Raw genomic sequence first — 57671 nt, forward strand, 5'->3', positions numbered from 1 at the left:
TGGTCAGTAAATCTTCAATACCAAATACTTTGGAGATCTGAGTCACGAGGTGATTGATTTTCTTCGCTGGAATTTTAGCAATCGCCAGAGGAAGCAATATGTTCTCCTTTACAGTTAAGGAATCGAGTAAATTGTAATCTTGGAAGATGAAACCGAGATTTTCACGTCGGAAGTCTGACAAAGCTGCTTCCTTCATATCATGAATACTCTTGTTCTTCATATAAATTTTCCCTTCAGTTGGAGAATCAATGGTTGCTAACAAATTTAGCAAGGTTGATTTTCCAGCGCCGGAAGGTCCCATAATCCCTACAAACTCACCTGCTTGAATGTCAAAAGACACGTTTTCTAACGCTGTGTAAGCAGCGCTTAACTTCCCGTACACTTTTTTTATGTTTTCTACTTTTAATAATGCTTCCATACATTTCACCTCATAATTTGCTGATACTTTTACTATAGGCTGCGAACCTTACAGCAAATTCATGCCAACCTTACAACAAGCTTAAATCTACCAAGAAGAAACGAGTTGTCTTCCTTTAAAGAAGACAATGTTTCTCGAAGAAATATAAGGATAATTTATAACATGGAACATATAAATTCTTATATTTAAAAAAGGGATACCCTGTAGCCATTTAAGACTACGGAGTATCCCTTTGCTATTGAAAAGAACTCATTTTCTTCTGGTTGTATACAAATCAGAAGCTTCATCAAAGTAAAAGCGGCGTTTTTGTTCGCCAAACACGACTAAGATCACATGGATGAACAACACGATCGTTAAAATGATAGAGGTCAATCCAGCACCTAGTGTTAAGAATATAGATGCCTTATAAAATGGTGAGTCCATTGATAGCTCCACGTTATTCAAGGTTTTCGCAATGACCGTTATGAAGTACATCGCGTAAATCGCACCAAAACGTTTAAATAATCGCTTGTTAGTTTCCCCTCGACTTATATTACTGTCATAGCGATAACGCATTATTTTCGTACCGATTGTCGATCCGTTCCAAATCCATGGAATAATAAAGAAGGTTACAAAAAGCGTAATTGTACTCGCAATAAATTCACTAACCATATTAACGTTGGTCATACTCAACACAATTTTAACTACCATGTTGCTGATCAATAGATCAATAATAACTGCCAACAACACAGACATCCCTCTTACTTCATCAAGAGCTAATAATCTTTCTGCTTTCTCATTAATTTTCTTTTTTGATGGGAATAACGCTAATACAGCTGGAGCAATAAAGAAGCCCAGCACCCCGCCGGCAGTATTCAACAATAAATCATCCACATCAAAAATGCGATAAGGGCAATTATAAATCCCATAAATGCCGGTTACCTGTGTTACCTCATAAAATAATGTTAATAAGAACGTGATTGCTAGCGCTTTTTTCCAGTATTTCTTCTCTTGAAAAAAATATCGCAAATAAACACCAAAAGGTAATAATAGCAAGAAATTAAAAAATGCTTGATAGAATGAAGGTTGGCTAAATAACAGTCTATAAGTTGAAGGCTGTGATAACACGATACCACTATTCCCAAAGGTGCTCACAATAAATTGAAATGGCATAAGTGAATAATGCTGTGTACCCGGTTTTTGAAGAGAACAAGTGTTGCGTACCTCTGGCAACGGTAACAATACTAAAAATAACGCTGCTAGAAAGTAAAAGATAAACGAAAATGAAATTAAAGTAGTAGAAAATGGCAGGTAATTGTATTTTCTATACGTATAAATGAGCCATGGAATAAATAAAGCAAATGCTAAAAGAACAAAAAAGATTGCAGCCACAAAGATTGGCTGAGTATATGCTGACATTTCTAGTTCACACCCCAAAATGATTTAGTATTTATATTAACCATATAACGGATTCTAATTCAACTGGAAATGGAACATTTTATCATATTTAAGGATTCTGTAATGTTGGCATCAAATTAATGTAAGGTTCGCAACTTATACTGACTCCTAGATAATTAAATTTTTATTCAAAGGAGAACCATACATGAATCCCTCCATTTCACAAAAAGAAAGAATTATTTCACTCGATATCATTCGCGGACTTGCTCTTTTTGGCATACTGCTTATAAATGTCGGGGCCTTTAAACTTATTATGGAAGGAGATCCCTTACCAGACTATAGCGGCATTAATGGAATCATCAATAGTTTGATAATCATCTTCGTACAGAAAAAGTTCTTTTCTATTTTTTCATTCCTATTTGGAGTAGGTCTATTCATCTTCGCCTCAAGAGCCGAAAGCCGGGGAGATAAACCAAGATGGCGTATGGCTAGACGATTACTTACCCTCTTACTGCTGGGAATCGTGCATGTGTTTATCTTTTGGGGAACCATTCTACCCGTATATGCCGTCATCGGATTGTTTCTGATCCCTTTTTATCACACAACGGTTTCTACACTTAAAAAGTGGCTTATTAGTGTGACATCCATATACATCATTTCCTTGACGGTAAAAATATTTTCACCATCGCTAGGGACAATCTCATCTATCCTTGATATTTTTTCTAATGACGCTATGCTAATCTTTATTATGTTTTTAGCTGGTTTTTCAACTGCAAAGTCAGGTTGGCTAACACATATACAAAAATTATCAAAACCAATTAGATGGATTCAAATGGCATCATTTCTTGTGTTCGTTGGTTTCTCATTATGGATTTGGAACGCTACTCAAAGCGGGAGCAGCAATGTGGATTCAGTTACGGGCTTAGGATCACTTCCAACCACTTTGTTTTACTTAACAACATTATTTCTACTATTAGAAAACAAACAAATGGTGAAATTCCTGACGCCTATATCCCGGGTGGGTCAAATGGCATTTACAAATTATGTAGCTCAAAGCATTATTGGGACGGCAATCATTTCGATTATAGGTCTCGAAGTCGTTTCACCAAAAGATATTCTCTACATCGCAGTTCTGATTTATATGATTCAAATCATTTTTAGCACCATCTGGTTCAAGTTCTTTTCCATGGGACCTTTAGAAAAGGTCTGGCGATTGATGACCTATGGAACAAAGCATGGAGCAAAAAGATAAAAACAAAGCTTCATAGGGTTGGAGAATTGCTTAAGTCTTATACCTCTGAGTATAAAAAGCAAAAAAAAGAGTCTGAGTGATACGGATATCTCCCTTATCACTTAGACTCTTTATCTAATCATATAGCTATAAGATAGCTTTCACTATCATTCCAAACTACCCAACTCCACCACATCTCCGCTAGTGGCCTTCACGGCATAATTACAATCCAGCTTCCCGCACAGCACATACTTCTTCTGCCCAGAATCATACACATAGACGGGTGTTAATTCGAGCCATCCTTGGAGCTTGTTATAGGCTTCGTTATGACTTACAGTAATCTCTCCTTCGCTCTGGAACTCATCAAACGTATCGAGCAGAGATTTGTTATCCATATAGTTTATAACCTTATAAAGGTTCGCATCGATGAACAGGAGGAGCTTACGCTGGAATATACGATTACTTGGTGCATTCATCCTCAATGTCGCTTGAATATGTCCTCTTTCCCGATGTAACGTCTTCAGTATCCATTGTCCGGATTCATCCGGATAGAGCTGGCTTAGACCAGCTTCGACTCCGGCTATACACTTGAATAATTCTGCGTCTGTGATAGGAAATGAGTCTGGGTGCGGTTCACGAGCTATTGCCTGTTCGATTGTAACCACTTCTTGCAGACGTATCTCCGTCCTTACAAACGGTTCCGTATTCGCTTGCTCCCAATGGATTACTTGATCTATATTCAGTTGTGCTTTCGTGCCTGAAATAATCTCAAATGGGATGGTGGTTCCATCATTTGTAATGTAGATTTCTTCAATCCCATAGATCGGCAGGAATTGCTTCATCTCGTAAACCGGATATTCTATAAGTTGTAGCTGTTTTTTGGCTTGCGGCTCTACCGCTTGAAGTGTGAGTGAATAGTTCTCTTTTTGCACAAGGGATCTAGAAGGAAACTGGACATACACACTGTAAAAAATAAGCCTCCCCTCTGCATCAAAGCGGAGCTCCATCCGCCCACCGGGGGAGACCGGCACGCCGTCTATAGATTCGGCAAAATGATATTCACCTACCTGTTCCTTTATTAGGTGGAATCCTTTACCGTACACGATCCCCGCCTCGGCTTCCATCCACTGGATAACGCCGTTTAAATCAATATTTTGAAATGGTGCCCCATTCGCATATGATTTCCCACCCACAAAAATCACACTTTTATAGTTGCGGGATTGCAGGTCTATAGTGATGACAGCCGTTCCTTCCGGATTGTAATCCTCCTTCCACTCTGTAATATGTGAAGGAAACCATTCCATACTAAGCAAATAGTCGGTCTTTCCCAGTATCGAAACTTCGCGATAAAGTTCATGTGTATGTAAGTAGTAATTGTCCAATCCGTACGTTTCCTGTGCAGCATTAACTAGTTCTTTAATTCGGATATCCATATCAGTGTCCCCCGCAAAATTGATGCCTCCATCATAACATTTCTGTTACATATTCCACGAGCTTATGCTATGGACTTTGCTGGTGTTCAGAAAATGATCAGTAGCATGGGGTTTAATAATGTTTAAGGGCTTCAGACCCTCTAAAGGAGGAATAGGATGACTCCAATTAGGCTGCATCCTCTAACTACTCCTTCATCAGAATACTAGAAGTGTTATAGTGACCATATTTTTTATTGGGGGTAAATCATCATGAATGACATCATCAAAGGAAACGGGGAATTAATACAATTCTTCCCGATTCCACCGCATCTTTATAGTAAGGATATTGCTTGTCTTGTAGCTGTGGCTTATGTAGAAGAACAGGGAGCAAATTTAACGGGCCTCATAAATGCTCTATACGCCAAGGGATATACAAACCTGGATCATTTACTAAATTCCACATGGAAAGAACTATACCAGGTTCGGGGGTTGGGCTACAATAGACTGAAGCTTCTGCTTCGTTTACTAGAACGAATTTCTGCAGATCCCAAGACCATAGAAAACTACAACATCGTCCCTCGTGTAACAATCCACAGTAAAAAGGAAATGAAAGAATTAACTTTAAAAAAGATTATTAAGAAGTATAACGAAACATCAGTGGAGTTATTGACTAAAGCTGCCGAAAAAGAAGCTCGTTTAAAGAAAATTAAAGATAGACTCCGTGAAATGGGGATGATCCTTTAACAAAACCCCGCCAGTATAATCACTGACGGGGTCTTTTTATCTTTCTATCAATGCGTCCCTCTCTACAAATTCAGTTTTCCAAATTCTTAAATTTTTTTGAGCTCTTTTGCTGGTACTCCTGCAACGACAGAATTCTCTTGAACATCTTTAGTGACAACTGCTCCTGCCGCAATAACAGAGTTATCTCCAATCGTCACCCCGGGCAGTATGGTTGCGTTTGACCCAATCCATACATTTTTTCCAATGATAACTGGAGAGGGGTAGGTTACATTTCTCGTTTCTAAAGGTAATCCATGATTAAGTGTAGCAATCGTGACATTCATACCAATCATTGTACCGTCCCCTATTCTGATTCCTCCTCGATCTTGGAAGGAACAGCCTGTGTTGAAAAACACATTCTTTCCTATAGTAATATTTTTTCCAAAGTCTGTATAAAACGGCGGAAAACACATAAAAGACGAATCAACTTCAGTGCCCGTAAGTTCACTAAAAATCTCCACTATTTCTTCTTTTGAATGATAGGATGAATTCAATTCCATCGTGACCTTTTGGGCTTGATAACTGCATTGAGTTAATAATTCATGTAATTCTTTATCCTCACCCGAAATTGGATTTCCTTTCTTACAAAAATCCATAAAATCATTCATATCCATTTTAAAAATCACCACCCAAATTTATTTATATTTCTGATAATTCGATTCATATGTCTTGTCTTAATCCTTCCATAATGGCACGAACTGCAAACTATGTTCCACAGTTCACGGCTGAATTAGGGTATACTACATGTCCTGCCACAGAATCTGTTGCAATAATATGCCCTGATTTTTGTTTTTCCATAATTGGCAACACCGCAGCGATTCCGTTCAAAACACCCATGATATTGATATCAATCATTTGCTTCCACTCTTCACGACGCCCTTCCACGATTGGTGCTGTTGGCATTATACCCGCATTGTTATAGAGAACATCGATACTGCCATATGTGTCTAATGCGAGTCTAGCGACCTTGTTCACATCATCATAGTTTGTCACATCCGCTTGTTGAATGAGAATATTTGATTTAGGAAATTCTTCTTTAATAGCTTCGAGACGATCCAAGCGGCGTGCAGCTAAGAGCAACTTCGCATCACTTTTTGCAAGTACCTTTGCAGTTGCTTCACCGATTCCACTTGATGCGCCCATAATAATAATCACTTTATCTTTTATAGCTATCTATAAACCCTCCTTTAAAGTTAAACCTTTTCTTTCACATCATAAGTTGATATGATTCGAATAACTAATACTTATATTAAATACTCTCTTATGCCTTTTAAGCATAGATAAATAAGGAGACTGTTATGGAAATTCGAGTATTACGCTATTTCATTGCTGTAGCGAATGAAGAGAATATATCGTCGGCTTCAAAACAGCTGCATTTGTCTCAACCTACATTATCAAGACAATTAAAAGACCTTGAAACGGAATTAGGAGCCATTCTATTTGAAAGAGGAAATCGAAAAATCACTTTAACAGATGAAGGGAAATACTTATTTAAAAAAGCGAAGGAAATCGTTGAGCTAGTAGATAAAACTGAAGCAAATTTTAAAGAATCAAAAGAATTGATTAGCGGAGAAATTTACATAGGCGGTGGTGAAACTGAAGCTATGAATTTTATTGCCAGAGCATCAAAAGAATTACTTGAACAGTATCCAAGTATTCGATTTGATTTATACAGTGGTAATGCTGACGATATTACTAACAAGCTAGACAGTGGATTATTGGACTTTGGCATTGTCATAGAACCCACAGATAAACAAAAATATGATTACATAAAATTACCCGCTACTGATGTTTGGGGTGTTTTAATGCGCAAAGATAGTCCTTTAGCGTACAAGCAGTTCATTCAGCCAATAGATTTAATAGATAAACCACTTTTGATTTCACGTCAAACTGCTGTCAGTAACGAATTCACAGGATGGTTTGAAGCGAATATTGAGGATCTCAATATTGTCGCAACCTACAATCTGCTGTACAATGCTGCACGAATGGTCGAAGAAAATATTGGATATGCATTATGCTTGGATAAACTTATTAATACATCAGGAGATAGCAAGCTTTGCTTTAAACCTTTAACCCCCAAATTAGAGGCTAATTTAAATATTATCTGGAAAAAACATCAGGTGTTTTCTAATGCAGCAAATAAATTTTTAGATCAACTTCGCAACAATATAAAAATACACAATTCATATCTGTAGAAAATAACCCTATATAAGCGACAAGACACAAGAAAAGCCCAAGCTTTATCCTCAGCTTGAGCTTAGTCTTGCAATATTAAATGTAATGCCCTTATTACCTTACGACAAAGCCAACATCGCGTTCATATCTTCCTCGGCAGTGGTAATCAGCTTCAATCCAAAAAGTTCAACTAGCACATCCAACACACCATCCGAGATGAACTCCGGCGGCTTCGGCCCGATGCGAATGTCTTGAATACCTAGGCTGAATAAGCCCAGCAGAATGGCTACCGCTTTTTGCTCGAACCATGACAGCACGATGCTTACAGGCAGCTCGTTCACCGTACAATCAAATGCTTCAGCCAAAGCCAAGGCAATCTTCACCGTAGAACCGGAATTATTGCATTGTCCAAGGTCAATGTAACGCGGAATGCCCGTATCTCCAACGGTTCCATAATCCACATCATTAAAGCGGAATTTCCCGCAGGAAGTGGTTAAAATGACGGTATCGTTCGGTAAGGAAGTCGCCAACTCGCGGTAGTAATTCCCACCTTTACCTGGCGCGTCACAGCCTGCAATAACGAAGAACCGGCGGATATGCCCGTCTTTAACAGCCTGAATGATCTCTGGTGCCAACCCGATTACTGTTTCGTGATGGTATCCTGTCGTGAGTACCAAGTCTGATTCTACATCAGCCGCAGGTAATGACAACGCACGATTAATCAGAGGAGAGAAATCGTCATTCGTGATTTTTGCAACACCTTCCAGCCCCGCCACTTCATATGAGAAAAAGCGGTCTGCATACGTGCCTTTAATCGGCATCACGCAGTTTGTAGTTGCAAGAATCGCACCGGGAAACTGCTCGAAAAGTCTGCGTTGATCGTACCATGCTTTGCCGATATTGCCTTTCAGATGTTTATACTTCTTAAGCGCCGGATAACCATGGGCAGGTAACATTTCCGAGTGAGTATAGATGTTGACGCCCTTTCCTTCCGTCTGCCGCAGCAATTCCTCCAGTGCATACAAATTATGCCCTGTCACCACAATACATTGACCTTCTATTTTGTTCTGGCTGACTGTGATGGGTTGTGGAATCCCAAATCGATCCGTATGCGCACGATCCAGTAGATCCATGACGCGAACTGCCGCATCTCCGACCTTCATCGCCATCTCCAAATGCTCCTGCGTATTAAAGTTAGAATTGGTCAAGGTCATATACAAAGCTTCGTGGGTAATACGGTCCACCTCGGGATCACTATATCCTAGCTGCCGAGCATGTGTCGCATAGGCTGCAATTCCTTTTAGAGCAAAAATCATCGTATCCTGCAAACTCGCGATGGTTTCATTTTTGCCGCATACTCCCACAACGGTGCAACCGCCAGTTGGTGTCTGTTCACATTGGTAACAAAACATATCGTTATCCTCCATATCGAGATAATCTTTCGTTACTCACAACGTAACAGAACTCCAAACCTTGAGTTGTGATTACACACACATTTTTTTATATCAAAGAGATTTTAATGTCCGTCTATTAATAACAATCATCAATATAATAACGCCTATACAAATAACAATATTAATCCCAAAAACCATTTTGAACGCCTGAATCGAATTCCTCTGCCCTATCTCCCCGCTCACCATCCCTAGCCCTAGCCCAAGCGCTGAGCCAAAGACCATACCCGCATTTCGTGTTAAGGCAATTAATCCTCCAATTGAACCTACGTGTTCCCTGGGCGTCTGCTTCATAATATAACTATTATTCGGTGAAGCAATAAGCCCCATCCCGAGTCCAATAAGACATAGAATCGCAGCGATTCCATACACCGGTATATTCTCCAAAAATATTAGCAACAGGATGAACCCGCTTCCCATGCAGCTCAGCCCCATTAACATCAGCCGACGAGAACCATAACGATCAGACCAGTAACCGGCAAGAGGACCTGAAAATGCTAATGCAATGGGATAAGCTGCCATAATGTAGCCTGTCTTAGATGAAGTGAATCCAGCCGCTGTTCCCATTAAATAAAATGGAATAAGGACGAGCACGGTATTAGAAAGGATAAAAGAGGCACAGCTAACGATCAAGCCACCCGCTACAGCAGGAATTTTCAACGCCCGAAGAGGTAGAAAAGGTGTCTTTTGCCTCCGTTCCCATAATAGATACGTAATCAACAGCAGGAAAAATCCCATCAAACTAGCCATCGTCCGCGTGGACACCCAACCCCATTTGCTCCCATTTGTAATAACGAGAAGTAGCAAGGTAAACCACGCCATGAACAAGCCCGCGCCCGCGATACTTACAGTTCCCGACTTGCGCTCATGCACACGGCTCGGAATGTACCGATAGGCCATAACTGTAGCCACAATTGCCACAGGAACATGGATCAAAAATAGCCATTGCCAACTGAGCCACTCCGCAATCAGACCTCCTGCAATAGGGCTGGTCATCCCGCCCAGTGCGACAGCAGTACTTAGAATTCCGAGTGCCCGTCCCCTCTGTTCTTTCGGCATATGAACGCTGATAAGCGCAATATTCGTTGCTTGAAACATCGCAGCTCCTATCCCCTGCACAACTCTAAGTACAAGTAATATTGGCAGATTAGGTGAAAAAGCGACCATGATCGAACCAACCGTAAAAATCACATATCCGAGATTGTGAATACGGCGAAAACCATAACGATCACCCAATTTCCCCATCACAGGGAGAAGCGCAGTAATCACAAGTAGATACCCCGTTGTGATCCATAATCCTTTTGCAAGCTCAGTTTGAAAATGACTTATAAAAAAAGGAAGCGATACATTCATAATTCCGGCAGTAAAATGAGAAATAAAAGCCCCCATACAAATAGCCGCCATCATACCCAACCGCTGCCTGCGCGTACCTGTTAGCTCTGTATTTTTTGCAATACTCATGCTGATCCCGCCCCCACTCATCATTGTCTAAGAATTACTAACAATTATAAGTAGATCCCTTACAAGGACAATCCCATAAAGATGGGATAGAGAGGGGGCCTGTTATCTTATTAGTTCTAAAAAGACAATGAAGCCGCTTATTCTCCGTAATTGGAGAACAAGCGGCTTCGTATTTCGGATCATGCATTGAATGAAAAAAAGTCCATTTTATAATCCAAGGATTTGCTTTTTCTTGGCTTCAAATTCTTCTGGAGTTATGATACCAGAATCCTTAAGTTCTGCTAGCTGTCTCAAATCATCGATCGACCCAACAGGAGCTGGAGGATTAGGACGATTGTGTTTTTCTGATTTATATACTGCTATGTAATCACGAATTTTTTCGGCGATTTTCATTTTTCCCGGTTGAATAAGAACAACGTTAGCACTCGCTCCTTTTAAATTATCCTTTTTCGATGTTTGAAGGTTGGCTGTAATTACTTGTAAATAAGGAACTTTTAAAAAGGGCTTAACTATGCTGATCGTAATGACAGAATCCAACGGAATCGTTTGAGTCTGTCCTCCCAATTTTTGAACATTACTAGGCTTAATTACTAGGTAATCCTCGTATAGTTCAAGAGATGATGTACCGCCGCTGATCTCGTGTATCATATTATCCACCTCATTCATAAGATACCCCTATCTTATCATATATTTACAGATTTCTTCTATATTTATCCTCTACTTCATAATAAAATCAAAAGAATGAACATGCCGCAAAATAAATTTCATAGATTTCAATCACTCAATCCCCGCTGAATAAATTCCTAAATCAGGGAGAAGATAAAAACTTGTTTTTTGCTTTGTAATGTCGCAGGAATTGTCATCGAGATTGGTCACTCTTATTCGATACCACATGAAAAAGCATAAGAATCAACAGTTCTAATCCAATTTTAAGTCACAGTCAAATATTATATCTGCTTCAGCTTACCCTTTTCGCAATTCGGAGAGTAGCTATTTCGCCTTCCTCGGCATGCTGTAACGCGATGGCTCCAATGGGTTGGATAAGCCAGCCCTTCTATACGCTTCAAAAGAGAAAGCAAGCTTCTCAATGTGCAGATTTCAGCTTCTTCTTCTCTTGAATCCAGCCCACTAACAGTAGTATAAGCAAAGTAAAAAATCCACTTGCAACATTGTTGCTGTGGACTTTTTGTAGGCTTATTATGTATGTTGTATTTGCTCAGGTTTATTGATTGATATTAAAGGCCAAGGCCGTTATTCTTGTTCACATAGAGTTCACTAGGTAGAACTCGATGTTGACCGGTTTTCAGCAGCTTTGGTAAACGCCCCATCCGCTCCGCTAAAGTAGAAAGCTTTTGCTCATGAAAATTAGATAGTCCCGTATGAATCCGGTCTTGAAAAGGCTCAAGCCATCTAGATTCCAAACTATCTGGACCGAAATAAACCCCGAGCAGTGAGCCAGCCGTTGCCCCGAAGCTATCCGTATCGTTGCCTTGCATTACCTGCTTGCATATCCCATCACCAACATTGTCTGCAAACCGCAGGGTATTAATTAAGGTTCCTACTTCTTGATAAACCTGACAGTGGCAATAAGTCTCATACTTTTGGTTAATACTCTGATATGCTTCCAGCCAGTCATCTGCATTCGCTACCATTTCAAGACAATTCTGAGTAATCTCATAGAACCGGCTTCTTTTAGGGATGAATTGCAGTGCAGTTTTGATTATTTCAATGGGATCACGCAGCACGTGAGCAGCAGCAATCGCAGCAGCAATGAACATCGTGGCGTAAATGCCGGTCCGGCGATGTGTAAAGCTTGCATCCCGCCAAGCTAGCTCAGCAGCCAGAGCAGGCTGACCAGGACAGGCATAGCCGTAGGCATCTGCACGAATCGCCGCCCCGCATAGCTCTGTACCCTGTACCATAAAATCAGGCCAAGCCTCTATTTCAGAATGATTGAATAATTCCTTATCATGTTCCAAATAGCTAATCCCTGATCGTAGTAAAATTGCCCTTTCCGGACCCCAAGTTGTACTTATCGGAAGGTGATTTAACCATAAATCCCTTAAATCTCTTTTCGTAAAACCTTCACCGAATTGTTCTAGCACCATCATTCCCATTAATGTGTAATTGATATCATCATCAGGTGCTACATAACGAATTCGCCCTCGTGTAGTCTCAAACCAAGACCAATGACGACGATCCAGCGCATGGAGAATTTCTTCAGAAATATAATCATTCAGTGGCCATTCCCCTACAGAAGTTAACGCTTGACGTAATTCCGACAAGCTGGGGTTTACCTCTATTGTTTTGCCCAGCATAGAACCGCAGACTGAAGCGAGGAAACCAGCCTCCACACGCTTGGAGCTATCCTTCAGATTCAAAATTCCGATCTGCCCGAGAGGTCGAGCCGGATCGCTTTCCCGCCATATCTCATCTAAATCGTTCGGCTCATAGTAAGGCCAATTATCCCTCATTGGAATGACAGCCAAGCTATGGGCGAATTCAAGATAGGCATCATAGCTTGCGGGAAGCTGTTCCAGCTTGGCTAAATAACCGGAGGTTTGATGTCCCTGCTCAAATTTATTACGCAGAATCCCTTCCAATTGAAGTTTAAGAAATGTGAGTGATGGTAGCATACTGTATCTCCCTTATACGATTATTAATCTACATGAAATAAAAATGCATACTCAAATTCTTAATACCAAATTTCAAATTACTCCATACCTCCCTTGCAACTTACTTTCACACAAAATGACCAATAACAAATAGAAAAGCAACCATATCTATCCACAATCCACAATACATCAATATCACAAGCTTTAGTAGTAAAAGATGACTCGATTCGGTAGATAAGCAGGTAAGCTGACTTCATTGTATCTAATCATAATAAAAACCCATGTCAGATGACATGGGCTTGATATTAGCTGTTTATCAACCTTATTGCTTTATTGATTTTTTACAAACCAATAAATTCTTGAACCCATTCAGTGTTATATGAAGCAATCCCAATTTCAGTGAAGCTGCTATTCAGAATGTTCGCGCGATGACCAGGACTGTTCATCCATTGATTCATTACTTCCTCCGCGCTCTTCTGGCCTTTGGCAATGTTTTCTCCTGCTGAGCTATAGCTAATTCCGAATGCCTTCATCATATCAAACGGAGAACCATAAGTCGGTGACTGATGATCAAAATAATTGTTGTCATACATATCCTTTGCTTTTGCCATAGCCATTTTTGAAAGCTCACTATTCAGACTTAGTGCTTTCAAGCCTGCATTTGTACGTTCCTTATTCACCAAATTCAACACTTGCTGAACGGAATCAGATGTATTGGCAGGCTGCTGCGGATTGACGGACGGTTGTGGATTGGCAGATTGTTGTGGATAAGCCGAATATTGTGGTTTCGCGGACGGTTGCGGATAAGTCGTCTGATCCGCTGTGCTACCTGTAGGTGGTGAAGTACGAATAAACCCATCCAGCCATTTTGATACATCTCCGCCAGGTACTTGTTTAGCCTTAATCGTTGAATTTCCTGCATTCTCTGTGGAAATAGAAGACGCTTGCGTTAAGGTTGACGTTGCAGCCATTTTGCCAGCAGGATGTCCAACCTTCGTTTGTTGAGTAGTCATTTGATTGTTGGCTGAGTGATTACCCGAACAAGCTGTAACGAGTAACAACGCAACTATTACGATAAATGGTTTAATAACGACCCCTCCTGATTTGGTAAAGTAATGACGAATCGAATAAAGTTTTTGTTAAGCACGATTGAATTATTCATCTCTAATTCAAAAAATAAAAACAAAAAAAGCCATCCTTTAGATATCCTAAGGGATGGCTTGTTCGTAATGCTTAGAGCGCCGCAATCCGCTGCTGAATGCGTGGAAATAAGGCGAAGGCATTCTCGTAAAATACTTTCTCATGGTGCTGCTCAGGGACGAGTCGGCGGACAAATTCCGCATACAGGTCAATAGGCGCGAGTGGCCAATCCGTGCCGAACAACATTTTCTCATAATGATCGGAGTACACCAGCGCCCGTCGAAAATGATCCATGAACAGTGGTTCATTCATGAACCGTTCAAAATGAGGCCGGTCACCGACCACAAGGCCGGACAAATCGGCATAGACGTTTGGATTTTTGGCCACCACTTCGGCGGCGTCCATCACCCAGGGATCGCCAAGATGGCAGATCATAAAATTCACATCACGCCGTTGGAACGCTAATTCATCCACGGTAAGAGGATGAGCATACTTAAGCAATCCATTCATCGAGTACGTATCACCGGTATGAATGACGACAGGCGTACCATACTTAGCCGCCAACTCATAAATCGGCGAATAAATTTTGTCGTAAACGTAATGATGATAGTATCCGGCATAGAGCTTAATGCCTGCTACCTCGGGCGCTTGCAGCCGTGCCTCAATTCGGTCCAGCTCCTCTTGAGCATCCTTACCTCCGAGCATGTTCGGATTGATCCCCACGCATTCCATTAAGAAAGGCGGCACAGTGTCTTCCAAGTCAAGGCCCATCGGATTAGGGGAAGTGGAGTCAGGGAAAGCTCCCTTCGTCTGCTCCGTGACCCCCATTCCAATACCAAGAACAACATCGTTCTTATCAAACTCTGCTTTGAGCCCGGCAGCAGTGTAATCGACTTTGGAGAGATCCAGTGCTGTTTGATGAAAGCTGTCGATGTCCGACAGATGAATGTGAATATCAATGATCGGCATTTGAGATCTCCTTTTCGTCAGTAGGTCTGGCAAAGGTCAGCTTCAAAAGACTGCGGACATCCTCTGAGTTCAGAGCGAGTTCTCCCATGATCAGGAAGGTCGGCTGTGTCCAAACAGTTTCTCCATTCAGAAGTGGAAGGTGATGATGCACCCCGTGATTAAATACTTTATTGTTCACATACGCCGAGGCACTCTGATTCGGATGATTGCTCACCAAATGCAGCATATCCTTACGCGAAGATGCACCAATTCGCAATAGTCCCTTGGCCTCCAGATAGGTTTCAACCGTTCCTAATAAGAACTTACCCTCCTTGGAGAATTCCATCCATCCCTCGGCATAGACTGGCGAAGGTTGGATATAATTTTCCTCCGACAACGAATAATTCGGCAGGGTCATTCCGCTGTCATTGGTCACCGAATGCAACACACAGAGCACAGAGACACCTGGGAGCATAAGGTAATGCTGATTAACAACAATTCCTCGGTTCTTTTCCTGCTTCTCGATCGAAGTAGTGATACGTAATCCTTTCCATACATTACCCTGAGCATCCATTTGCTCGGTCCAAGCTGCGCTCCTTGGCTCCTCCAACCGACTAAATCCACCTATGCCTGAAATACCCACACCGAGTCCACCGTGCCAAGGATTCCACCAGGAACGTGGTGCTGCTTCCGGATAGGAGCTATCCAGCCATTCTTCTCCATGATGCTTCAGGGAATGTACAACACTGCCGAACTCAGGAGCAGCTGCAATAGAAAGAACTCCGTTGCTCACAGTGTATATAGTACCCGCTGGTCCCTCTTCTGTGTCACAGACAACGGCTGCTGTTTCCGTTTGAGGGAACCAGAGGCCTGTTCGCTCTTGAATACGATCCTCTCCACGATAGACGACTCGAACCTTCTGTCCTGATTGGCTGTGTTCTGAAGAAGTCTCCGCTTCCTCAGATGAGAGCTCAAAGCCCGCGGAGTGCAGATTCTGCTCTCTTTTCAGTTCCATCTCAGCGACTTTCTGCTCCTCTCCTCTATCCGTTTGTACATACAGCTCGAGGCTCCCATTAAGCGAAGTCATCTTTCGTTCGAGTAACTCCGCATGAAGCGCCCCCGCCGCAAACAGGTTTCCACCGCCAAGCGTTAATTCAAGATGATCATCCATCACCGGTGTGATCGGATCCGGCTGCTTCCGTGCAAAGGTGCGGAAATCCGACCACTTCAGGAAGGTGTTTAAAGCGAACACCAGCGTCTTTGTTCGTACGACATCTCCAGCAGGGATTTGACCAAGATTATGCTCCAGTCCAAGTGGATACTCCGGACGAAGCAGCTTCAACGAAGGGTCCCAGCAAACGCCGCATGTGACGTTTTCTTCCTTGCTGAACAACCAATTTTCCGTAATTTGAGCGCTGTCCCAATTACCCGGATCGCCTGAGTAAGCATCGCCCATATCTACGTAACGACCCTGATAGGGCAGGATGAGGCGTTTACCAAAAAATCCGAAATTCGTTAGTAGATACATATCCTCTTCCAACGTTTGGTTACTAGTATTGCGTACCTCGCTATAAAACTCAGCGATTCCGTTCGCAAAGAGCTTAGCCACTCTTTTTATCTCCAGACCCGGGAATTCATCTGATTCATAAAGGGTCTCTAGAACTTGGCCCTCTCCTTCGGAATAGATCTTTACTGTTTTAGCCTGTTTCTTCGAGAATTCTTCGGCGAATGGTTTACCTAACTTCGGATGGGTCAACCAGAAATTATGGCTCGAGCCGGGATATTCAATCCACATCCCATTGTCGTTATTATTAAGATGTACGGAGTAGGCGCCGTTTACAGCCACCCACTGATCCCCGTTTTCCCCGCCAAAGCGGCCATGTGTTCCTTTCATTAGCACAGATAATTTGCTGATGAAGGACACTGCCTTCTCTCCAGCCGGAACGGCTGTCACCTCAATATCCTGTGAATAAAGGCCATATGAATTTAGGGTAAAGGGTACTCGGACGGAAGCCTTACTTTTAGCTGGAACCGAGAAGCTTACTGCCCGATCCGCCCACGTCAAAAACTCTTCCTCTGGCAAATCAAAAGAAAATTCCGCTTCCGCTGCAAAATTATTCTCAACATTTAAGAATAGCTCAGCGGGAAGACCCGGATGCAGCTCACGTGTTGGCAACTCCATCCTCATTTTCAGTGGGAATTTAGGAGCAACACCTATACGAAACTCAGCGCGCTTGCCACCGATGATCCATTTGCTCATAACCACAGGGTGAGTCTTCTTGTCGTTTTGCTCTTCACGAATCGGATCAAGCTCGAACTCACCTTCTACGATAACTGTTTCTCCTGGCGCGAGTGTTGGTGCAGCAGACAAGGCAAACTGAATATTTTTGTCATTTTGCCCTTTGATCTCAATGGCCAGATCAGACGCCGAACGATTCTTAATGTGATAACGAATCTTATATGTGGAACCGAATACAAGATCGTGATCGTCAATCTCCGTGGAGATTTCATAGTCAGGTGTATCCAGAGCCGTCAGGCCGCGACCGGTCTTCTCGAATTCTGCGCGTAAGGAGAGTTCTCCCTTTTGCCAAGTGTAATCGAAGAAATCAAAACCACGCTCCCGGCGACCATCTGGCTGAATGGGCAGTTCACGGGTACTATCTGCATACCAATCCAGCTGCTCAAAATAAGGAGCAAGTGCTTCCGTTTGCAGAACCGTTGGAATAAAGTTCATTAGATGTACGTAATCCTCATTTTTTTCCCAAAAGAATCCACATTTCTTATACATCGGTACAGCCTTCGTATTGCCTGCCCAAGTAAACAGATCAAGACGCGGCCAGCCCGCTTCAATTGTTTTGCGAACAGCGTTCAAAATCAGGTTACGACCTACCTTGTATCCGTGATAATCAGGTCTTACATTCAACAGCGGGACATACAAAGCCCCTTCGTCTTGACGGTAATGGGCAAAACTACAGAAGCCTACCACTTCCTCGCCATCAACGGCGAGAAACACATTTAGATTGGATGAGATCTCCATCTCGCGGCGCACTGTATCCTCTGTTCTCTGATTGGTGCCTCCACCCCAGCTTTCATTGCTACGGTTCCACATTTCCGCTACCGCCCTAGCATAAGAAGGATCATATTCGATAATGCGGATTTGTTCCGCTGTAGTCTTTACAGTCATGCTCTCATCTCCTTATTCATCAATTATGAGTATGTATACAACTTTTTTCAAATAACTCCTACGAGTTCTTATTATACTATTAATTGGAAGGCAGTTACGAGGTAAAAAACTCTTTCTCCTTATTCTCTACATAAAGCCACTGCCTGCAGAAAGCTGCAGAATAAAAAGCTGTCGAGACTCCCTCGACAGCTTCGAATCTACTCTATGAGCAGCATTTCTTTTTAACAACTCTCCACACGATCCGCTGATCTTTTTTTCAAATTCGCGATACCTACAATACTAATCAATAGCACGCAGAGAGCATACGGAAGTGCCATATTTGCGGTGTATAAAGCTGTTCCTATAACTGGACCTATGAATGATCCGCCCCCTTGCAGGGCCGCAATAAAGGAAGCAACGCTTCTTTGCTCGTGATCTTGAACCGCCATTGAAGCACCCGCACTGTAGCCAAGCAATGTAAAGCCGTTGCCAATTCCCAAAAATGTAAAGTCTACATAAGCAAATCTGATAAACAATAACAAGCCTAGCAGCCCCAAAGCCACAAATAATAGCCCTACTAGCAGCACCTTTTTAGGATGCCATTTGAGATATTTACTGATCACAATTTGCGAGAGTACCACCATTATTCCCGAGATAGCCAGACCTGTTCCAATTAACTGAGTAGCTTGCTGGGTACTATATCCAAGGCTATCCTGCACAAAAAATCCGATAGTAACCTGCACGATATTCAGAGCAAACGATAGCAATAGTCCAATCCATAAATAGAGGCGTATCCGTTTGTCGTTGGGTGAAAGTGAAATCGCCTGCCGTTCGATCTCGATATTCTTTTCTTTAGGAATAAACACTAGAAATAAAATAGCCAAGGTGAATAAACATATCGCTGCGGCGTACATTGGTGAGGTGAGTCCCAGCGAAGCCATTCCTCCGCTCATTGCAGGTCCTACTACGAAGCCAAGTCCATTGGCTGCACCGAATAATGCCATTCCCTGTGTACGGGTCTCTTTTGTACTCCAGCCCATAACATAAGCTTGTGCTAATGCCGGAATACCTCCAAAGAAAAAGCCGGCGATTGCACGAAGTATAAAGAAACTCCAAAATAGGCTAGTTTTACTCTCAGCATGTACTGCATAATCAGCCAACAGTGCAAAAATGACTAGTGTTGCCATATAGACGAACATAATCGAAGAGAGCAGCCATTTTCGGCTCATGAACGTTTGTTTTTCCCAGAAATAACCTCCAAGCAGCCAGCAAAGTCCCGCAACTGATACCAAACATCCTGATTGAAAATCACTAAGTCCCAGATTTCGAGCAAGCGGACCGATAATCGGATTAAATGCAGCTATTGATATCATCCCTGTAAGTACGATTAGAAACATAATACTCAATCTGTATTTCATGAAATCCCCTTCTCCTCCCAACAAAACCAAAACAATATACGATTCATAATCGCTGTGTTCATGGTACTATGTCTGGAAGCCGGGCCTCTACCCCTTAGCGGATAACTTTAACGGTTATCGGGATTAATAGAAGAGCACGCAAAAAACTGCTCCTAAGAGCAGTTTATAGAACAACATTTTATTGAAACAATTTTCGAATAGGAATGGGAATGGGAAGACTCTCTGCAAACTTGATGTTAATCTACCGTCCCAATATTCTCCAAATGTAATGAGCTTTCGGTGCTAACGCCCGCTTCCGTACTCAGAGTAGTAAGCGCTTGTTTAAGATCCTCTTTATTCACATACACGTATGGACTCTTCCAAAGCGATTCCACATGTAAGGAATTAATATGGTCTGGTTTTAGTTTCGGAAAGTTCAATAACCATTGCTGGAGATCCGCTTGAGGAATATCTGTCTTCACATTATCACCAATGATATCCAATACATTTCCCCACTGGGACACGCCTTGGAAATTCCCCAGCTTATCCAGAATTTGTTTAATTACTTGCTGCTGTCGATCATTGCGCTGAAAATCAGAGGATTCAGCCGTTCCTTGATTCGATTTCCGGTAACGCACAAAATCAAGTACTTGTTTGCCGTCCAGCTTCTGCAAGCCCTTCTTTAAGTCGATGTTCGTCCCATCTGCCGAATCGGTATATTTCATATCCATATCGACATCAATGGTTAGTCCGCCAAGCAAGTCCACCGTCTCCTGCAACACATCAAAATTCACCACAACCATGTGATCAATCGGCAGACCCAGTAAATTACTGAAAAACTCTTTTGTATTAGGAATAGCCTCTGTTTTGTCTTTTATGTAATGGTAAGCATAATAATAATTGGCTTTGCGGGAAGGTAACGATTTAGGTTTTAACAACAAATCCCGCGGTATAGATAAGAAACTCGTCGACTTGGTATCCGGATTGAAGCTGACAAGCATCAGCACATCGGTATTCATTACCCCTCCACCGCCGTCCCGACTATCTACCCCGGCAAGCAGAACAATCATTGGTTCAACCGATACCGATTCTTTTTTTTCCGCTGGAGCAGCTGTTGGCTGGACGGTGACTGGAGCAGCCATACGCTGAATCGCATCATCCGTCTTTTTATACAAATACCCTGCATACCCTCCAATCCCTATTATAGTCGCTCCTATGACAAGACCAATGCTGATCAGAATTTTACGGGTTGTTGTCCACTTGCGTTTGTTAGACATAATTTCCTCCACTCAGTTCCAGTAGCTTTTTCAATCCGTGCTTTCATCTTTATGAACTTTGACACTTAGCACTATGCCAATCGCAATCATATTAGTGAGCAGTGAGCTGCCTCCATAGCTAATAAAAGGCAATGATATCCCCGTCAGGGGCAGCAACCCCATATGCATTCCAAGGTTAACAGAAACTTGAAAGATGATCATGGCGATAAATCCGGTGACAACATATGCCCCCGCACGATCCCTGCTTTCGAGCGCAATAAAGATCATGCGATACACGAGCAATAAATAAAGCATTAGCAACACGGATGAACCTATAAAACCGTATTTTGCACCGATAACTACATAGATCGAATCGGAATACGCGTAAGGAATATATCCTTTTCGCAAAAAAATACCTTCACTGCCCGATAATCCTCCGGAACCTATGGCTATCATCGCGTTTTTAACATGCCAAGATTTATCAGGATCACTCTGCGGGTCCAAAAAGGCTTGGATTCGTGACAGTTGATGGGGCTCGACAATCTTGGATAACAAGTCGAAGTTGGCATAATACAGCCATAGTATCGTGCCGATCGAAATAATCACAACACCGAGGATCAGGAGCATATAAAGCGCACGGATGTTACCAATCCAAAGCATGCTTAGCAATATACCAGCAAAAACGAGTGCTGTACCCAGGTCAGGTTGGTCCATGATCAAAATAAAAGGAATACAAAAAACGAAACAAACCGGCACTAAATCTTGAAAAAAACGTAGCTGCTGCCCCTCTCGTTTACCCAATAGATGAGCAATGAGCAGCACTGTACATATTTTAGCCAGCTCCGAGGGTTGAAGCTGAAAGCTTCCAATACTTAACCAGCGTACGGCACCGTTGAGGTTTTCTCCAACCAACTTAACCAGCACAAGTAGACCTACACCCACACCATATAAGAGATACGCTAACCTACCCAATAGAATCTGATAATCTACCAACGCAATGAATAACATGGGTATGCAAAATATAGCAAATAAATACAAAGAACTAATGTAAAGACCGTCTAACCGTGTATCCGTAGTCGCTCCATAAATAGCAACAGTACCAATACCAACTAGGCATGTTACGAGAAGAAGTACGGATCTGTCCAGCTTTGCAATTTTGGTGGAGATAATCATGAACCAACCTCTATTTAATTTCTGTATTTTTCTTGTTGTGTACGGGATACATGCATGAAAATGAGCAGCATAAATAATCCGCTGAGCACATACACCTTCTTTGAAGATGATGCTGAAGTGCTACGGATTATTTGGTTGAATGATTATCTCAGATCAAATTTGCCCTGATACGCCTTTTTCGATAACAGCTTTAATTGATCTTCACTCAGCGTATAAATATCCAGGCCGTTCCCTGCCTCACCCAATGACCAGCCCAGCGCGAGCTCTTTATGCCCATCATCATCGACATCATAGAATCCGGCATAATCCAGACCATACCCAAATCCCTCAACCTCCGTAATCTTTTGCCACGCTTCATTTTCCTGCCTAAGCAGCATTGCTTTTATAGAAGAACCTTTGTTTTTGCTGTACTCATATACAACTACAGCTTCGTCGATACCGTCTCCATCCATATCCCCAAAGGAGATCGCATTATCCTCTTGTCCATCCAACGGAGTTATCAATTGAGCTTTGTCGGGAAGCCATTTGATAAATTCCTGGCTCGTTTTGTCACGCTGCAGGCTTGCTTCCGATGATGGAGGCTTAATCAGCTCTCCGGGTGTTGCCGGGACTCCGCATCCTCCGAGCAAAAATAACGTTGTTAACATAGCACCTATTTTTATGAATTCGCTCGGCATTTGGATCATCGACTCCTCGCTTGTCCGCATATATAGTATTTTATCTGTGATAGAGATGAAAGTGGTTATGAAATAGTTAAATTTAAGTTCTTATTTTCTCGGTAAGTCAAATTGGACAATCGTGCCCTTGCCTAAAGTACTGCTTATTCGCAGCTCACCAAGATGCAATGTAATGATTTGTTCGGAGATGGACAAGCCCAAACCGCTGCCTGACGCTTGTTGATCCCCTTTGTAGAATTTTTGCCGCACATTCTCTAAATCCGTTTCTGCGATGCCTGATCCAGTATCCTCAACCGTAATTACAACTTTCCCTGGAACCGTATGGGCGCTGATAAGGATTCGACCTGAGGAACTAGTAAATTTAAGCGAATTATCGATGAGATTAATCATGACTTGCTTCACACGATTCTCGTCAGCTTGAATGACCGGCAGATTCTCTTCTATTTTCACTTCGAGTGAAATGCCTTGCCGGGTTGCTCTAGGCGTGAGTTGTCTGCCAATATGCTGCAACAGCTCCGTTAGATCCACAGATGTGAGATGAATAGCGATTCTTCCGTTATCCAATTTGGAGAAATCGAGCAGTTCATCCACCATATGAGTTAATCTGTCACTTTCAGATTCAATGATATCTAACCCATCATGAAACAGAGCTTGGTTACTTCCTCCAGCCGCCTTTAAAGTTATTACCCAGCCTTTGATCGAGGTCAGAGGCGTACGCAGTTCATGGGTTACGGATGTGATAAAGTCATTCTTTAGCTGCTCACTTTTCGAGATTCGACTGGCCATCATATTTAACGTATCCGCCAAGGAACCAAGCTCGTCTTGGTATCGCTTTTGTACTCTTATGCTGAAATTTCCTTCGGACATTTGGTCTGCTGCCAGTTTTAGATCTTTAATGGATCTCGTTATGGTCCACGACAGCAATAATCCTAGCAGGGTGACAATACCAATCACTAGCAAACCTACCCCGATCAGTAAAACTGCAATTTGATTAACAGCATGTATCGTTTCCGTTAAGGACGTAATAAATCTGACTTCCCCTACAATATTCCCTTTGGCTTGTAAAGGATAGGATACCGCAAAAATAGCTTCCTCAGTTACAGGGTCCTCCCCCTTCCAACTGCCAGGCTGCCCTTTCATCGCTTCTTGCACATCCATGTAATCTGTCATGGTAAAATCGCCTTGGATTCCATTTGAATCCTGCAACAGCCGACCTTCAGCATTAATAATCTGTACCTGTGCATCGGAATGGCTGGCAAAACCCTTTAACAATCTATCCGATTGTTCCTCTAAATCCTCGTCGCCAAAATATTGCTGATAAAAGGAAGCCGACAGCTCTGCTTGATTCATCAGGGTTTGCTCAATATTATGGAAATAATAATATCGTACAGAAATATTAAGAATAACTTCAAGAATGAGCACAGTAAGACAGATCACTACACAATAGCTTCCCACTAATCTTTTCTGAATCCCCATTCTTCAACCATCCTTTCTAAAGCGGTATCCGAGCCCCCATACAGTCTCAATCCAATGCGGGTTTGAAGCATCCTCTTCAATCTTCTCTCTTAGCTTACGCACGTGAACATCCACCGTCTTTGGATCGCCAATATAATCCTCACCCCAAACCAAATTCATTAATTCATTCCTAGAGAGTGCTGTATCCGGATGCTCCAGAAAGGTCTTCATCAATAGAAACTCCTTCGGAGTTAATTCAATAATGTCATCCTGCTTAAACATCTTGTTCGAGTTCAGATCCAGGCGAATCGGTCCAGATTGAAGTATAGTTCTTTGCGGTTTTAGAGCTGTTTCTGTACGACGCAATATCGCTTTAATCCGTGCCACCAGTTCTAATGGATTAAAAGGCTTCACAATGTAATCGTCGGCACCAATTTCTAGGCCATTGATTTTATCCAAGTCCTGTCCACGTGCAGTTAAGAAAATGATGATGACCCCGGGGTCCTGCTCTCTGATCTTGCGACAAATCTCAAACCCATTCGAATCCGGCAGCATGATGTCCAGAACAATAACGTCTGGCCGGTTCGCATTAAAGCTCTGCAATGCTTGTTCACCAAAAGCAGCCTCACTAACCACAAACCCATTATTCGTTAGATTGATAGATATAAATCGTCTAATATTATCATCATCTTCCACAATAAGCACATGATTGCGTTCTTCAGTATCCATGATTATCCCCCTATTCCTCCGTACTCAACAAGCAAAAAAAGCAAAAAGACTCTCCCTGTAAAGAGAGAGTCTTGTCTCAAATCCTTATCATTAAATCACAAGTGGATATTACTCTAAATCGTTGTGCTTGTCAAAATCTAATCTAAATACACGGCCTTGCCTGTTTGTGCAGATTCATATATTGCTTCTAATATTTGCGAAACAACATAAGCTTGTTCAGGTGTTACAACCGGGTCTTTATCCTGTTCAATAGCTTCGATCCACTTTCTTAATTCGATGTCAGGCGCACTTTCTGCTTTACCTTCATAGTAGGCTACACCGCCTGCACCAAGCTCGATTTCATTGGTGTACAGCTTACTGAATTTCTCTCCATTAATTCTAAGTCCGTCCTTCATATCGGCGCCAGCTTCCGTCCCGCTTAAGCTGCACTTCGCTTCATGTACGTCCAGTGAATTAAGTGCCCAGCTCGCTTCCAACATAATCGTAGCGCCGTTCTCCATCACGATCATTCCAAAGGCTGAATCTTCTACAGTGAATTTCTTCGGATCCCATGGTCCCCAAGCGTTTGCAGCTTCTTCTTTTTGAGACAGTTCATGATATTTGGTACCCAGCACGACTTTCGGTTTATAGTTATCCATCATCCACAGCGTTAGGTCCAGCGCATGGGTTCCGATATCGATCAGTGGCCCGCCCCCTTGCTTCTCTTCATCGAGGAAAACTCCCCATGTCGGTACGGCTCTCCGTCTGATGGCATGTGCTTTTGCAAAATAAATATGACCAAGCTCCCCGGACTCACATGCTTTTTTCAAATACAGGCTATCTTCTCTGTAGCGGTTGTCATATCCAATGGTTAGCTTTTTACCTGTACGTTTTGCTGCTTCAACCATTCGTTTGGCATCTGCCGCCGTCTTAGCCATTGGCTTTTCACACATGACGTGTTTTCCTGCTTCTAAAGCCGCAATTGAGATCTCTGCATGAGCATCATTCGGCGTAAGTACATGAATAATATCGATAGATTGATCTTTCAACAATTCTGTATAATCCGTATAGACAACAGCTTCAGCACTTCCGTATTTCTCCGCCGCTTCTTCAGCACGTTCTTTTATAATGTCACAGAAGGCAACGATCTCAACCTTACTTTGTCTGCTCAAACTTGGAAGATGCTTGCCATTTGCAATTCCACCACATCCAATAATTCCTACGCGAAACACTTTACTCATATCTTTCACCCTCACTTCTAATTGGTTTGTTTTGCATTTCGATAAGTTGCCGGAGTTATGCCTAAACGCTTGCGGAATACGATATGCAAATACGTTGCATTCGTAAATCCTTCCGACTTAGCAATTTGTTCTATCGGATAATTGCTTTCTTCAAGCTTTCGGCAGACCGCTTGTAATCGAATATCCTCAAGCGATCGACTAAAAGATTTGTCAGCATCCACTTGCTTAAACACTCGTTGCAGCTGCCTAGCGCTAATATTCAATTTTTCTGCAACATTCTCCAAGGTAACGGCTCCTGAATAATTAGCTTCCATATATTGAATGGCATAGTGATACCGATAAGTTAACATATCCCTAACAGGCGCTTCTGTTCGAATTCCACCTGAATCATACGTTCTTACTGCTTTTAATAAAATGCTGATAACAAGATGTTTAATGGAAGTATAATATCCCGTCAGTTTACCTTCACAAGCTTCATAGGCTTCGAGAAAACATTTCATAGCGCCGTGATAATCTTGTGCCGGAACTAGTGGCAGCTCCTTTAGCTTCTGAACACAGGTCTCTGCCTCCGCAACCTCCCAAGGATCTGCATCCTCTCTGAACTTCTCTTTGATGTCCACATGCAGACACAGTTCCTCCATGGATTCTTCTGGGTCCGCCTCTTGGCGATGCATCACACCCGGTCCGGTTAAATAGAGCATTCCCTCAGACAAGGGGTATTTTAGATCGCCTAGAATAACTTCTCCTTTTCCTCGTGGGATAAAATGAAATTCGAATTCAGAATGATTATGGAAATCTATGACTCTTCCCGGCGGAAAAGAGATCAAATGAAATCTAAGCACTGTAATCTCGTAATGTCCCCATTGAATAGAAATATCCAATCTCTCGAGCATATCATGCTTCTCAAACATCATCTCATAGGGAAAGTTACTCAATGTTAAATCCTCCTAACAGGTGGAGAGCAATTAAGCGTCCAAATCTGCTAACCGAATCATACGAGCTTCTTTAGCAGAACGATTCGCCGCTTCCATTAATCTCGTAAGCTCCACAGCGGTTTGAACATTCTGTGTGGCGAAAGTATCCTTTTGGATATGATTAACCCATTGATGGAATGCGCTTTCACGATTAGCGTGCAACGCTACTTCTTTCCATCCTTCCTCTTTGTCAGCAGATTTGTTACTTCTAAGTAGAAGCTTATCCTCTGGTGTTCCGTAAAGAAGCGTACCTTCGGTTCCATGCACCTCGATCGTAAACGGCGAATGACTATTCACAAACCCAGCCTCGACCACACCAATAGCTCCGGAATTCGTATATAACGTCACCACTGCATTATCTTCTACTTCCTTGCCCGTAACATAACCAAAATTAGCACTTACACCGGTCACGTCTTGACCTAAGAAAAGCTTCGTCAAATACATCGGATGACAGCCAAGATCAATTAAAGCACCGCCACCGCATTGTTCCAAACTGAAGAAATGATCAGGAAGCCAGTTTTCTGTAGCTCCATTATGGGATAAACGAACTCTAACGTAAGTGATCTCTCCGAGCAGCTCTTGACTCAGAACCTCTTGGATCGTTAATGTATATCCATCATTTAGACGTGGCAAAGAGACGGTCAACTTCACCTCATTCTCTTCAACTGCGCTAATGATTTCTTCGACTTCTTTATGAGTTGGGGCAATTACTTTTTCCGTAAATATATGTTTACCCGCTTTAGCCGCAGCAATGATTACATCTCTATGCACATTGGTAGGTGCATCCACAATGACGGCATCTATATCCTCCTGCGCAAGCAGGTCATCCAGTGATTCGAAAAAAGGAACATTCAAGCTTTCGGCAGCTTTTTTCCCTCGCTCTGCATCTTCATCCCAAACCGCAGCTAATACAGTATCCTCATGCTCTTGAGCTTGCTTCGTATAGTCCCAAGCATGAACATGCCAATAGCTAATCTTACCTATTCTAATCGTCATTTGCTTGTGCCTCCCGTATATATGTTATTCTGACATCTATTAATAAAATAGCATATTATAAAGCGCTTTATTAGTAGGTAAATGCGACATCTAATATATAATATTACGACACGTTCAATCCATATGACATACAATTTCCATTTTATCACTTGAGTGCTCATCCATAAAAAAGAAACCTCTACTATAAAAGCTAAAGGCTTCAATTTTTAAAAGCTTATTTCAAATGATCACTCACATTACACAACCAAACCATATGAGCGGAATCGGGTCCCCAATAGTCTTTTACCACCTTATAAGGCTTCCCAAATTTACGCTGCCACTTGATTTGTGCGCGTTGATATCCACTGTCTAAGCAAAATTGCTCGATTCCTTGTTCGTTTAGAAATGTCATCATTTCCTTAATTAATACTGAGCCAATCCCTTGACCCTGAAAGCGTGGCACCACGTATAAACTACCCAGTTCCCCCAAATGATCCAACTGATGCTCTGCACAGATTTGAATCGCCTCACCGCAGAGACCATAGGAAATCGTACCCACAACCGTCCCATTGATTTTAGCGATAAAGAAACACGTATCCGAGTTTGCCTGATCCAGGGAGGAAAGTGCCTTTTTCTTTTTATCGTCAATTTCACTTTGTATATCCTCTTGTAAGTGACCTATTCCCTCTTTATTAAAAGCATCTGATATCGATTCTTCAAACATCTGGCATGTAGTTTCATAATCAGCCATGGTGAGAACAGCTATGGTACATTGATTTGTCTCGTTCATTCTATTGATCACCTCTGCAATAATATACTATAACCATTCTAGCTGGGAGGTTTATATTCATAAGACTACTTTTACTGGAGGTCATCATGAATATAATTTCCTTTTTAATCTACTGCATCGTCGTTACATTTACGCCTGGCCCAACCAATATTGTTATTCTTTCTTCTGTGCAGCGTTCAGGGGCCAAAAAAACTATGAACTATGTATATGGAGCTACGGTGGCTTTTGGACTACTGCTTATCCTTTCAACCTTGCTTAACCGTGTTCTTGTTGAGGTCATCCCAAATATTCTGATCTTTATGCAAATCATTGGGAGCTTATATATGCTTTATCTTGCTTATAAAATCTTTAAAATGGGTTCAATGGAAGAACAGTCTAACTCAAATGCCGATTTTTGGCCAGGCTTTCTTATGCAGCTAGTGAATCCGAAAGTGCTCTTATTTACACTAACCGTCATTCCCAGCTACGTTATGCCATTCTATACTTCATCCATTACCTTGACCCTATTTGTTATAATTGTAACTGTAATCGGATTTCTTGGCTTCATAACATGGATTATTTTTGGCGCGATCTTCAGAAGCTTTCTGCAACATCATCAAAAAGTTCTAAATACCCTGATGGCACTTTTTTTAGTATACTCGGCCATTTTGATATCGGGAATCCTATAAAGGCATGGAGGATAAGAACGTGGAAACATTCAACTATAAAAAATCGGCAGATATCCTAACCTTGTCAGCTAGCATGACTGATTTCACTTATAAAAAACATTGCCACGAGGAATATGCACTTGGTGTAACGCTTCGCGGCATTCAGCAATATAATCTAGACGGTAGCTTGCAATCCTCCCATAAAAATGGGGTTATGCTGTTCAATCCAGAGCAGACACATGACGGCAGATCGTTTGACAAAGCAGGCATTGATTATGTCATGCTTTATATCAAGCCCACCATTATACAAGATATACTAGGAAAAAAAGAACTGCGGTTCACCTCTCCTATCCTATACGACAACAAATTGGCACAGTGCATATTGGCGCTAAGTCATGCCATACAGCATGGCAAAGAGGAGTCCTTGTGCAGTGAGCTATTGTTAACTCTGCTCGATTTAGTATCCCATACTGAAATAGATACCGACCACAGAACAAATAGTAACCTCGTCAAAAAAGCGAAGGAAATGATGTACTGCAGTTTAGACCACGTGCTGAAGCTAGACGACCTCTGCAAAGAATTTGATCTATCCAAATATCAATTTATCCGAGCGTTTAAAATGCACACAGGAATATCCCCTTATCAATTCTTCTTAAATTGCAAAGTAGAGCATGCCAAACAGTCCATTGAGAAAACCAAGGATATCTATGCAGCTGTGGCAGAGTGCGGATTTGTGGATCTAACTCATTTGAACCGGCATTTTAAAAGCGTGTTTGGCATAACCGCACATGAATACAGGTTACAGCTGCATTGAGCAGAAGTAACCTGTATTCATCGTGATTTATAAAATTTGACCATCCACCATTGTCCAGAGCACTTTAAATTCATCATCCAAGAGGACCAGGTCAGCATCAAAACCAGCTGTTATCGTCCCCTTCTGTTGAAGCTCCAGAATATTGGCTGGCGTAGTTGAAGCCATCTGTACAGCATCGATCAATGGAATTCCAGTTTCAACAGTATAACGTAAGGCTTCATTCATAGTCACGGTGCTTGAAGCTAATGTTCCATCCTTCAGTCTCGCTACCCCCTCGGATACCGTAACATGATGGCCTCCAAACATATAATTCCCATCACCTAATCCCATAGCTTGCAGTGCATCTGTAATCAAGACCATGCCTTCCGGTCCTTTCAAGGTATGCATTAATCGAATAATTGCAGGATGCAGATGGACATTGTCCACAATCGCTTGAAGGCTTACATGCTTCTCTTCAAAAGCAGCCACAATTACCCCTGGATCTCGATGATGGATAGGCCGCATGCCATTAAAACAATGCGTAACATGACTTGCCCCCGACGCAAAGGCTTGTTTAGCTTCTTCATAAGTGGCATCCGAATGAGCGATGGCTATTACTACGCCCTTTTCTTTCAAAAAGGAAATAAGCTCCATCCCGCCCGGCAACTCCGGAGCAATTGTAACCATCTTAATGAGTGAACCCGCTTCTTCAAAAATTAGGTTCATTTCCTCTAAGTTGGGATGACGCAGAAACTTTTCGTTCTGCATACCTTTTCGCTTCGGGTTCAGGTAAGGTCCCTCTAAATGAATGCCTGCGATCTTTGCACCCACTTCATGTCCTATCACACGCTTGACACTACGAATCATTTCTAAAAGATCTTCTAGCGTAGAACTGACAGATGTAGCCAGAAATGAGGTGCAACCAGACGCAGCACAAGCCTTTGATACTTCTTGAATGCTCTCTTCCGTACCATCCATCATATCAAAACCATTAGCGCCATGAATATGAACATCTATCATTCCGGGTACTAACAAATGACCACCGCCATCTATCCGTTCATAATCTCCCTCTGGAATCGAAAGGGCCTCTGCATCTATCTTTATGATTTCCCCTTCAAAAATCCACACATTAGCTGCTGGAACAATACGATCCTGAAGCACCAATTGCACATTTTGTAAAATACAATTCATAAATATCCTTCTCCTTTATGTCATCAGTCTTGTGATTGAACCTCTTCCGTCTCTTCTGAACACTCAATAACTGTGATGTTCTTCTGATCTAGAACTTCTCTAATCTGACTTGGGAGTTCTCGATTGGTAATTAAAATATCAACGAAATCAAAGTCTAGCCGATAAAAGGATTTGGCATTAAATTTACTGTGATCCGCCACTAAAATCACTTGATCCGATCTTCGCGCCATTTCTCTTTTTACCCTCGCATCTTCTTCATAAGGATAGTAGAGTCCATCAGCACCGATCGCGGATGCTCCAATAAAGGCTTTATCTGCACGGATTTCACTAAGTTTATCGATAATGGAAGGACCATATAACAAGCGGTTTTTCACATTCAAGTAACCGCCAAGAACATAAATTTGCAGATCTTCCCGTTTGGACAAGATCCCTACGTTATCAATCGAGTGTGTAACAACCGTAATATCCTTCGCGGTGATTTGTTCTGCAACAAACTGTACAGTGGTGGATACATCTAAAATCACAGTCTCATGATCTTGAATAAGCTGAGCTGCAGTCTTCCCTATTCTCTGCTTACTCTCAGATTTATCGATCAATCGATCCTGATAAGATAACAATTCTTTTTGTAACTCAGGTAACGATACCCCTCCATGCGTTCGGATCACAACACCTTCTTGTACTAATCTAACAATATCCCTACGTGCGGTATCTCTGGATACATCAAATTGAGTACAGATCTCTTGAACACTCATCGATTGGTGTTGTTTCAAATATTCGAGTATCTTCAACAATCTCTCCTCTTGAAACATCTTGTATGCACCTCCTAAAGTCATCATAAGTCATTTAATAAGTATTTACAAGCATTAAATGTAATTACTTAAGTATTTATAAGTAATATTCTATATCTTATCCTCATTGATATTCACAAAAAAAGACGTTATCCAGATGGCTATACATCCGTTAACGTCCTTCAATTCACTTCACATTGCGATTCCAACTCTTTTGGATCTTCCGAATAAAAACAATCTGCCCCACGTGATAAGCATTATGTGTCGTCACATTACCTAATACTTCCCACCATTGACTGTCTGGGAACCCTTGAACATCAGCTTCCAATTCGTCCTTCGTAATCAGTTCCTGCCAACGTAGAAGAACTTCTAAAAGTTGTTGTTGAAGCTCTTGGAACGTTACTCCTTCTGCAACAACAAAGGTATCATTGTTATCTACAGAAGGAACCGCATGGACGCTCTTTTCTTTATACCTTGTTTGCCAAGCCTCATTCCAGTAGAGCAGATGCTGCACAATCTCAACAATACTATTGCTTTCTTCTGTTACTTTCCAAGATGCTTCCTCTTCGCTTAAGTCTTTTACGGCTACCTCAAAGGGCACATACCAACTTGGATCATTCGCATTCGCTAGCAACTGGTTAGCCAGAACATCATATGCATGAAGCATTCTTACTTCACCTCATTATTTAGATCATTATTTGCAAATCAAGTGCCGCAGAAGGTTCGATAGGGTCTTGCTGATTCCTCAGGAAGTGCCGAGTATTCATCTTGTTCAGGGGTATAGGCGTAAGGATTGGAAAGAGCTTCAAGCAACCGCTCCATCACACTGTAATCTCCCTGTTGCACTGCCGCTTGGAGCGCTTCCTCTACCCTGTGGTTTCGCGGAATGATCGCAGGATTACTATTGCGCATTAGCTGCTGTGAAACCTCTTTCGATTGCTGCTGTCTGCTAAGTCTAGCCTGCCATAACTCATGCCACTTGGTAAATTCCGCTGCACTAAACAGAGCGGTTTCTTCCAGCTTCTCCAAAGTTAGGGCACGGAAGGTATTGGTATAGTCCGCCCGGTATTTCTGCATCAAATCTAGCAGGTCTTCAATTAGCGCAACATCCTCTACCTCTTCGTTGAAGATTCCGAGCTTCGCTCTCATTCCTGAGAGCCAATGATGATAAGACCGCTCTTTAAAATCTGCAATCTCCTCTTCAGCGAGCTGAATCGCCTGTTCTTGATCATCAGCCAGCAATGGCAGGAGAGTCTCCGCGAATCTTGCGAGGTTCCAAGAGGCAATCCCCGGCTGATTGCCATAGGCATAGCGACCCTGCTGGTCTATGGAACTGAATACGGTCTCCGGATTATACATATCCATGAATGCGCATGGACCATAATCAATCGTTTCTCCGCTAAGCGCCATGTTGTCCGTATTCATCACTCCATGAATAAATCCTACAAGCTGCCATTTGGCAATCAGTTCAGCCTGGCGTCCAATCACTTCCCGAAGCAGGAAAAGATATCGGTTCTCTTCCATAGGTACTTCGGGATAGTGTCTTTGCAGCGTGTAATCAGCCAGAATACGGAGATCATCTGCATTCCCCCATGCTGCAACATATTGAAAAGTACCCACCCGTAGATGACTGGCTGCAACTCGGGTAAGAACAGCACCGGGCTGCTCTGTTTCTCGAATGATCATTTCTCCTGTAGTGACCACCGACAAGCTGCGAGTGGTAGGAATACCAAGGCCATGCATGGCTTCGCTGATGATATATTCACGCAGCATCGGGCCAAGTCCGGCTCGGCCATCCCCACCACGAGAATATGGCGTTCTTCCCGCGCCTTTAAGCTGAATGTCTACGCGTTCACCTTGGGGAGTGATCTGTTCACCCAGCAGCACAGCTCGGCCGTCACCTAACATGGTAAAATGTCCGAATTGATGTCCAGCATAGGCTTGAGCAAGCGACTCTGTACCTTTAGGAACTTCATTGCCCGCAAAAATCTGTACACCATCCTTACTATGTAGTGCTGTACTATTCAGCCCTAAAGTAGCAGCCAATGGTTCATTTAAAATAACTAACTCCGGTTTTCGCACAGGAGTAGGTTTGATCCTTGTAAACATGGATTCCGGCAGATGAGCATAACTGTTCTCAAAGTTCCATCCTATATCTATCTTCTCCGTCATAATATCTCCTTTTTATACCATCATTCTATGCCTTTATGATCTCAGAATAAGTTATGTTAAAATTTAATGCAAATCTTCTTATAAACCTATGACCTTGCCGCAGAATTACAAAGACCGCCCGGCCTCCTGCCATTTTAAGCAGGGAACCGGGCGGTCATAATTCATGATCTCTTATTTTGTATCTAAGTTACTATAAGGTTACTTCGCTCCACCTTTGGAGAGCATGATATTTAGAATGGTCTTGTCAGTATCCGCCAGACCTTCTTGAACCAGTCGCTCCATGTTGCGAATAGTGTCTTCCACCTCTTCGAAAATAACTCCATCCTTGGTCGTAGGGGCAATATTATTCATCGCCAATGTGGCTGCCTGAATCGCTGTATTGGTGGAGGTGGAAATCTTCAGTGCACAGGTTGAATTCGCACCGTCGCAGATCATGCCTGACAAAGAAGCTATTGTATTCTGTATCCCATGCTTAATTTGCTCAAGACTACCGCCCATGAGATAAATGATCCCGCTATTCGCTCCTACCCCGCCAGCAATCCCTGAACCGCATAAAGGCGACAACCGCCCGATATAATGCTTGATATGCACAGTGACCAGATTGCTCAGTGCAAGCGCCCGAGCCAGCGTCTCTTCATCCTTGCCGAGCAATTCCGCCAATGATATAACGGGAAGCGTACAGGCGATGCCTTGATTACCGCTGCCCGCTGTTGTCATCACAGGCATTGCACTGCCATCCATGCGAGCATCTGAAGCCGCGGCAGTGGCCGCTATAATTTTGTTCGCCACATCATTGCCGAATAAATTCATCGCAGATTGCTGGTTCATCTTCTTTCCTACTTGCAAGCCATAATCGCCTCGGAGTCCCTCATCGGAGATCGCTTTGTTCATCCGAGCACCTTCCAAGAGGAAGCTAAGGTCTGAAAATGGAGCCGTACTTATAAACTCGAAAATCCGATCTACAGAGCCTTCATAAGCTTCAGTATCGGACAGACCGGGCTTTCCACAGTCAGCTTTAGACTTCTTAGGTGTCACTTTTTTTCCGTCTAGAGCTAGGTATTCAATATTAGTGTGTTCCTTAGCAAGGATGGCAATCGCCGTATGGTTCTCTGTCTTCACCTGTGCTTCAATATATAACTTCTCAGGAGTGTCCATTATCTCCACTTGCAGCAGCTTTCGCTCAAGCAGATCATTAGCCAGCTTTAGCTCATCCGGAGTCAGACCTGACAGAATTTCCAGCTCCTTGTGCGAACGTCCGACCACCGCTCCAAGGGCTGCTGCGATAGGCAGACCTGTCTGGCCTGTCCCAGGGATGCCCACTCCCATTGCATTTTTGATAATATTACCGCTGAGATGCAGCTGAATCCCCGTTATTTCTCCTTCGAGAAGTTCTGCCGCCAAGGAGACGGCATACGCAACTGCGATCGGCTCTGTACAGCCTTCAGCCGGTACGACTTCCTTGTGTAAAATATCCAAATAGTTGCCCATGTATGCTTTTCCCCCTACTTTCTCCTCTTGGTGTCATTTCTATATAGTAACTCAGAGTGAAGCATCAGGGAATCCTTTTTCCTTTTTCTTCTCTAGAAGCTTCTGCTAGATCAACATCTTACATGCTTGCGTTTAAAACCAAGCTGAGCTTTGTCGACTGCTTTTTGAATATTTGCGTACGCGTGAATCAATTTACTTTTTGCCTTATCCTTGTTGACTTCAACTGGACCTACAGTCCTTGCAGTCTCGCTAGCTTTATCATGCAGTGGCGAATAAGATACGGCTACTGTGTATAAAAAGTTATTCATTGAATATTGGGTACGTTCTGGAGAATCATGAATCGTATTTTCCACCATCTCAAGCATACCAGCAAGCTTGCTTTCGGAAAACTCAACATCCGGCCGACTGCCAAGCAGCCAGCAATAACAGCTCCAGCCCGCTGACATTCTCAGCTCTTCACCGCTCGCGATCCATTTATCGGCCACTTGTTGTGCAATATCCGCTTCTGCCAAGGTTACTGCCACTACAAAGTCGGACAGCATATAAAAATAAGCCGCATCCATCCATCGGTCATAATCCGCTTCCGTCATTGCATTGGGATCAGCAATGATGCCGGCAAAATACATGGCATCGTAGTTCCCTGTCGCATAAAGCTCCTCAGCCAATGGCTGATTTATTTTTGTTTTCTTGAAGATTGGCTTCATTGCTCCGGTAGCCACGCCAAATAGTGGTTCCTTTGCTCCATTGGACATATATATTTTCTTGGTTCGTTCCTTGCCGAGCGCTTCCAGCTCCTGCATGACCATCTCTAAATCCACTATTTAACACTTCCTTTTTCAAAGTTCTTTCCCAAGCTATCTTAGGTTTGTACTAGTTAAAGAAAGTGTACTGTATGGATTTCCTTGTCGCAAGTTAAGTTTCCGAAGGAATCCTTATGGGTGCGCAGAAACACCAGAAGTAATTTAGGGGGCTGTTAGCTTCGATCGCTTCATTTGATATATGGTAAGCTAGAAAACCGAAGGCACAAAGTGGAATCATAGCAAAGAGAAGAAATGAAATCATTAAGCGCCGCTGAACCTTCGACTTTCGAAATAAAATCATTTGAAGTAACAATTTAACTGTGTAAAATTTAGATATTTCTATTTAGTACAAGGCCTCCTATGATATTGGAATCTCTCTCTCGTCCCCCTAATATAGTTTAGGAAGAAGGGCGGGATGCACATGGGTACCAAAAATAATCAAGAGCAAAGGGCTATCTTTCTAGCTGCCATCTGCGGACAGACCTATGCGCAGTTCTCAAATACAGAAGGTTTGTTCGTCGTTCCATTAGATTATCAGATCGTGGATACAATTGAAGCAAGATCCATCAGCGAGGTATGGGAACGCTTCGGATTTATTCTGGAATCTCCACAAGAGATTATTGTGGCCTTCCGGGGAACCAGCTCCACAACCGATTGGATGTCTAACGTTATGGCCTCACAGGAGAGATTCAAATACATTAAAGAAGATACCCTTACCCACCGTGGTTTCACGAATATCTACGCATCAGCTCGCGATGGGATTATCTCTACACTTGATAAGCTATCTCCCGATAAAACCTTATACATTACTGGTCACAGCCTAGGTGGAGCACTCGCCACTTTATGTGCTATAGATATTGCGGCCAACACCTCGCACATCTCACCTAATCTGTTCACCTATGGTTCACCACGTGTAGGCGATCCGAACTTTGTTAATGTTTTTAAACCATATGTCCGGAAGAGTTACCGTTATGCCAATCTTTTTGATATTGTTACGTACGCTCCTCCACATGTATATAAGCTGCCTAAACGGGAAACGAAGTACTATTACAGTCATGTCCATACCTTCGTATCACTTTCTTTCCAGAATGGATCTGCAAGTGGCAATCATATGATCGGCAACTATTTTACTGAACTTTCAAAGCTCCAACCACGGTACTCCGAGCAGATATGTTTAACAAACCCCGGATTCTGTCCAGTTGTAAGTAACCCCGTCATAAGCGCATCCATTCCACCAGCTGAACCTCATGTACCAAAAAGGTCGTGAAATTAAAAAGCCTAATCCCTTATATATGCTGACAGGGGATTAGGCTTTAATCGTTCAACCTATTAGAAAAAGAAATAAACTAACACCACACCTTCGACTAACAAAATCATTGAAACGATATGTTGTTTCGTATGCTTTAAAAATTTCCAATCAATATATGACTGAAATCCTACGGCAATAATTATGAATACAATCCAAAACCACTTCATTCCTATCCCCTGTACGCCATCAGCTATCATTATGACAATTGCCGAAATTAATCCAATAAGTCCGAGTATTAATTTACCTTTTATATTTAGCTCATTACCGTCGTCAGAGATTTTTTCTTTATCCGGACCAACAATCCATACCCTTAGAAAAAAACCAGAAAAAGCAAGAATTAATACTATAAATGGAATGGCCAATCCTGTTGCCCTCCTTCCAAGCAGTTATTCGTATTTATTTCTTATCATTAGTTCTTTGATTTCTCTTAACTCATTTAATATTTCCTTTGATATTTGCGTACTTCTAGAGTTATCGATGCCTAATTTAATCACGGTTACTCCAAGCAAAAAATAGATGACTAGCATTACGATGATACTCAACTTATCTCCACACTCCTTTTTATTGTAATTTCTTTAAAGATATAGCTAACGATAGATCAATTATTCCTATGATACCATAATAAGGATGTATAATTAGTACATAAGAACTTGCTGTTAACTTGACAAAAGATCGCTATTTTCGATAATATATATATTATCTCGATAATCAAGATAATTGAATTACAAGAGTCTTTTGGAACCTGAATAATTTAAGTTGAAAAGAGGAACCACAATGGCAGTACTTATTCTATATGCAACAAAATCAGGAGCAACAGAGCAATGCGCAAAGGTATTATCAGAAGAGATTCCTCAGAGTAAGATCTGTAATATTGAAATAGACAAACCAAATCTTGAGGAATTTGATAGCATTATTTTAGGTGCCGGAGTAAGAGATGAGAAAATATACAAAGCGATTCGTGATTTTATCAAAAAAAATAAAGATGAGTTACTAAATAAGAAGATGGGCTACTATATTTGTAACGAGAAACCGAAAACAACTGAGGAATTAATAGAGAAGAATTTTCCGGATGATCTAAAAAAATCTGCAATATGCATCGAATCCTTTGGTGGTTACAAAGCCTATAAAGCTCCTAAGGAAGGAACGGATCAGCTTAAGGGAATTTTTGTAGATAAAATAAAAGAGTTTTCAAAGAATTTCAAATAGGAAGATAGAATTTCAACTAGCATAATTGCCCTCTGCGTCCCTATAAGGACGGTAAACGTTTATATATAAAAAATCCTGTTACCAAGATAAAATAATCTGGATAACAGGATTCTTTTTTTATAAAAAAAATTAAATTGATTATTACTACTTGATTGTCAATTCAAACTTCGCACCCACATCGCTTACAAATACAATTTTCCCGTTACTCGGAAGTTTAACTTGCGTAAGACCGCTGATTGTAGAGAAATTTACACACATACCATTCTGATCATAAACAGCAAAGGAACCTTTAGCTGGTAGCTCTACTGTCATCAACTTTCCTGATGCTGTCTCAGGTATTTCATACCATCTCGCATATCCATCTGCTTGGATGGTTACCAATGATTGCGGGCCGGCATAGATAGGTTTAATGGCATCCTGTGATATAAAATATTGGCTTCCAACCTTAAGGTACTCCACACCCTCTTTATTTTCAAAAACAAGATCCGCAAGATCGCGCCCACCTAAAGTTGGAATTTGCACAGTCATTTCAGCTTTATTCGGGCCAGTTATTTTATTCGAGCCCATATAGCCCGGTGCATCAGGGAACATAGCAATTCCAGCTACTGGCATACTCATGTAAAATTGTGAGCTATACTTCTCGCTGACATCAAAATACATTTTTCCTTGACGCTGCTGCCATGCTGACAAAACCTCATTGGATAAAGAATTCGCCTCTAGCTTTTCTGCTGCATATTGAGTACTGGCAGTCTCACCAAGCCCTGGAATAACTCCGTACCCTTGACTCCAAAGATAGATACGACCATTGCTCTCCTTCACAAAGCTAACTTTACTCGTACCCACTGCATCTAAGAATTCACCGTTCGTATGATACGAAAATTTCTGAGCTGGCATTGTAGGTGCCATGATCGAAGAGATACTCAATTCCCCAGCTTTACTAATCTCTATCTTCATTAGCTGCGTAGAATCAGCATAAACACCTGCATAACTTAACAAATCCTCTGGCATCTTCTCTTTGTTCGTGGCTTTAAATGTAGGCGTAGCTTTCAGTTCCTTGATAACTCCCTTTTCTTGTAGAGCACTGAGCAAAATTTCGTTAGCAAGCATCTGATCGGTAGTGCTCGATCCTCCAGAAGATACCACAGCTGCTGCCATCCGTTGTTCTGGCAACACGACAAGTGAAGTATGATACAGACTTGTATCCCCGCCCTTAGTCAGAGCTTTGATCTCGTATTGATTGAATGGATATAAATTCACACTGTCCCAGCCCAATCCATATGCGAACGAATTATCGATTCCTTTTGGCCACATTCCACGTTTATATTCCTCTTGCTCCATCGCTTTTACTGATTTCTCTGACAGAATCCCTTTCGATCCTCCAGTGAAAATAGTTGCAAAGCGCACCAAATCTTCAGCCGTGGAATAGATGCCCCCTGTTCCAATTACGTTAATGGTCTCTTTGGGTAAAGCGGCTGGGTAGGTAGCATTGTATACACTTGCCAGCTGGCTGGAATCCACAGAATCTACTGGCGTTTTCGTATGCTGAAGCCCTAAAGGACCTGTAAAATTTTGATGAATGAATGTAGTGAAGTCCATGCCACTGACTTTCTCAACAATCAACTCCGCCAGCGTAAATCCATCATTACAATATACAGAGTACGCTCCTGGATCTGCCTTTAGGCGTTGTGTTGACAAAGTCGCTAGCAAATTATCTTTGGCGATAGAATCAGAATCATTAAATAAGAAAGAATTTGATAAGTTCGAACCCCCAAGACCTGATGAGTGATTCAACAGCATACGTACGGTGATTTGCTTATAACGTGAATCTTCCATCGTAAAATTATTCAAATAAGTTACAATGGGAGCCTCTAAATCAACTTTCCCTTGTTCTACGAGCTTCATAATAGAAGCTGCCGTATACACCTTACTCGTCGAGCCAATTCCATACATCGTTGTAACGCTTGGTACCGTCTTGCTCTCCACATGGCTGTATCCTGCTTGGCCGCTCACAACGATTGTATCCCCATCCATCAGAGCATATTGGAGACTCGTCGTTCCTATCTTTTCCGTTAAGAATGCTGCCTTCTCAGCCGCCACCTTCTGAGTGTTCACGTACGTTTGCGTTTTTCCACTATCCGCTGCAAAAGCATTCGTAGGAATATACACGACTAAAAGCAGAAATACCATCAACAGGGATATTATTTTCTTCTTCATACATTCCCTCCCTCTATGAATTTGTCATTCCTTTTAAGGGTAATTTATCCATATGAGAATGTAAAGTAAGTTTATATCATACGCTAATCCATTAATTCTACTTTGTCTCCGATTCTGATTTCCCCTGTCTTAACTACAGAAGCATACACACCGAAGTGTAGTTCAAACTCTTGGTTCAGTTTTTTCAATAGTTTAGGGTCTCTTTCCAGACTATCCGGGTCCATCGTGATAACCATACATCTCTCACAAAAACTATCTACCTGTAGCTGCACTTCTCCAATGGAGAGCTGCCGACCGATCCAATCCCCTTCAAAAAGCGATTCATCATTTAAAGCGATAACAAAGTTCCCACGAAAACGTCGCTGATCTAAGGAATTTCCCCATGATGCCTCAAGCTTCTTTAAGCTGGCATCCGTAATGAGTAAGATACTAGCGCCATCCACTGATAACAGTTGTGGATGCTCCGGTTGTGGATGCGAAGCTTTTATAGTAGACATGGAGATTTGTGTTTTAGTTTGGCTTTGAATCTCTTCCAACAAACGCTCGTCCCACCCAAAGGTTCGTCCATCCGAAGCTCTTACATGAATATCTCCATTGATAAATTGGGCTTGATAGGTAAGCATTTTAGGATTATTTCTAGCCGTAAAATAACGCCACCATCCCTCTTTTGACTCATCATAAAAGGCACAGAAACGATCCCCAAGCATTCCATATGGTTCTATCATACAGGATTCCAATCGTTCACCTGCAAATGACTTGACTGGATAGCGGTTAATTTCTCGGATTTCACCAACGATTGATTGCACAGTACAACCCCTCCACTTTCTATAAATGCACGTATTCTCTAATATTACCTGAAACCACTTGACTCTTGCACCCTTATTTTCACAACAACACATAGCTTCGAATGGTACTTGTTTACATAAAAATTTATATATTTTAATAGAATATATGTTTTATACTATGACTATTACATATGGTGGAAAGAATATGAGAGGTGAATAGCAGTGCGGCCCTATGAATTGCACAGTTTCGATTTTGCTTTTACACATGCTGTAATTGGAATGGCGCTTGTTTCGTTTGATGGAACGCTCTTGAAATGGAATTCCGCCTTAAGTGCCCTTTTGGGATATGATCATAGCGAGTTACTAACATCCTCTTCATCTGTTCGTACGCTTCTAAGTCAGATCCGTGAAATTGCTGAGCTTGAAGAGTCTTTATCCTCGTTGAACATCCATCCGTATCGATACCAACAGGATTACTTCAAACCAACTGGACAACTATTATCCCTAGAGATCTCCATCTCTATTATTTCGGATACCAATGGTGCCCCCCAATATTATTTCATTCAATTCGAAAATAAGACGATCATCAAGCAGATAGAAACGCAGCTGCAGGAAGCAGAAACTAATCTGTTGGAGAAAGATGATTCTTTCTTACAGCTGCTAGAGGAATTACCTCTGACCGTGGTGATTACAATAAACGGGATTGTTCATTATGCGAATTCAGCGGGTTTGCAATTAATCCATGCGGAAAGCCTTGATCAAGTATTTGGTTCATCTACTACTAGTATTGTAGACCTTTCCAATTATCAAATTCTTCAAGAACGAAGGGAAAGATATCACAGCGGTAATACGTCAGGCTCCGTTTGCTACTTAATTAATTGCTTAAATGGTCAGCAGAAATATGTGGATGGGTTCACGCTACCGATTATCTTCAATGGAAGCAGAGCATTTATTGGGATTTTTAAAGATATCTCACAGCAAATGCTGGAAGAAGAACGGCTAATCCAATCCGAGAAATTATCCACCGCAGGGCAATTAGCAGCTGGAATTGCTCATGAAATCCGGAATCCACTTACAGCCATTAACGGCTTTATGAAGCTGCTTCGCTCTTCCGAGCGCATGAATGATAAATATTTTTTCATTATAGAGTCCGAATTGAAACGCATCGAGTTTATCGTCAACGAACTGCTCGTCTTATCCAAACCACAAACGACGCATATCAGTAAGCCTGTCGATTTATTATCTTTGCTCGAGCAAGTTACTACATTAATGAATGGTCAAGCTGCACTAAGAAACCTTAAGATTCTCCCTGTCTGTGCTGATCAACCCATTTGGATTCATGGAGAGGCTTATCAGCTTAAGCAGGTGTTTATTAATTTACTTAAAAATGCGATGGAAGCAATGAATAATGGAGGAAACATATATATTCATGTGCATACAACTGAAAGTGAATCCCGAATTAGTGTACAGGATGAAGGTTGCGGGATGTCAGAGGAACAGATCAAAGCACTTGGCAAACCATTTTATACGACAAAAGAATCAGGAACTGGCCTTGGGTTTATGATCACACAAAATATTGTACATAATCATGGCGGAGCTATAACAGTAGAAAGTATTCCTGAGCAAGGTACCACTTTTACAGTAACCCTTCCAATGATATTAGAGCCTGAGGAAGCTGCGATTAGCATTTGATGAACCGCAATGAATGATCCTTATTCATACTAGTATCCATACCTTCGTAGTGAGGTTCCGCTTAACGGACCGTATTGCACTTATTCCCTATTAACAAGTCCATTCCCGGGTAATTTGGGGAGAATAACGGTGCTGGCTCGTTTATGTTAGCGTCAGCACATTGTATTCAGTTTTTCGCATACATTTGGCTCGTTTATGTTAGCATCAGCACATTGTATTCGGTTTTTCGCATACATTTGGCTCGTTTATGTTACCGTCAGCACATTGTATTCGGTTTTTCGCATACATTTGGCTCGTTTATGTTACCGTTAGCACATTGTATTCGGTTTTTCGCATACATTTGGCTCGTTTATGTTACCGTTAGCACATTGTATTCGGTTTTTCGCATACATTTGGCTCCTTTAAGTTACCGTTAGCACATTGTATTCGGTTTTTCGCATACATTTGGCTCGTTTATGTTAGTGGCGGCACATTGTATTCGATTTTTCGCATACATTTGACTCGTTTAGTTAGCGGCGGCACATTGCATTCGGTTTTTCGCATACATTTCTCCACAATCTCGAAATTTTATAATTCTATTATAGTAAGCATATACGCCTTCGGCCTCCTTTAAAGCTGGTAAGCGTTATAAGTGAGAATGATAAGGATAATGTATAACGAAAAAGAAGCTCCAGTAGCATTAGCTGCTGGAACTTCTTTCATTATGGTGCAAGTGATCAAAAAAGCGAAACAGGAATGAGCTTTCTTCCTCCTTTGACTAGAGTGGATTCTAGCATGTCCCCTTTCACACCTCCGAAATAGAGCTGCCAGTATACACCAAAGCGAACGCTGACGTCATTCTTCACAAGCTCCGGCGGCGTAACAATCAGCCATTGAAATTTGAGAGCCTTAGAAATTTCAAACACGGGATCAAGTACGTTATTAGAAACCATTTCTCCAAAAGGATTGTCATATAAAAAGACCGTCCATCCTTTGTTCTCACGATTCACACGTTTATGCGTCATGATCATCATGGCTACCAGCAGCTGTACAGATTGACGCTGTCCACCACTGCCGACAGCCTCATCCAACGCACCGCGATTGATAATCTCCCAGTCGGAATAATGATAGTCTTCCGGAGCGGCATAGAGGAAGTAATTCTCCGTTACCGGTTTATATACCTGAAGAATCGGGAAGCGATTCTGAAGTGCCGCATAGACGATTCGTCCATCATTAATAACCTCTTTGATTACCACCGCTGGCACTTGTTCAATCTTTGGATATTTTGCAAGCAGTTCCTGGATACATCGATTGAAATAGTCGCTCACCATCGGCTCTACTTCATCGCTTGCTCTCGGTACATTGATATTCTTATAATTCAGTCGTACCAGCGGGAAGGCATAATTATTCTCATTATGAATAATCATCCGTCGTTCCATTCGCTTCATAATATCAATGATTTGTACTACACGATAAGAAGCCCGAGCTACCCACATCTTACGGGAATGATCCATATCTTCCTTATCGTTTTGAATGCTCTCAATCTGATCACGCGAACTACGTAACATCGAATCTAGGACTTGCTGAGCAATAGCGAAGTTATCCCAATGTACCGTATTTAAACGATCCAGAATCTTGGTCTCCAGTTCAGAATTCCGTTCATTCTTGGCAAGTTTTCCGGTTAATGAGTTTTTCTCTTCCTTCACTTTCCTGGAGACCTCATCCCGTCTAACCCGGCTATCCTTAATCCGAAGAAGCCAGTCAGCAACGAGAGACTCGCAGCTTTCTCTTACACTCAGCATTAATTCTTCTGGCACAGTCCGTAAATTAACCCGCTCCTCAATATGTGCATTCATGATTTTGATTTGATTGGATAACGTCTGAATGAATGCATCCATTCGTTCCAAAGATCGCTTACACTGATTAAGCATGTGCTCATTCTCTTGGAAACGCTCTTGAATGTCAGTCTCTTTTTGCTCGAGTGGCTCATTCCAAATCTCTACGGCACGCTCGTGTTTCTCTTTGATTCCTTTTTCTACCTTGCGCAGTTCCTTCTGCAAATTGTCCAACTCGGTCTGGCAACGGATGAAAGAGTCGTGAACCATCTGATAGTCTTCTTCTAACGAAGAGGTTTCCGACTTTTGACGGTTTCTTGCAGCCATAATGGATTCGGTAGATTCAGCAGGTTCTGCCACCTTCCGCCAATCCACATCAACTTGGTTCAGGCTGACTTCAAGCTCTGTTAGATTCTCGCTGGCCGCTTTGATCTGGGCGGCTCTTGTTCGAATTTCAAGCTCATTCTCCGTCAACGATTGCTGCAGACTTTCAACGGTACTGAGCTGCTGCAACAGAAGATTCTGTTCTACTGGATCAATTGGTGTGGTTTCGATATCATCTGAAAGCTGGTGATATGCCGGAAAAACAATCTCAGGAAACCAATGCTGCAGTCTAGGAAATAGAGCATACTTGGCATCTCCCATCCACTTCTCGCGCTCTCCGCCAAGGCTTACCATTTGCGCTTCAAGATGCTCGAGCTGCTGGTCTTTATTCGCCATTTCCTTGCTAACCAGGCCCTTACGATCTGTATAATTTTTCTTCTCTTTTTGAGCCTGCTCATGCTTCTTCGTACGTTCAATCCAGGCTTGTAACGCTATAGCCCTCTGCTCATGCTCTGCACTAAGTGACTTATACTCGGAGATTTCCCGACCGATCCGAGTAAGCGTGCCCTCGTTCTCATCCATCTCGTTGCTCAGACTGATAATGCGCTGCTGAAGTTCACTCTGCAGTTTCAAAAGGGCATTGCGTTTAACTGTAATCGTCACGGTGTTCTCTGTTTGGTATAACCGCTCGTATTCCTGACGCACAGATTTCAACTTCGATAAATAAGCCTCTGCGTCCTGAAGCACCTGTTCTTGTTCCTTAAGCTTCGCCTGGATCCCGCTCTTAAAGTTTAAGAAACGATCTGGCTCCAGTACCATCTGTGGTCCTTGGTTAGCTAAAAGCTTAAAAGAAACTTGATCTAGAGCTGTCATTTCTTCACGAATAAAGATAGGCACCGCTGATTTTAGCAGTGTGTCCTTCAGCAAATCCGGTTTAATTTTATCAGCTTCGCGTCGGGTTACAATCAGACTATAAGGTAAAAGCGGATGACGCTCTAGCTCTTCCTCACGTTCAAGATATGGACGATCGTTTAAATAGGAACTGCCCGGTGTGGATTGAATTTTAAGCGAATCGAGTGTATCCTTAACCGCCAAAATATCTGAATTCGGCAGCCAGTAGGATTGATTTTGAAGTTCCACATCCATGAGCTGATTGTAGTAATCCCGTCTAGAACGTTTAGTCTGCTGCTCCACCTCATCTATTTTGCGGATAAATCGTAGTTGAATCGTATCCTTCTCTTCAAAAAGACCAGTAGCTCCCAAACGATTATGTTCATCAAACATTTCCAGCAGCACAACGATTTGTGACCATAACTGTGATTCTTTATAGGTCTGAGAATCGAGCTGTACCCCAAGCTCATCAATCTCTCGTTCATAAGAGCGATGTTTCTCACTGAGCTCGGCATGATTCTTATGCAGTACCAGCTTTCGGTTCTCAGCCTCTTTATGCTGTTCCTCTAACGCTTCCATATCCAGAAGTATCGTTTTGGCAGCAGAAATCGTACGTTGAAGCGCCGCCACCGGAGTATGGGCAGCTTCTTGACCATGCTGGGCTGCGAATGTGCCAAGCTCTTCTGTATATTGCCGGATAGATAACGTCAATTCATTAATCTGAATATCCAGACCTGCTAACTCCAGCAGAAAGCTCTCCCGCTCCTTGCGCAGACCTTTTTCTTCACTCGTCAGAGCTCGCTCCGCGGTTCCAAACCCTCTGATCGTTTGTTGCCAGAGGTTAAACACCACATCCCACTGTTTCCGAAGCTTTTCTTTAGCCGCCAGAATGACCTCTTGACGTTCTTTCATCTCTAAGGAACCTTCGATGGCTTGAATTTCTTTCTGCCACTGCTCTATTTGTCGTGTGTGGAGCATACGTTTGGCCAAGAAATGAGCCACTTCTAGCTTTTTCTCCTGAGCCTTGGAATTGTCTAGCCGCCCACGTGCACGTCCCTGATCATCACTGAACTTTTTGAACTCTTCCTGTTTTAGCTCCAGTTCTTCCTTGCTGCGCAAATACTTGAGATTGTCTGTCTCAAATCGCAATTGCTTCGCTTCCTGATAACGCCCAGCCAGTTCATTAGCAACCTTACTTCGCTCTTCTTCTGCATTTTTCTGCTCTTCATAGATAACCGTATAGATCTGACGTCCACGCAGTTCAGTTTCTTGAACGGCGCTCTCTGCTTCAACTCCTAGCTTCACCAGCTCATATAATGGCGCAGCCATTCCAAGAAACTCTGTGTAGACTTGTTCCCGTTGTTCAAGCATCGGTAGGCGTTGAGCTACTGTCGCCGTATCAATAAACATCCGCTGCAGCGTATTGTCTTCTTCTTTTGGTCCCTCATTCAGACTGGAGCCGATCTCAGGGATAATTAGCTTTTCGAATAAGTTATGGTTGGTAAAGGCATCATTCTTTTTAAAATAACCTTTAATACCGCCCTCTTCCCCATTGATTCGCCGCATATTACGCCACTCGGCGATATGAATATCCCGAGTAGCCAGGAAATCATAATATCTTTTTAAATCCGAGCTATGGCTACCGAAAGGTACAATTTCTCCCCGCCGATCTCGTATAAATTGCTGTATCGTTTCAAAACTCGTAGGTTCAGCAGACTCTTCATCAAAGAGCGGCAACGTAGAAAGGGTAAGTTCAGACGCTTCACCGTAATCTGTAAGTGCGTACAGTAAGTAATCTACTTTTATGTCCTGCTGATCCAGCGAATTATGTGCTGTCATGGCAATACCAGTCGTCATGTACTCATTACGCTCACTGTTGTCGAGATGCCATTCGATAGCTACGTGAAAGGTGTAAGGTTTAAGTTGTTTTTTATGGTTATGAAAAAATGCTTCAACCTGGTTCTCACTGTCTTTTCCCCATGGCGTTTTGGGCATTAATAACTGAAATATGGATTGCAGCAGTACGCCCTTCCCGCCGCCATTCATAAGCGTTATAAGGGTATTGGCCGGCCCCTCTTCGTTGCAGAGGTCCAGAATCATATCATCATATTTCTTGAGCATTTTCTCGTATTTAAGTCCTGTAATTCGTATGCGTTCAATCCGCGGCATTAGTAGCACCGTCTTTCTCAGCTAAAGTTCGTCCAATGAGTTTCTTTAATTCCTGATACCGGTCAACATCATGATATAAATACCGCATTCTCTCATAAAGCTCTTCCCGCGGGAATATGCGCTTCTCTGACTCTGAGATGAACACAAGCTTCTCCTCTTCCAGGAGCTTCATACCTTCATGTATCAGCCCAATTCGTGAGCCTGCGCCTCTTGTCAGAAGATCGCTCTCTTCCTGACTCTTAGTTTGCATATAGAGGTTAGTCCACACCTTCGACATCGCTTGGATATCCAACCGCCACTGCTGGCTAAACTGACCTTCATCATCCATCTGTATCCAAGCTTGAAAAAGTGAAGACACCTGATCGGATATCTGTATATAGGACATACTGTCCTGTCCGGACTTAAAATGAGTCTCGTCCTGGTCCATCTCGGCCAGAAAAACAAGGATGATAATATTAATGATATGTAAATGAGTTTTGCGCTCAATTCGTGAGTATTTATTCTTCAACTGGGTAAAGTTGGTGGCGAACACTGACCCGAGTGGATTGACGAGCAGATGGAGACGTTGTCCGGAATTCATCACTCGACAGCCTGCCTCCTTGGCAACATATTGAAGCGCATCATATGTTCCAGCGTCCTGCAGGCATTCTGCCGCCGCAGGATCATCGAGAGGAATTACTTTTTTACGAAGTAATTCAAAAAATAGCCGTGAAGCTTGCTGTACCTGTTCTAATGTATAACTCATGCTTGTTACCTCTCACCTCTCCACGATCTTAATAATATATGGACTCATGTCCAGACCAGACCAGTGTACCCTTGGGTATGGTTCTGGAGCAATGCTCGTCCGCAGCAGCTTGCCGCGCAAGCTCTCCAGTTGAGGATCATCCTCTAGTACATACCGAATTAGCAACTGGCATTCATCGGATCCGTTGCTGTTCTCTGGAGCTTGTTCTTGTACTGTAATTTCAGAATGAAAAAACTGCACCCATAGATCTATAGCATCCGGTGTGCGTGCCCAACGTGTTAATTCCTCCGAGGTAAAAGCTTCCTCAGTAAACGTAAAGCTTCCACACTCGGCTAAAGCATTGAACACAGGCTTCCACAGTTCAACGACTTCCGTCCAAGGAATCCCCTTAGGAATATATTGAACGGTCTCCGCATCTATCTCATCATCAAGTTCATCCATCACAAATTCGGGAATAAAACCAACCTCTTGCTCCTCCCAAGCCCAGGGAAGCGGATAAACAAAATCCTGATTCGGAGCAAACAAACCGCCAAGAAGCAGTTCAAGGCTGTCGCCGCTAGGCAGCCCCTCTTCTTTAACCCATTCCTCCCAGATATGAGTACGGAAGTTAAATCCGGCTGCTCCCCAGAATAATTCAGGGAAGTTCAATCTTAAATTAGTCTCCACCTCAAAAATGTTCAAGACTATCTCGGCCAGTTCATCGTGTACTCGCCTTGAGAGCTCCACACGTTCTGAAAGAATACGAATCTCGTTAAAGTCGATCACATCTTTCTCGTCATTGGCAAGCCGGGCCAGAGAACGATGAATATTATCAAAATGCTTGCGTTCTTCCTCGAACTGCTGATGAATTTCTTCGAGTCGCTGATGCCGAGCCACTCCAAATTCACTGAAAATATGCTTCGGGTTACGGCGCAATGCATTCCTGTATTCCTGCTGCTCATGGATCATCTTCCGGACCCGGGAGATAAGCTCATTCACATCCTGAAGTGCCCTTGTTACACGTCCATGCTTAATATGCATTTGAATCTCAAGCAGCTTGATGCTGATCTGGAATTCTTCAATAATCTCATGACTCATAAAAATAAGCTCCATTGCGTATTCGGAGAGTCGATAGATTGTTCTGCCGTTCTCTTCCCAGCTACTGCGGGTCGCATCCTCGTCCACCATGAAATACTTATATTTCTGCACAGCCATTTGCCGAGCGGCATCATCATAATAGTAGGATTCGAAATCTCCGCCATTTCCGCTCCAGAGCAGGCCGTCCACTAAACGTTCTACGGATTCGGTAGTCCCGAGATTCGCAATATTAAAGCGTTCCAGTGCAGTCCAAGCCAGCGCTATAATATCTTCCTTGGATCTTCTTTCATTGGACTCTAGCTCCAAATAATAGACCTGCAACAAGATGCTTAAAGACACCATTTCTTTGTAAGGTTGAATTTCGCCAAGGTTCATCCCAGCCCCTAAATTCCATAGGGGATTTAATCGTTTGTTTCGTTCGCCAAAATCCGACCAATTCATCTTTCTGCCAACCTCGCCATCAGTTCTAGTTTGCTACTAAACAAAAATAAAACCCGTATACATCCGTATAGGGTTCTGAAGTACGCGAATATATGTTTCTATTATATCAATTCATCGAAGGTTGTGCTATTTATTGTTAAACAAAATAATTGATTCTATCCACGCATTTCTACTCTGCAGAATCTGGAGCACATGCCATACAATACTGCTCTAGTGTACTGTTGGGTAAGGGGATAACCTTAACCGTGCGGAATTGATAGTGCTCATAAATGGGTAAATTGCTTGGTGTCTGTGTCTCTAACGTACATAATGCGTTCTTCTCACGGCATTCGGCGAGCAGCGGCTTCATGATCTTTGATACATAGCCTTGTCCACGGTAACGTTCTTGCACTGCAAGCATATCTAAATGCAAATACTTCTGATCCCCAAACATGGATAACCATAAGGAACTCATACTGCGCAATATGGATAACCCTCGAAAAAATCCTCGCACACCAATCATTCGGCAAATCGGTAAACACTTAATAATCGCAAGCCCAATTTGTTTCGTATAGTTAAGGTTCGCAATCAACGTCCCCGTTTGACGCTCCGAATGAAACACTAAGGCGACAGCTTCATAATTAGTTGACGTCGTTAATAAATCCGAATATGGATACAGCATTTCAATATAACGATGAAAAAAAATATTTAATACGCGGAGCCTGGTTGTTTCATCTGGCAAAATATGCTGATACAACGGATCATCCTTTGCGAAGGCTTCTGCCAGCACACTGGCGGCTTTCGGAATGTCCTGCCGATGAATTTTGAGTAATGTACTACAAATAATTCCACCTCATTTAATAGTCTTATGAATTAGTATAACTCCTTCAACTGAATATGGCACGATGGTTCTATTGTCATTTCTTTTTAGAATGCGATATGATGAGTAAGATTACAAAAATACTGGGAGGTAAAATGGAAGATATTATACTGTGGCTTAAATACTTGTTACTAGGGTTTGTTCAAGGGGCAACTGAGCCAATCCCCGTCTCCTCGAGAGGCCATTTGATCATTGCACAGAAATTGCTAGGTTTAAAACAGAATGGGCTATCCTTTGAAATCTTAACAAATACGGCTTCACTAATTGCGATTTGTTTTATTTTCCGAAAAGATATTGGAAGATTGATCACTGGATTCATTCAATTTATTTTGACCCGCAAAGAGGAATATAAGTCAGATTTTCTATTCTCTTTGTACATCATCATTGGCACCTTGCCTGCTGTAATTGTTGCACTACTCTTTAAGGATCAGATTGAGGATATCTTCTCGTCAGTTCATACCGTATCCATTGCCTTGCTTGTTACAGGGGTAGCTTTATGGTTGATCCGTAACCTGCGTGGCCGTAAACAAGATGGTGACTTAAAGGCGAAGGATGCAGTTATCGTCGGACTTGCCCAAGCAGTCGCTCTTATTCCCGGAATAAGTCGCTCTGGTGCAACTGTCATCTCTTCCATCGCTGTGGGAATGAAACAAGAAACTGCTTTACGCTTTTCTTTTATGCTTTATATTCCTGTCAGTTTGGGCGGACTTGTCATGGGCGTATCTGATATTGCCCACGATCCTAACCGCTCGCAGCTGGCGATTCCATACTTGATTGCGTTTATTACTACACTAATCGTCACCTATTTCTCTATGCGCTGGTTTATGGGGATTATGGCTAAGGGTAATTTGAAGTATTTTTCTTATTACTGCTTCTTGGCGGGAATCCTACTCCTCATCTTTATGTAAGGATACAATTCCCACAAAAAAACCCTCATGATTACTCTGTTATCGCAGAGGGGACTGACCCCATAACGTGAGACAAATCAAAACACCTTCAAGAGAATGGAACCTTGTCGTAAGATAAGGAGATCATCTTGGAGGTGTTTTTGCATTGGCAACCAGAGTAAGTTATCCCGTGGAAATAAAGATGAAAGCTATAGAAATGAGATTAGCAGGAGTACCTGTGAAAGAGGTTATGGAGCAGCTCGGAATACGGAATAAGACACAGCTAAAGACATGGATGAGATGGAATCGAAATGGTGAACGACATCGTTTGGAGCAGCCGGTGGGTAAACAGTACAGCTATGGCAAAGGTCCGGAGGACTCTTCGGAACTCGAAAAAGTAAAGGCAGAGAACCGATTCTTAAAACAACAATTAGATCTGCTAAAAAAGTACGAGGAGTTGGAGAGGAGGTGGAACCAGAGGCCGTTATTGCCTGGATTGAATCCATTCGAAACGAAGTGACGGTGTCTGAGGCTTGTAGATGGCTCGGAATCGCAAGAACGACTTACTACCGCTGGAAAGCAGCTGTGAGGACAAAGCATACAGACAGACTGGTGGAGAAAATCCGGGAGCTTTGCATCCGTCATAAATTCCGCTATGGGTACCGGAAAATCACGGCGCTCCTTCGGATAGAGCAGAGTATAAATCATAAGCGAGTCCAGCGGATCATGCAGTGTGAGGGGCTTCAGTGCCGCGTGAGGATGAAAAAACGAAAGGTGACTGGGCAATCTGTACACTCCTTTGAAAATCTGCTCAAGCGACAGTTTCATGCAGAAGCACCTCTGCAAAAACTCGTCACGGACATTACCTATTTGCCATTTGGCGGGAAGATGTTGTACTTCTCCAGCATTCTAGACTTGTACAATGGTGAGATTGTGGCTTACAGTATAGCAGATAAACAAGATACCTCTTTGGTGTTGGATACATTAAATCAACTTCCAAAGCAGAAAAAGATGTTGTTGCATAGCGACCAGGGCAGCGTGTATACGTCCTTTGCGTACCAGGAAGCTGTAAAAGGAAAAGGCATTACCATGAGCATGTCCCGTAAAGGAACGCCCGCTGATAATGCCCCCATTGAATCGTTTCATTCCACTCTAAAGTCTGAAACGTTCTACCTCGAAGATCTCACATCTACAACGACTGCAATCGTTGTAAAGACCATTCGAGACTACATCATTTACTATAACTCAATTCGAATTCAAGCGAAACTAAATAACCAGTCACCGATGGATTTCCGGCGACTGGCTACTTAAACTTGTAAGGTGTTTTGATCCCTGTCTCACAAACGGGGGTCAGTCCCGAGATTGTCATGAGGGTTTTTTATACTATTTCAACATGGAAATTACTTCATCACTCGACCGAATCTTACCTATGCGGGGAAAAATAGTTTTACACACATAGTCATGCTCCTCTTTAGTAGAGGCAGTCATGGCATCTTCCACAAAAAATTGGTTGTAACCAAGCTGATAAGCTTCTCTAGCTGTCGTATCCACACCGATGGATGTAGATATACCACACAATACGATCGTATCTATACCGCGGCGACGTAACTGCAAATCAAGATCTGTTCCGAAGAATGCACCCCACTGACGTTTAGATATCACATGTGCATTTTTGAAACTGGCTAATTCAGGCACAAGAGTATCCCAGCCTTCCGGAAAAGCTGCTGCACTCATCTTCAAATCTGTTTGAGGCCTTAACATATCATATCCATCTAACGATGATACTCTTACAAGTACAACAAATGCCCCCTTTTCAGTGAAGGCTTGAACTAAACTACTGCCTTTCTGAACCACCTGCTCACCTGTATGCGGTGCCTTATTAGGCATGTTAACAATTCCATTTTGCAAGTCGATTACGACCAGTGCCGTTTTTTTTGCATCCATACATTCAGTTTCTGAGCTCTTTAATTCTTCCATTGTTTTCTCTCCTATTTATACTAAGTTTTTTATACAAATTAAAATATACCCAACCTGCATTTATCAACAACAACGCACTCGTAATAAAGAATACATCCCGGATCTCAAACCAGGCTGCCACTTGCCCACCTAATACCGAACCCGCAAATGTGCCTAGATAACCTGCCGACATGTTAAGTCCAAATACTCTGCCTGTAAGAGCATCCGGCGTAATTTTCTTAACAAGGATATTAACAGAAGGCACTAAACCACCTGCCGCTAAACCTAGTAGAAAACGAAGACCCATTAACTGCCAAGGATTCTGCACAAACGCTTGTGGAATGAACAGAAGCCCAGCGGCTATAAGCGCTACTAGAATGACCTTTTGAGCACCTATTCGATCAGACAGCTTACCAAGTCTTGGAGCAGCTATGATGTTAGCCAGTCCTGAAGCGGAGAAGGTCATCCCTGCAAGCAGAGCCACATGGTTAGCACTCTTGGATAGCTGACTCACATATACCGTAATAATCGGCTCTACAGAGTATAAAGCAACCGTTAGAATAAAGAAGGTTACGAACAAAGTGAGCGTTAGACTCTTCTCTGGAACACTGCTCCAGACTTCCTTGATACTAAGCGTTCTTTTATCTTCACGATGAAAAGACTCCTTCACAAACAAAGCAGTTGTAATGAAGGCAACGAGCATCAGTCCACCCGTAACAAAAAATGAACTTTGTAAACCCATGTTCTCTGCAATAAAACCGCCAATCGTAGGACCTAGCAAAGCACCTGCAATACTAGCCGTTGAAAGTGTTCCTAAAGCATAACCTGCATGTTCCTTATCCGTCTGAGTAGCGATTAATGTAGTACAAGCCGTACTATACCCTGTAATTGTGCCCTGAAGTAATCGAAGAGCAATTAATACATACACATTAGGCGCAAAACCCATACAGCTTATAACGATCGCCATCCCAAGACTCGCACGTAAAAGCATGGGTTTACGCCCGAACCTATCTGCCGCCTGCCCCCAAATGGGTGAGAAAATAGCTGAAACAATAAAGGTAATCCCAAACGCAAGGCCAGAAAACTGAGTAATGGAATCAGCATTTTCTACGCCAAGATGCTTAATGTAAAGTGGCAAGACTGGCGCAATCTGACTCATTCCCACACCTGTTACAAACATACCGAACCAGCAAACAATTAAATTCCTTTTCCACATGGGCATACAAAAAAGCCTTCTTTCTGCTAACAATAACAACCTCATATTAACAGTCAGATTGGCTATACACCATGCATTATTCTAAACTCCATGGACATTTTTGCTGTGAAATTCCGAGGGGCTGATGCCTGTCATTCTTTTGAAAATTCTGCTGAAATAAAATTCATCCGTAAAACCAAGGGTTTGCGCAACCTCTTTGATTTTCATGTCTCCTTCGAGAATCAGCTCTTTCGCTTTATCAATTTTCATTTTATTAAAGAACTCTATGATCGAATAACCTGTGATTTCTTTGAACGCTCTCGACAAATAAGCAGGTGACAGCTGTACTAATTCTGACAATTCACTCAAGCTCACTTTATGATTGAGCTTTTGATGCATATAGTTAATGATTTTTTCCACCTTTAAGGAAGTGGAATAATTTTGACTTTGTTTTTGTGTATTTTGAGCAATCGCGATGATAAGCTGCTGTAACAAAGTCTTCGCTACAAATTCATATCCCGGCAGCTTGGTATTCCAGCTTTGAATCATTGTTCCGAAGATATCTTCTACTTGATAATAATCCTTCAATTCATTTAGCGGTTGAAGATGGAGCGTTCCTACATGACCATTAATTCCCCATTCCTCTTCGTTCATGCTCACCTTCGCATAGTTGAAATGAACGGACAGAAAGCATAAGGGATCTTCAGCATCGATCTCTATTGAATGCCTAACCCCTGGAGAAATGTAGAATAACATACCCGCTTTAAACGAATACCTTTTGTGTTCGATCATAAAGCTGCCCTTCCCTCCAGTCACTAAGAGAAGTTCATGATGCTGAAGGGTTCTGACAAGCTTGCTCCAATTTCTCTTGGGGTCATTGAAGTATCTATAATTACAATACAGAATGTGAAAAAAAAGATTACTTAGATTCATAAAATCCCCCATATGTATCGTCTTGGAGTAACCCACTTTAATCATTGTATTATTTAGTTCTAGAAATCGCAAAAAAGAGTTTTACTAAGGTCCTACACATAAAAGAACCCACCCTGTAATTGAACTTCACCTCTATAGTAGAACACCGTTCGAGGCACATTTCATTAAAGAGCGGATTCTCAGAACAATCCTTATGGTTTCTGGATAAACAATTGTGTCCAATAATGTTGATATTGGCTAGTAGCTGTTCCCCCTACATAACCAACCCCAATATCCGTAAAGCGAGGATCTAAAATATTTGCTCTATGACCAGCACTATTCATCCACGATCTCATTACTGCTTCAGGTGTTGCTTGTCCCTCCGCAATATTTTCTCCATATGCACGCCAAGCCACTCCAAATCGATCTAACATCTGAGAAGGAGTACCGTATGCTGGAGAAGTATGACTAAAATAATTATTATCCCTCATATCTC

49 protein-coding genes (2 of these 49 cut by a window edge) are annotated in these 57671 nt (G+C 42.3%); 10 read left to right on the plus strand and 39 right to left on the minus strand.

Annotation, left to right across the window (positions count from 1 at the left end):
• Both R50345_RS18895 and R50345_RS18900 read right to left on the minus strand, forming a co-directional pair.
• On the minus strand, nt 1–418 hold the 5' portion of the coding sequence (locus tag R50345_RS18895) for an ABC transporter ATP-binding protein (protein ID WP_042129125.1). It extends 350 nt beyond the left edge of the window; only the first 418 of its 768 coding nucleotides appear in the window; the start codon lies at nt 416–418; its stop codon lies beyond the left edge, outside the window.
• A 249-nt stretch (nt 419–667) separates the two neighbouring features.
• Nucleotides 668–1816, minus strand: coding sequence for a VanZ family protein (locus tag R50345_RS18900; RefSeq protein WP_042129127.1), 1149 nt, complete (start codon nt 1814–1816; stop codon nt 668–670).
• 184 nt (nt 1817–2000) lie between these two features.
• Here R50345_RS18900 and R50345_RS18905 point away from each other — a divergent pair, with 184 nt between their 5' ends.
• Entirely contained in the window at nt 2001–3047 is a 1047-nt protein-coding gene (locus R50345_RS18905) for a DUF418 domain-containing protein (RefSeq protein ID WP_042129130.1), read from the plus strand.
• A 146-nt stretch (nt 3048–3193) separates the two neighbouring features.
• Here the strand turns inward: R50345_RS18905 and R50345_RS18910 are convergent, their stop codons facing one another.
• On the minus strand, nt 3194–4459 hold the full coding sequence (locus tag R50345_RS18910; protein WP_042129132.1) for a hypothetical protein: 1266 nt from the start codon (nt 4457–4459) through the stop codon (nt 3194–3196).
• 249 nt (nt 4460–4708) lie between these two features.
• Between R50345_RS18910 and R50345_RS18915 the strand changes: the two genes are divergently transcribed.
• Complete coding sequence (locus tag R50345_RS18915; RefSeq protein WP_042129133.1) at nt 4709–5182, plus strand: hypothetical protein; 474 nt, start codon at nt 4709–4711, stop codon at nt 5180–5182.
• 86 nt (nt 5183–5268) lie between these two features.
• On the opposite strand, the gene R50345_RS18920 is transcribed toward R50345_RS18915, so the two are convergent.
• Both R50345_RS18920 and R50345_RS18925 read right to left on the minus strand, forming a co-directional pair.
• Complete coding sequence (locus tag R50345_RS18920; protein WP_042129136.1) at nt 5269–5835, minus strand: sugar O-acetyltransferase; 567 nt, start codon at nt 5833–5835, stop codon at nt 5269–5271.
• Between the two features lie 91 nt (nt 5836–5926).
• Nucleotides 5927–6376, minus strand: coding sequence for an SDR family oxidoreductase (locus tag R50345_RS18925; RefSeq protein ID WP_269321965.1), 450 nt, complete (start codon nt 6374–6376; stop codon nt 5927–5929).
• Between the two features lie 143 nt (nt 6377–6519).
• On the opposite strand from R50345_RS18925, the gene R50345_RS18930 reads away from it, so the two are divergent.
• Entirely contained in the window at nt 6520–7416 is an 897-nt protein-coding gene (locus tag R50345_RS18930; protein WP_042129138.1) for a LysR family transcriptional regulator, read from the plus strand.
• Nucleotides 7417–7515: 99 nt separating this feature from the next.
• On the opposite strand, the gene hcp is transcribed toward R50345_RS18930, so the two are convergent.
• The 17 genes from hcp to R50345_RS19015 all read right to left on the minus strand — a co-directional run bounded on the left by hcp (nt 7516) and on the right by R50345_RS19015 (nt 28820).
• Nucleotides 7516–8808, minus strand: coding sequence for a hydroxylamine reductase (gene hcp / locus R50345_RS18935; protein WP_042129140.1), 1293 nt, complete (start codon nt 8806–8808; stop codon nt 7516–7518).
• Between the two features lie 93 nt (nt 8809–8901).
• Complete coding sequence (locus R50345_RS18940; protein ID WP_156114827.1) at nt 8902–10308, minus strand: MFS transporter; 1407 nt, start codon at nt 10306–10308, stop codon at nt 8902–8904.
• Nucleotides 10309–10515: 207 nt separating this feature from the next.
• Nucleotides 10516–10974: an SHOCT domain-containing protein gene (locus tag R50345_RS30375; RefSeq protein WP_052414648.1), complete on the minus strand. Its 459-nt coding sequence runs from the start codon at nt 10972–10974 to the stop codon at nt 10516–10518.
• Between the two features lie 569 nt (nt 10975–11543).
• Nucleotides 11544–12944, minus strand: coding sequence for an ADP-ribosylglycohydrolase family protein (locus tag R50345_RS18950; protein WP_042129142.1), 1401 nt, complete (start codon nt 12942–12944; stop codon nt 11544–11546).
• 320 nt (nt 12945–13264) lie between these two features.
• Complete coding sequence (locus R50345_RS18955; protein WP_081390041.1) at nt 13265–13936, minus strand: CAP domain-containing protein; 672 nt, start codon at nt 13934–13936, stop codon at nt 13265–13267.
• 220 nt (nt 13937–14156) lie between these two features.
• A complete protein-coding gene (locus R50345_RS18960; protein WP_042129146.1) occupies nt 14157–15032 on the minus strand; it encodes an amidohydrolase family protein in 876 nt (291 codons plus the stop codon).
• Entirely contained in the window at nt 15019–18195 is a 3177-nt protein-coding gene (locus R50345_RS18965) for a GNAT family N-acetyltransferase (protein WP_042129147.1), read from the minus strand. Before R50345_RS18965 ends, R50345_RS18960 begins: the two co-directional genes overlap by 14 nt.
• Nucleotides 18196–18416: 221 nt before the next feature.
• Nucleotides 18417–19592, minus strand: a complete 1176-nt coding sequence (locus R50345_RS18970) for an MFS transporter (protein WP_042129148.1) — start codon at nt 19590–19592, stop codon at nt 18417–18419.
• A 236-nt stretch (nt 19593–19828) separates the two neighbouring features.
• Nucleotides 19829–20848, minus strand: coding sequence for an LCP family protein (locus tag R50345_RS18975; protein ID WP_042129150.1), 1020 nt, complete (start codon nt 20846–20848; stop codon nt 19829–19831).
• 30 nt (nt 20849–20878) lie between these two features.
• On the minus strand, nt 20879–22000 hold the full coding sequence (locus R50345_RS18980) for an FtsW/RodA/SpoVE family cell cycle protein (RefSeq protein ID WP_042129151.1): 1122 nt from the start codon (nt 21998–22000) through the stop codon (nt 20879–20881).
• A 143-nt stretch (nt 22001–22143) separates the two neighbouring features.
• Complete coding sequence (locus R50345_RS18985; RefSeq protein ID WP_042129153.1) at nt 22144–22677, minus strand: hypothetical protein; 534 nt, start codon at nt 22675–22677, stop codon at nt 22144–22146.
• A gap of 90 nt (nt 22678–22767) precedes the next feature.
• Nucleotides 22768–24153: a sensor histidine kinase gene (locus R50345_RS18990; protein ID WP_042129155.1), complete on the minus strand. Its 1386-nt coding sequence runs from the start codon at nt 24151–24153 to the stop codon at nt 22768–22770.
• A 3-nt stretch (nt 24154–24156) separates the two neighbouring features.
• The gene (locus R50345_RS18995) at nt 24157–24861 is read right to left on the minus strand and encodes a response regulator transcription factor (protein ID WP_042129157.1); all 705 of its coding nucleotides are present in this window, start codon (nt 24859–24861) and stop codon (nt 24157–24159) included.
• 137 nt (nt 24862–24998) lie between these two features.
• Nucleotides 24999–26081: a Gfo/Idh/MocA family protein gene (locus R50345_RS19000; protein WP_042129159.1), complete on the minus strand. Its 1083-nt coding sequence runs from the start codon at nt 26079–26081 to the stop codon at nt 24999–25001.
• 17 nt (nt 26082–26098) lie between these two features.
• Nucleotides 26099–27016, minus strand: a complete 918-nt coding sequence (locus R50345_RS19005) for a helix-turn-helix domain-containing protein (protein WP_231573819.1) — start codon at nt 27014–27016, stop codon at nt 26099–26101.
• A 30-nt stretch (nt 27017–27046) separates the two neighbouring features.
• Nucleotides 27047–28051: a Gfo/Idh/MocA family protein gene (locus tag R50345_RS19010; RefSeq protein ID WP_042129161.1), complete on the minus strand. Its 1005-nt coding sequence runs from the start codon at nt 28049–28051 to the stop codon at nt 27047–27049.
• Between the two features lie 214 nt (nt 28052–28265).
• Nucleotides 28266–28820: a GNAT family N-acetyltransferase gene (locus tag R50345_RS19015; protein ID WP_081954130.1), complete on the minus strand. Its 555-nt coding sequence runs from the start codon at nt 28818–28820 to the stop codon at nt 28266–28268.
• Between the two features lie 86 nt (nt 28821–28906).
• Here R50345_RS19015 and R50345_RS19020 point away from each other — a divergent pair, with 86 nt between their 5' ends.
• The gene (locus tag R50345_RS19020) at nt 28907–29488 is read left to right on the plus strand and encodes a LysE family translocator (RefSeq protein WP_042129163.1); all 582 of its coding nucleotides are present in this window, start codon (nt 28907–28909) and stop codon (nt 29486–29488) included.
• 19 nt (nt 29489–29507) lie between these two features.
• The gene (locus R50345_RS19025; protein ID WP_042129165.1) at nt 29508–30281 is read left to right on the plus strand and encodes an AraC family transcriptional regulator; all 774 of its coding nucleotides are present in this window, start codon (nt 29508–29510) and stop codon (nt 30279–30281) included.
• A gap of 27 nt (nt 30282–30308) precedes the next feature.
• On the opposite strand, the gene nagA is transcribed toward R50345_RS19025, so the two are convergent.
• From nagA to R50345_RS19055, 6 genes are all read right to left on the minus strand, one after another.
• Complete coding sequence (nagA, locus tag R50345_RS19030; protein WP_042129167.1) at nt 30309–31451, minus strand: N-acetylglucosamine-6-phosphate deacetylase; 1143 nt, start codon at nt 31449–31451, stop codon at nt 30309–30311.
• A 23-nt stretch (nt 31452–31474) separates the two neighbouring features.
• A complete protein-coding gene (locus tag R50345_RS19035) occupies nt 31475–32260 on the minus strand; it encodes a DeoR/GlpR family DNA-binding transcription regulator (protein WP_042129169.1) in 786 nt (261 codons plus the stop codon).
• A gap of 166 nt (nt 32261–32426) precedes the next feature.
• A complete protein-coding gene (locus tag R50345_RS19040) occupies nt 32427–32906 on the minus strand; it encodes a DinB family protein (protein WP_042129171.1) in 480 nt (159 codons plus the stop codon).
• Nucleotides 32907–32944: 38 nt separating this feature from the next.
• Nucleotides 32945–34411: a protein adenylyltransferase SelO gene (locus R50345_RS19045; RefSeq protein WP_042129172.1), complete on the minus strand. Its 1467-nt coding sequence runs from the start codon at nt 34409–34411 to the stop codon at nt 32945–32947.
• 198 nt (nt 34412–34609) lie between these two features.
• The gene (locus tag R50345_RS19050; protein ID WP_042129174.1) at nt 34610–35899 is read right to left on the minus strand and encodes an L-cysteine desulfidase family protein; all 1290 of its coding nucleotides are present in this window, start codon (nt 35897–35899) and stop codon (nt 34610–34612) included.
• Nucleotides 35900–36009: 110 nt separating this feature from the next.
• Nucleotides 36010–36717 carry a DNA alkylation repair protein gene (locus tag R50345_RS19055; protein WP_042129176.1) on the minus strand — a complete coding sequence of 236 codons (708 nt, stop codon included), beginning with the start codon at nt 36715–36717 and terminating at the stop codon, nt 36010–36012.
• Between the two features lie 403 nt (nt 36718–37120).
• Between R50345_RS19055 and R50345_RS19060 the strand changes: the two genes are divergently transcribed.
• Nucleotides 37121–37966, plus strand: coding sequence for a lipase family protein (locus R50345_RS19060; RefSeq protein WP_042132296.1), 846 nt, complete (start codon nt 37121–37123; stop codon nt 37964–37966).
• 62 nt (nt 37967–38028) lie between these two features.
• Here the strand turns inward: R50345_RS19060 and R50345_RS19065 are convergent, their stop codons facing one another.
• Nucleotides 38029–38370, minus strand: a complete 342-nt coding sequence (locus tag R50345_RS19065; RefSeq protein ID WP_042129178.1) for a DUF4181 domain-containing protein — start codon at nt 38368–38370, stop codon at nt 38029–38031.
• Between the two features lie 412 nt (nt 38371–38782).
• Between R50345_RS19065 and R50345_RS19070 the strand changes: the two genes are divergently transcribed.
• Nucleotides 38783–39214 carry a flavodoxin domain-containing protein gene (locus R50345_RS19070; RefSeq protein ID WP_042129180.1) on the plus strand — a complete coding sequence of 144 codons (432 nt, stop codon included), beginning with the start codon at nt 38783–38785 and terminating at the stop codon, nt 39212–39214.
• A 144-nt stretch (nt 39215–39358) separates the two neighbouring features.
• Here R50345_RS19070 and R50345_RS19075 read toward each other — a convergent pair whose 3' ends face one another.
• Nucleotides 39359–41428 (minus strand): serine hydrolase domain-containing protein, encoded by a 2070-nt coding sequence (locus R50345_RS19075; protein WP_042129182.1) that lies wholly within the window; start codon nt 41426–41428, stop codon nt 39359–39361.
• 83 nt (nt 41429–41511) lie between these two features.
• Nucleotides 41512–42234 (minus strand): MOSC domain-containing protein, encoded by a 723-nt coding sequence (locus R50345_RS19080; RefSeq protein ID WP_042129184.1) that lies wholly within the window; start codon nt 42232–42234, stop codon nt 41512–41514.
• 216 nt (nt 42235–42450) lie between these two features.
• Between R50345_RS19080 and R50345_RS19085 the strand changes: the two genes are divergently transcribed.
• Nucleotides 42451–43905: an ATP-binding protein gene (locus tag R50345_RS19085; RefSeq protein ID WP_231573821.1), complete on the plus strand. Its 1455-nt coding sequence runs from the start codon at nt 42451–42453 to the stop codon at nt 43903–43905.
• Nucleotides 43906–44621: 716 nt separating this feature from the next.
• Here R50345_RS19085 and R50345_RS19090 read toward each other — a convergent pair.
• From R50345_RS19090 to R50345_RS19105, 4 genes are all read right to left on the minus strand, one after another.
• Nucleotides 44622–49103, minus strand: a complete 4482-nt coding sequence (locus R50345_RS19090) for a coiled-coil domain-containing protein (RefSeq protein WP_042129188.1) — start codon at nt 49101–49103, stop codon at nt 44622–44624.
• A complete protein-coding gene (locus tag R50345_RS19095; protein ID WP_042129190.1) occupies nt 49090–49848 on the minus strand; it encodes a DUF6063 family protein in 759 nt (252 codons plus the stop codon). Before R50345_RS19095 ends, R50345_RS19090 begins: the two co-directional genes overlap by 14 nt.
• Nucleotides 49849–49860: 12 nt before the next feature.
• Complete coding sequence (locus R50345_RS19100; protein ID WP_156114829.1) at nt 49861–51366, minus strand: hypothetical protein; 1506 nt, start codon at nt 51364–51366, stop codon at nt 49861–49863.
• A gap of 169 nt (nt 51367–51535) precedes the next feature.
• On the minus strand, nt 51536–52135 hold the full coding sequence (locus R50345_RS19105) for a GNAT family N-acetyltransferase (RefSeq protein WP_231573823.1): 600 nt from the start codon (nt 52133–52135) through the stop codon (nt 51536–51538).
• Nucleotides 52136–52320: 185 nt separating this feature from the next.
• On the opposite strand from R50345_RS19105, the gene R50345_RS19110 reads away from it, so the two are divergent.
• Nucleotides 52321–53133, plus strand: coding sequence for an undecaprenyl-diphosphate phosphatase (locus tag R50345_RS19110; RefSeq protein WP_042129194.1), 813 nt, complete (start codon nt 52321–52323; stop codon nt 53131–53133).
• A 145-nt stretch (nt 53134–53278) separates the two neighbouring features.
• A protein-coding gene (locus R50345_RS19120) for an IS3 family transposase (RefSeq protein WP_156114830.1) occupies nt 53279–54423 on the plus strand; the annotation gives its coding sequence in 2 pieces (ribosomal slippage) (nt 53279–53567 and nt 53567–54423; 1146 coding nt in all).
• A 72-nt stretch (nt 54424–54495) separates the two neighbouring features.
• Here R50345_RS19120 and R50345_RS19125 read toward each other — a convergent pair.
• The 4 genes from R50345_RS19125 to R50345_RS19140 form a co-directional block, all read right to left on the minus strand.
• A complete protein-coding gene (locus tag R50345_RS19125; RefSeq protein ID WP_042129198.1) occupies nt 54496–55089 on the minus strand; it encodes a hydrolase in 594 nt (197 codons plus the stop codon).
• On the minus strand, nt 55061–56290 hold the full coding sequence (locus tag R50345_RS19130; protein WP_042129200.1) for a multidrug efflux MFS transporter: 1230 nt from the start codon (nt 56288–56290) through the stop codon (nt 55061–55063). The genes R50345_RS19125 and R50345_RS19130 overlap by 29 nt, the downstream gene beginning before the upstream one ends.
• A gap of 75 nt (nt 56291–56365) precedes the next feature.
• Complete coding sequence (locus R50345_RS19135) at nt 56366–57241, minus strand: AraC family transcriptional regulator (RefSeq protein WP_331281338.1); 876 nt, start codon at nt 57239–57241, stop codon at nt 56366–56368.
• Nucleotides 57242–57387: 146 nt separating this feature from the next.
• A protein-coding gene (locus tag R50345_RS19140; RefSeq protein ID WP_042129204.1) for a CAP domain-containing protein crosses the window boundary here: on the minus strand, nt 57388–57671 show its 3' portion. 238 nt of this gene lie beyond the right edge of the window; only the last 284 of its 522 coding nucleotides appear in the window; the start codon falls outside the window, past its right edge; the stop codon is at nt 57388–57390.

The sequence above is a fragment of the Paenibacillus sp. FSL R5-0345 genome (assembly GCF_000758585.1).
Lineage (GTDB): Bacteria > Bacillota > Bacilli > Paenibacillales > Paenibacillaceae > Paenibacillus_AQ.

Bases quoted from the DNA above. Each gene is read 5' to 3' on its own strand.
- R50345_RS19050 (WP_042129174.1), bottom strand. From the start codon at position 35,899: ATGGGCAACTATTTGGATATTTTACACAAGGAAGTCGTACCGGCTGAA.
- R50345_RS19000 (WP_042129159.1), bottom strand. From the start codon at position 26,081: ATGAGTAAAGTGTTTCGCGTAGGAATTATTGGATGTGGTGGAATTGCA.
- R50345_RS19045 (WP_042129172.1), bottom strand. From the start codon at position 34,411: ATGACGGAGAAGATAGATATAGGATGGAACTTTGAGAACAGTTATGCT.
- R50345_RS19015 (WP_081954130.1), bottom strand. From the start codon at position 28,820: ATGAACGAGACAAATCAATGTACCATAGCTGTTCTCACCATGGCTGAT.
- R50345_RS18990 (WP_042129155.1), bottom strand. From the start codon at position 24,153: ATGGGGATTCAGAAAAGATTAGTGGGAAGCTATTGTGTAGTGATCTGT.
- R50345_RS18965 (WP_042129147.1), bottom strand. From the start codon at position 18,195: ATGACTGTAAAGACTACAGCGGAACAAATCCGCATTATCGAATATGAT.
- R50345_RS19010 (WP_042129161.1), bottom strand. From the start codon at position 28,051: ATGACGATTAGAATAGGTAAGATTAGCTATTGGCATGTTCATGCTTGG.
- R50345_RS18980 (WP_042129151.1), bottom strand. From the start codon at position 22,000: ATGATTATCTCCACCAAAATTGCAAAGCTGGACAGATCCGTACTTCTT.
- R50345_RS19110 (WP_042129194.1), top strand. From the start codon at position 52,321: ATGGAAGATATTATACTGTGGCTTAAATACTTGTTACTAGGGTTTGTT.
- R50345_RS19075 (WP_042129182.1), bottom strand. From the start codon at position 41,428: ATGAAGAAGAAAATAATATCCCTGTTGATGGTATTTCTGCTTTTAGTC.
- R50345_RS18955 (WP_081390041.1), bottom strand. From the start codon at position 13,936: ATGACTACTCAACAAACGAAGGTTGGACATCCTGCTGGCAAAATGGCT.
- R50345_RS18915 (WP_042129133.1), top strand. From the start codon at position 4,709: ATGAATGACATCATCAAAGGAAACGGGGAATTAATACAATTCTTCCCG.
- R50345_RS18950 (WP_042129142.1), bottom strand. From the start codon at position 12,944: ATGCTACCATCACTCACATTTCTTAAACTTCAATTGGAAGGGATTCTG.
- R50345_RS18940 (WP_156114827.1), bottom strand. From the start codon at position 10,308: ATGAGTATTGCAAAAAATACAGAGCTAACAGGTACGCGCAGGCAGCGG.
- R50345_RS19040 (WP_042129171.1), bottom strand. From the start codon at position 32,906: ATGCTTCATGCATATGATGTTCTGGCTAACCAGTTGCTAGCGAATGCG.
- R50345_RS19100 (WP_156114829.1), bottom strand. From the start codon at position 51,366: ATGAATTGGTCGGATTTTGGCGAACGAAACAAACGATTAAATCCCCTA.
- nagA (WP_042129167.1), bottom strand. From the start codon at position 31,451: ATGAATTGTATTTTACAAAATGTGCAATTGGTGCTTCAGGATCGTATT.
- R50345_RS18920 (WP_042129136.1), bottom strand. From the start codon at position 5,835: ATGGATATGAATGATTTTATGGATTTTTGTAAGAAAGGAAATCCAATT.
- R50345_RS19060 (WP_042132296.1), top strand. From the start codon at position 37,121: ATGGGTACCAAAAATAATCAAGAGCAAAGGGCTATCTTTCTAGCTGCC.
- hcp (WP_042129140.1), bottom strand. From the start codon at position 8,808: ATGTTTTGTTACCAATGTGAACAGACACCAACTGGCGGTTGCACCGTT.
- R50345_RS19095 (WP_042129190.1), bottom strand. From the start codon at position 49,848: ATGAGTTATACATTAGAACAGGTACAGCAAGCTTCACGGCTATTTTTT.
- R50345_RS19135 (WP_331281338.1), bottom strand. From the start codon at position 57,241: ATGATTAAAGTGGGTTACTCCAAGACGATACATATGGGGGATTTTATG.
- R50345_RS19020 (WP_042129163.1), top strand. From the start codon at position 28,907: ATGAATATAATTTCCTTTTTAATCTACTGCATCGTCGTTACATTTACG.
- R50345_RS18910 (WP_042129132.1), bottom strand. From the start codon at position 4,459: ATGGATATCCGAATTAAAGAACTAGTTAATGCTGCACAGGAAACGTAC.
- R50345_RS18975 (WP_042129150.1), bottom strand. From the start codon at position 20,848: ATGTCTAACAAACGCAAGTGGACAACAACCCGTAAAATTCTGATCAGC.
- R50345_RS19125 (WP_042129198.1), bottom strand. From the start codon at position 55,089: ATGGAAGAATTAAAGAGCTCAGAAACTGAATGTATGGATGCAAAAAAA.
- R50345_RS18995 (WP_042129157.1), bottom strand. From the start codon at position 24,861: ATGGATACTGAAGAACGCAATCATGTGCTTATTGTGGAAGATGATGAT.
- R50345_RS18930 (WP_042129138.1), top strand. From the start codon at position 6,520: ATGGAAATTCGAGTATTACGCTATTTCATTGCTGTAGCGAATGAAGAG.
- R50345_RS19070 (WP_042129180.1), top strand. From the start codon at position 38,783: ATGGCAGTACTTATTCTATATGCAACAAAATCAGGAGCAACAGAGCAA.
- R50345_RS30375 (WP_052414648.1), bottom strand. From the start codon at position 10,974: ATGAATGAGGTGGATAATATGATACACGAGATCAGCGGCGGTACATCA.
- R50345_RS18905 (WP_042129130.1), top strand. From the start codon at position 2,001: ATGAATCCCTCCATTTCACAAAAAGAAAGAATTATTTCACTCGATATC.
- R50345_RS19130 (WP_042129200.1), bottom strand. From the start codon at position 56,290: ATGCCCATGTGGAAAAGGAATTTAATTGTTTGCTGGTTCGGTATGTTT.
- R50345_RS18970 (WP_042129148.1), bottom strand. From the start codon at position 19,592: ATGAAATACAGATTGAGTATTATGTTTCTAATCGTACTTACAGGGATG.
- R50345_RS18900 (WP_042129127.1), bottom strand. From the start codon at position 1,816: ATGTCAGCATATACTCAGCCAATCTTTGTGGCTGCAATCTTTTTTGTT.
- R50345_RS18960 (WP_042129146.1), bottom strand. From the start codon at position 15,032: ATGCCGATCATTGATATTCACATTCATCTGTCGGACATCGACAGCTTT.
- R50345_RS19090 (WP_042129188.1), bottom strand. From the start codon at position 49,103: ATGCCGCGGATTGAACGCATACGAATTACAGGACTTAAATACGAGAAA.
- R50345_RS19035 (WP_042129169.1), bottom strand. From the start codon at position 32,260: ATGTTTCAAGAGGAGAGATTGTTGAAGATACTCGAATATTTGAAACAA.
- R50345_RS18985 (WP_042129153.1), bottom strand. From the start codon at position 22,677: ATGCCGAGCGAATTCATAAAAATAGGTGCTATGTTAACAACGTTATTT.